Raw genomic sequence first — 55,497 nt, 5'->3', positions numbered from 1 at the left:
CTAATAATTTTACTAATGGTATTAGTTGGCGGAGCGCAACTGGCCGTTCACCACACGTACCGCGTCACCCGAGCCCCATGCCGGTTGGGCCGACTGGTTGAAGGTACGGGTGGTGCCGTTGTCCATGCGCACCACGATACGCCACGTGCGCGTGGTCTTCATATGGGTCTCGACCTGGTTGCCGGCCACCGCGCCGCCCACCGCGCCCGCTACCGTCGCCAGCTGACGGCCGTGACCGCCGCCGACCTGGTTGCCCAGCAGGCCGCCGAGAATGGCGCCGCCGGCCGCGCCGACGCCGCTACCCTGCGGGCGGTTCTCGATCGCGCGCACCGATTCGATCACGCCGCAGCTCTTGCAGACCGCCGCCTGCTTGACTTCCGGTTCCGGCGCGCGGTCCTGGTTTTGGCTCTGCGAATTATTGGCGTTGTTATTGGCCGCGAGATTGTTGCCGTTATTGTGGGCGGGCTGCTGCTCGGCCGCTGGCACCGACGACAACTGGCCCGGCATAGGCGTCGCGCCGGGCACGCTGCCGTTGGCGTTGGAGGTCGGTAGCCAGCCCATGATGGCGGCGGTGCCGACGCCGCAGAACAGCACCACCGCGACGGCGGCGATGATCATCAGCGGGTGCAAAGTCTGTTTGGTTGGGGTGTTTTGGGTAGTCATGTTGATGTCCTTTTTGGTGTTTGTATGCACGAGCTTGTGCTGATGTTTGTGCTCGTATTTATGCTCTACTATTACGCGCAGAATTTTCCTATAGGACATGTTTAGGTTCCGTGCGTCAGCGTACATACATGCCAAATGATTACCCCTACTCTGGATTCATGCATACCCATCTCTCACACCTATCCGAAGAAGACAGGAGCCAGCCACGACCGGCGGTCAATCGCTTACTGTCCAGCTTGCCAGAGGAAGAACAAAGCCAGCTCGCCAAGCTTAGCGAACCTGTCAGAGTCGAAGTCGGCGACGTGTTGTACGAGCCCGGCCAGGCGATCCGTTATATTTATTTTCCCATCGACAGTTTGATCTCGCTGCTTGCGGTGGCCGAAGGCCGCATGACGCTTGAGGTTGGCGCCGTCGGCCGCGAGGGCATGATCGGCGCCTCCGTCGTGCTGGGCCACGAAATGGCGCAAGTGCGCGCGGTGGTGCAGCGCGCTGGCCGCGCCACGCGCATCGACGCCACCGAGTTCGCCGCCGAGTTCACGCGCATGGAGGCGCTGCAGCGCCTGCTGTACCGCTATACCGACACCTTGCTGGCGCAAGCGATCCAGATCGCTGTCTGCAGCCGCTTCCATGTGCTGGAGGCGCGCCTGGCGCGTTCGCTGCTGATCACGCGCGATCGCTTGCAGTCGGAAAAATTCCACCTCACGCACGAGTTCCTGGCCCATGCGCTGGGCGTGCGGCGGGTCGGCGTGACCAAAGCCGCCAGCGCGCTGCAAAATCAAAAACTGATTTCCTACAGCCGGGGCAATATCGAGATCCTCGATTCGACCGGGCTGGAAGCGGTCTCGTGCCGCTGCTACGAGCTGGTCAAGGACGACGGCGCCATCGGCATGGGCAACGTGTTCTTGTAGAAACCGGCGAGGGCGTTGCGCTAAGCGCACAACCAATCATTTGCTTGATTTTATAGGCAACTGTATCTGTTTCGCAATGTTTTAGGAAGACCCTTACAGCTAGCATCGGCTTGCAGTACCCGGTCTTTTGAAAACATTGCGAGGAGATGGATACATCAAAAAACTATAACTATTTGGGGTTGGTATCGTTTTTACGACCTGAACGCCGATACCGGCTTCTTCAGCGGCCGCTTGCCGACCGATAACCCGCCTGGCACCGGCAAGCAGTACGACATCATGAATGTCGAGGCCGAGCGTCGTTACGGTGACGAGTGGGGCGGTAGCTACGAGACCACGCTGTTCGCCTACACCAGCAGCGTCGGATACTCATCGGGCGTGGATGCAAAACCGCCCCCGTCAAGCCGGGCTTCGGCTTGACGGGGGCGGTTCGAATGCCGCGAGCGACTACAATTAACGCGGTGGTTTGTTGACCTGGTTACCGATCACGCCGCCGACAGCGGCGCCGCCGACCGTGCCGACCGCGCTGCCGCCGGTCAGTACCGAGCCGGCAACCGCGCCGACGCCGGCGCCCACTGCCGTACTTTTATCCTGCGAGGACATGCCGGCGCATGCGCTCAGGCCCAGGGTGGCGGCCAGAATTGCCGCGGTCGATGCGATACGTTTGATGTTCATAATCTTCTCCTTACGCTGTTAAGGCGCGGCGTCTGGCCCGCACCAATGACTACAGAGTACGTCTGGGCGACAGTAATTTCCGTACGACAGCGCACATTGAAACACCTTGTTACCCTTTAGGCTGGGGCTTGATGTTTTGGGCGTTCTTGCCCGGCTTCTCGCGCAGGGTTTGTCCCGGCGGCGGCGCCACGGGCTTGCCGCCGCCTTGCGCCAGCAAGGTTTCGCAGCCAGTGGTTTCGCCGGGGCCGGCGTTGATCAGCGGTAGTATCGCGGCGACCGGCGCCACCACGGCCAACGCCAGCGCACCGCCGGCGCGCATCGCCAGCACGCCCTTGTCGATGCTGACGTCCGGGTCCTTGAAGGTGCCGCGCACATAGATCGGCGCCCGCAGCGAAAACACCCGCATGCCTTTGGCGTCCGGCCGCAAGGTCAGGTCCAGTTTCTCGTTCTCCAGGTTGACAGTGCCGGCCACGTCGATCTTGGCGTCCGACGTGTCGACCACAAACAGGCGCGACCGCATCAAGCCGTTGGTGACGCTGAAGTCGGTCACCATGCAGTTGAGCTTGACCTGCTTGTCGCCGATCAGTTTGGTCAGCACGACGTTGCCCAGGTTCAGGCCCATTTCCTCCAGCAGCAGCTTGCTGACGCTGCCTTCGTTGATGACGCCTTTGAGTTCGCCGTTCGACGAGCCCAGCAGGCCGGCAACCGAGTTGCCGGTGGCCGACAGCGAGATGTCCGCGTTGACCTGGCCGACCGTGGCCTGCATGCCGTCTATGGTGGGGAACAGCTGCTTGAGCTGCAGCTTGCGGGCGCCCGCCTTGAGCTCGGCGCGGATGGCGTTCGGATTGGTCTTGCCGCTGCCGTCGAGCATGATGTTGGACGTGAAGCGGCCGCCGGCGATGTCGAAGTTCATCGGCGTCAGCGACAGCACGCCGTCCTTCATGTGGATCAGGGTGTCGAGGTTATTGATCGGCAGGCCGCCGTCGCGCGTGATGCGCTGGGCCTTGAAGCTGACGTCGGCGTCGAGCGCGGTCCAGCGTTCGGTCTTGAAGGTTTCGACCGGCAGCACCCGGTTGCCCGGCTGGACGGCTTCGACGCCGCGCGCCTGCTTGCTGGCATTCGAGTCGGCGCCCACCAGCGGCCCAAGGTCGGAGAACTGCAACAGCTTCGATTCGACGGCCCCCGTCAGCACCGGACGCGGCTGGCCCGAACGGTAGTCCAGCTTGCCGTGGATGTCGCTGTTGCCGACGCGGCCGGTGAATTTGTCGTAGATCCAGTGGCTGGCGTTGGCGCCGATGTTGCCCGTCAAGTGGCCTTCGGTGGTGAAGGCGGGGGTTTCCGGCAGCAGCACGCCGGTGATGCCGTACAGGCGCGCCATGCTCGGGCCGGAGATTTTCAGGCGCATGTCGAGCGCGGTCAGCGCGGTCGGCTTGGTCAGCGTGCCTTCGACGGCAATGCTGGTGCCGCCGACGTTCAGGCTGGCCGCAAGCGAGAAGGGCACGGTTTGCTGTTGCAACGACAGCACCGCGCCGGACTTGCCGCTGCCGGTGATGGTTTGATTGTTCCACTTGCCTTGTAGCTTCCAGGACACGCCGTAGGTCGGATCGGCGTTGATCGTATCGACGGCGGCGGTGGCGTCCACATGCGACACGGCGTCGATATAATGCACCGAACCCTTGGCCAAGACCACGCGCTGCAGGTCGAGCTTCCACGGAGACGGCTTGTCGGCCTGCTTGAAGGTCCAGTTGTTCTTGCCATTGGCATCGCGCTGCAGCAGCACGGTTGGATTGTCGAAGCGCAGCACCGGGATCGAGATCTGGTGTTGCAGCAGCGGCAGCAGCTCGACGCCGAAAGCGAACTGGCCGACGCTGGCCATTTCCGCCGGCGCCCGCATGCCGGCGGGGTTGCCGACATGGACGTCCTTGGCAATCAGATGCGGCAGCGGCAGGTAATCCCGCCAGGTGCGGTCCGCCCCCGACAAGCCCTGCTGCTGCCACGTCAGCGACAGGTCGCCGCGTATCTCGAACGGACGGTCGATCGCTTCGCTGATTTTGTCGTTGAGCCACGGACGCGCCTTGTTCCAGTCATACGTCGCTAGCACGATGGCCGCGATCACGGGAACGGCGACCACCACGCCGGCGACGGCGAGGGCGGCCTTGGTGCCGGTGCGGGTGCGGCGGGAAGCGGAGCGTGCGCCGGAGGAAGCGGGCGGGGTAGGGGTCTGGTCCTGCGGGGTCATCGGTTGGCCTTTCTTATTAGTAACGGCATTCTACACATCTACGCGCCGCAGGCGGGCGCGGTTGTGCGCTGGCGCACCCTCTGGAGCGGGCTAGACAGCTCCCCGTGTTCAATGTGCGCCAGCGTACTGAAGGGCTGCAGCCAACAGCCTATAACGTTACCTGTCCACACAAACATTCAAGGAGAACAATAATGACGACGACCTTACACCAGCGCCTTACCCTGATCTGCGGCGCCGCCGTACTGCTGGGCCTGACCGCTTGCGCTAGCAACAAAACCCCTGCCACCGCCGATGTCGCCGTATCGCGCGCCGCCGTGGCCAACGCCACCTCCGCCGGCGCCGCCGAGCTGGCCCCGGCCGAGATGCAGTCGGCCCGCGAAAAAATGGCGCGCGCCAACCAGGCGCTGGCCAACAAGGATTACAAAGCCGCCCAGGATCTGGCAGCCCAGGCCCAGGCCGATGCCCAACTGGCGCAGAGCAAAGCTAATTCGACCAAGGCCACCGCCGCCGCCGACGAACTGCAACAGAGCATCCGCGTGCTGCGCGAAGAGCTGAACCGCAATAGCACCACCACCCAATAATAGAGACGAGGGAATCATCATGAAACAACTGAACCTGAAAAAACTGAGCGTCATGCCAACCGTGTTGGCGATGTCGATCATGCTGGCCGCGTGCAGCAGCGCGCCGACCACCACCAGCCTGCTCGACCAGACCCGTGGCGATTTCTCGGCCGCGCAAAGCAATCCATCGGTCGCGACCAACGCGCCGGTCGAGTTCAAGGCCGCTGCCGACGCGCTGGACCGTGCCAACGCCGCCGCCGACAAGAAAGAAAGCGTGGAAGCGATCGACAAGCTGGCGTATCTGGCCAAACAGAAGATCGCCGTGGCCCAGGAAGTGGCCAAGAGTAAGCAAGCCGAGTCGGATGTCGCCAACGCCGGCCGCCAGCGCGACGAGATCCGTCTGCAGCAGCGCACCCAGGAAGCCGACAAGGCCAAGATGAGCGCCGAGCAAGCCAAGGCGAGCGCCGAGCAAGCCAAGGCCGATGCCGACGCCGCCCGCCGCCAGGCCGATGCCGCCACCGCCAGCGCCCGCGACGAGCAGGCCAAGGCCGCCGCGCTGCAACAGCAACTGACCGACCTGCAAGCCAAACAAACCGACCGCGGCCTGGTCATCACGCTGAACGACGTGCTGTTCAATACCGACAAGGCCGAGCTCAGCGCCGAAGGCATGCGCACCGCGCAAAAGATGGCCGACGTGCTGTTGCAGGAACCACAGAGCGCCGTTTTGATCGAAGGGTTTACCGACTCCACCGGCACCTCGGCGCACAACCTGCAGTTGTCGCAGCGCCGCGCCGAATCGGTGCGTAACGCACTGATCGGTCTGGGCGTGAAGGCCGACAAGGTCTCCACCCGTGGCTACGGCGAAGCGTTCCCGGTCGCCAGCAACACCGATGCCGGCAGCCGCCAGCTGAACCGCCGCGTGGAAATCGTGCTGTCGCAAAACGGCGCGCCAATTGCCAACCGTCGTTAATTTTCGGTAATCGCCAGCTGTCGAGGCCGCCCCTGGCGGTCCCGACGCTGCTAGCAGACTTTCTGTAATTTTTTAAGGAAATATCATGGCTGAATCCAACCCCACCCAACCGGCAGGCATCGATAGAGACGCCATCCGCGCCGCCGCCCGCAATCTGGAAGACGGCCCGGTAACCGCCGGCTACAAGGGTGACCGCACCGCTGTCATCAAGATGCTCAACGAAGCGCTCGCGACCGAGCTGGTGTGCGTGCTGCGTTACAAGCGTCACTACTATACGGTCAGCGGTTTGCAGAACGGTCCGATCAAGGCCGAATTCCTCGAGCATGCCACCGAAGAGCAAGAGCACGCCGACTGGCTGGCCGAAAGGATCGTTCAACTGAACGGCACCCCTGATTTCAATCCTGCAACATTGCTCGAACGCAGCCACGCCGAGTATGATGGCTCCGAAGAAGTTCAATCAATGATACGGGCCAACCTGATCGCCGAGCGCGTCGCGATCGAATCGTACCGCCAGATGATCGAACAGATCGGCGACACCGATCCGACCACGCGTCATCTGTTGATCAAGATCATGGCCGTGGAAGAAGAACACGCGGATGACATGCGGGACCTGCTTGAATAACGAAATATGTTAAATTGATGTACAGTTTTCACTTCTTACAACCATAACAGGAGCTCCATCATGCTGGAACAAAACATCTCTACCGTAAATAACGACGTGAAAACTCTGGTCAAGGATGCGCAAGCATTGTTCACCGCCGCCACCGCCCTGACCGGTGAAAAAGCGGAAGAACTGCGCGGCCGTGGCATGCGCGCGCTCGACACCGCGCTGGCCAAAGCGCACGACGCGCAGATCAGCGCCCTTGCCGCCAGCAAGGAAGCGGTCAAGCACGCCGACGTCTACGTCAAGGAAAACCCATGGCGCGCCATCGCTGGCGCCGCAGCCGTGGGCCTGCTGATCGGTGTCATCATCGGCCGCAAGTAATCCATGGCGCAAGCTGATGAGTTGACTCGTCCGCCAGGCCTGATCGCTTCGCTGGGCAATATTGCCCGCAACAGCATCGGCCTGTTGCTGACGCGGCTGGAGCTGGCCGCGCTGGAATTGTCTCAGGTGCGCAATCACCTGATGCATCTGGTGCTGGCGTTCGCGCTGGCGGTGGTGGCGGGCTGTTTCGCGCTCGCCTATGCCACCGTCACGATTGCTTATCTGGCGTGGGATGCGCTGGGCTGGACTATTTTGCCCATTATGACCGGCGTTTTCCTGCTGCTCGCGATTGGCCTGATGGTGTATGCGCGCGGTTTGATCCGCAGCGGCAAGCTGGGTATGCCGGCGACCATGGCCGAATTGAAATCCGACCGCGACATGCTGTTGTAAGAGGAGCGCATATGACGAAAGACGCGGAAACCGTGGCATTCGACGCTGACAAACAGCGATTGATCCGCGAAGGCGAGTTGTATCGCATCAAGGTTGTGCACTCGAAGGCCCTCGTGGCCAACGCGCTGCATCCGGATGCGTTGTTTCATGGCGCGGTCGATCACGCCGTCGGACTGGCGCAAGCCCGTCTGGGCGGCCTGCTGCAGCCGGGCGGCCTGAGCGGCTTTAACTACCGGGCGCTGATGCCGTACGCGCTGACGGTCGGTTCGTTCATCGCCCGTAAAAAGCTGATCAAGCCGGCGCTTGGCGTGGCCACGGTGCTGGGGCTGGGCGCTGCCTGGCTGATGCGCCGACAGCGCGCCCTGGACTAGTGTTTTGAGTTCGTCGTCCGATAAACTGAACCCTGCAGGCATGCGCATCGTGCTGGTCCTGCAAGGGGGCGGGGCGTTGGGCGCGTACCAAGCCGGTGTGTTTCAGGCCTTGCATGAGCATGGCCTGGCGCCCGACTGGATCGTTGGCACGTCGATCGGCGCGATCAACGCCGCCATTTTGGCCGGCAATCCCCACGAGACCCGGCTGGCGCGGTTGCGCGAGTTCTGGGAGCGCATCTCGCACCCCGATCCCTTCGATATGCGGCAACTGCCCGATGCGCAGCGCCGCTCCAATATTTTGCTGCAAAGCTGGGATACCCTGCTGCGTGGCGTGCCCGGCTTTTTCAAACCGCGCCTGTTCAGTCCCTTTGCCGCCGGCATGGCCGTCGCGCCCGAGGCGGCCAGCTTCTACGATACGGCGGAGCTGGGCGAGACGCTCAATTCCCTGGTCGACTTCGATTACCTCAACGCGCCCGATGGCATGCGCCTGACCGTCAACGCCCTCAAGGTGACGTGCGGCACGCTGCGCAGCTTCGACAATCGCGACCTCGACATCAACGTCAGCCATATACTCGCCAGCGGCGCCTTGCCGCCCGGCTTTCCGGCAGTGCGCATCGACGGTGACCTGTACTGGGATGGCGGCCTGTATTCCAACACGCCGCTCGAGACCGTGCTGGACGACGCCAAGCCGGTCGATACTTTGTGCTTCATGGTCGACCTGTGGAGCGCCGACGGCGCCGAACCGACCACGCTGGACGAAGTGCAGACGCGGCAAAAGGATGTCACCTTCGCCTCGCGCTCCAAGCGCCACCTCGACGATTATGTCGCCCGCCACAAGCTGCAGCAAAAGCTGCGTGGCCTGTACGCCGCGTTGCCGGAGCACGCGCAGACGGAGCAGGGCGAGCAGGATCTGGCCGAGCTGGGCTGTGGCACGACCTTGCACGTGGTGCGCCTCGAATACGCCGGACGCGACTGGAATATGGCGGCCAAGGACATTAATTTTTCCAAGGGCTCGACCGAGTGGCGCTGGGACCAGGGCTACCAGGACGGCATGCGTGCCGTCGCGGCGGCCGGCTGGCTGGCCTTTGTGTCCGAAGATACGCCGCTGGTGGTGCACGAGGTGCCGCCGCTGCCGGCCGCGATGCCGGACGGCCAAAGTGGAAAAGCCGCCTGATCGCTCAGGCGGCTCCCTATCTCGTTTCAAACACTATTGCTTTTTGTTCGCGGCGAGAACCTGCGGAATCTTGTCCATGTCGCGCTTGTAGGTCTCGCGCGCCTCACGGATGCAGGCGTCGCGCTCGCTGGCCGGCCCCTTCTTGCACGCGTTGGTCGATTCCGCCAGCGCGGCGCCGATTTCCTTGCGCAAGGTGCGCGTCTGCTCGGCGCTGGTGACGTCTTCCTTGTGCCATCGCGGCGGATCGCCCTTGGCGATTTCCTGCTGCTGCAGCTGGACGTTTTGCGGCGGCGTATTGTCCTGCGCCTGCGCCAGTAGGGCGGTGCAGGCCATCGCGAGGCCGCAGGCCATATGATGGAATCGGTTCATGATGGCCTCCTTGCTTACAGTCGGCCCGTCAGCAGCATGATCAGCAGGATCAAGACGATCAGGCCGGTGATGCCGCTTGGTGCGTAGCCCCAGTTGCGGCTGTGCGGCCAGGTAGGCAGTGCGCCGACCAGTAACAAGACCAGAATAATCAGAATGATGGTGCCCATGGTGTTCCCCTTGATTTGTAGTTGTGGTTACGGTTAATCGTTGCGTTGTGGCGGAAGCGGATTAGTAGCGATACAGGCGGCCGTCGACCAGGCGCACGCGGTTGCCCACGCGCAGGTCATAGACGCTGTCCTGGTTCACCATGCGATAGTCGCCGTTGTCCATGCGCACACTGATCTGATATTCCTCTTTCGCCTCGTTGCGGTTGCCCTCGACGGTGTTGCCGACCACGGCGCCGCCGACGGCGCCGGCCACGGTGGCGGCGGCGCGGCCGCTGCCGGAGCCGACCTGGTTACCCAGCAGCGCGCCGACCAGCCCGCCCGCAACGGCGCCTGCGCCGCTGGTGCCGGCCTTGGCCTGTTTGATCTGGATCGATTCGATCGTGCCGTAGCTGGCCGATTCGTTTTGATTCTGGTACGACACCTGTTGCGGCGCGTTGTTGGTGCTGGCGCAACCGCTTAATACTGCGGTGCCGGCGATCATCAGTGCTGCCAGGGTTTTTGTGTGGTTCATGTTGTTCTCCTGAAAATGTGGTTCCAGAATAGGCAGGGGGCAGGCGCGGGTCTGTGCGCTTTCGCACGAAGGTTGCCAAGTGGAGAGGAACGTCGAATGTGGCCGCTTCGACCCAAAATAATATCTGTGTACGGTACCGTACAGATGTCTGTTTGGAAACCACGTAAAACGTCTACATCGGTAGCCGGGATGTGCAAATGTTCCGCTCGCTGACAAACTCATTTAGTTAATAACTCCAAGGAGAACCGCCATGAAAATCGCACATAAAATCGCCACCGCCCTGTTCACCGTATCCCTGCTGGCCACCGCTGGCTGCGCATCGACGTCCACCAAAGAAGGCACCGGCGAATTTGTTGACGATTCGGTCATCACCACCAAAGTGAAAGCCAGCATCTTTAACGAGCCTACCCTGAAGTCGACCGAAATCAACGTCGAAACCTTCAAAGGCACCGTCCAACTGAGCGGCTTTGTTGCCCAGCCAGCTGACATCGCTAAAGCCGGCGAAGTCGCCCGTGGCGTTAAAGGCGTGACCTCGGTCAAGAACGACATCCGCGTCAAGTAAGCTTTATTTAAGCTATATTTGCCGGCGCGCCGTGCTCGTTCGAGCATGCCGCGCCGGGATTTTTTGTGAGTCATCATGAGCCAGCCGCCTGTAGAGATTTCCCTTCCTCCTATTCCGGCCAGCACTGTGGCCACCGCTCCGGCCCCCGGCGCCGAAGCTGATTTAAGTCATCCCCCCCGCATTCCCCTACACGTCAACGCCCGCGGACTCGCGCTCGGCGTCATCGCCACGGTCGCCTTTATCTATGCGCTGCAATGGTCGCGCGGCTTCCTGGTCCCCCTCCTGCTCGGCATTCTGATCAGTTACATGCTCAGTCCCTTGATGGGCTGGCTGGAGCGCCGCCACGTTCCGCGCGTCTTGGGCGCCACCTTGATTACGCTTGCCCTGGTTGGCGGTTCGGCGATGGTGGTCGACAAACTGCATGGCGAATTCGAATCGATAGTCGAGGAGCTGCCCAGCGCCGGCCACAAATTGTCGCGCCTGCTGTCGGAGCGCTTGCACGGCGGCTCCAGCGCGCTGCAACGCATACAGGCGGTCGCCACCGAATTGCAGCAGGCCACCGCCGGCGCCCAGGAGCGACGCGCCTCGCGCCGCGCCACGCCGGCACCGGCTTCCGATTTTCCGTTGATGGACTGGGTCTGGGCGGGCTCGATGGGCCTGGTAGGTTTCCTGAGCCAGGCCACGATGGTGATCTTCCTGGTGTTTTTCCTGCTGTTGTCGGGCGACACCTTCAAGCGCAAGCTGGTCAAGCTGACCGGGCCGTCGCTATCGAAGAAAAAGATTACCGTACATATTCTCGAGGACATCAATACCTCGATCCAAAAATACATGTTGATGCTGCTGGTCACCAACGGCATGCTGGCGCTGCTGATGTGGGTGGCGTTGCGCTGGATCGGCCTGGAGAACGCCGGCGCCTGGGCCATCGTGGCCGGCCTGCTGCATCTGATGCCTTATTTCGGCCCGCTATTGATCATGCTGGCCACGGGCATCGTCGCCTTCCTGCAATTCGAGTCGCTGCAGATGAGTTTGTTGGTGATGGGCACCTCGCTGGCCATCGCCACGCTGGTCGGGACCGTGATCACCACCTGGATGACGGGCCGTTTCGCGCGCATGAACGCCGCTGCCGTGTTTGTCAGCCTGCTGTTCTGGGGTTGGTTGTGGGGCGTCTGGGGCTTGCTGCTGGGCGTGCCCGTGATCGTGATCGTCAAGGTCGTCGCCGAGCGGGTCGAGGGCATGGAAGTGGTGGCGGAGTTGCTGGGCGAATAGCCGGGCAAGCCACAATAGGAAAGGCCGGCGGGTAGCCGGCCTTTTTTTTTCGCCAGGGGAGCGACGAGGATGCCTTACGGGTTTTCCGTGGTGACGGTGGTGGTTTGGGCTGGCGGCCGGTGCCGCAAGCTGCCGAGCTGCAAAGCATACTGCCGCGCGAACTCGGCGCCCAGGAAGAAGATCTGCGCCGAGTAATACACCCACAGCAGCAGCGCGATCACCGAGCCGGCCGCGCCATAGCTGCTGGCCACGCCGCTGTTGCCGATGTAGGCGCCGATGGCGTACTTGCCGAGTGAGAACAGCGCAGCCGTGCCGAGCGCGCCGATGGTGACGTCGTGCCACGACAGCGTTACCCTCGGCAGCATCTTGAAGATGACGCCGAACAACGCGGCAATCACGGTGAAGCTGATCGCGTAGTTGATCCCGGTGAGCAGGTCGCCGGCATTGACCCAGATGCTATGCCAGTATTTTTCCAGCACCGTCAGGATTGCGCTGACCACCAGCGAGACCATCAGCAGAAACGCCAGCACCAGCACCATGCCGAACGACAGCAGCCGGGTGCGGATGACGTCCCACACCGTGCCGGTTTTCAGCGGCGGCACTTGCCAGACCGCGTCCAGGCTCGCCTTGAGCTCGGCGAACACGGTGGTGGCGCCGAACAGCAGCAGGGCGCCGGCGATCATGGTCGCCAATCGTCCTTCCTCCTTGCTGCGGGCGCCCGCCAGCACCAGCTGGATCGCTTCGGCGCCCTGGTTGCCGACCAGGCCGCGCAGCTGCGCGAACAGCTCGCCCTGCGCGGCCTGCGGGCCGTAGAACCAGCCGGCGATGGCCAGCACCAGCACCAGGATCGGCGCCAGCGAAAACAGCGTGTAGAAGGCCAATGCCGCGCCCATGCTGCCGCCGCGGTGGTCAAGCCATTGATAGACGGTGCATTTCAGCACCGAGATTATATTTTTGTTCATATAAAAAAAAAGCCCCGCGACGTGTCGCGGGGCTCCTCAATTAATTAATTAATTGACGCGGCGTTCGATCGTGATCTGTTCGACTTCGACGCGACGGTTAGGTTCCAGGCACTTGATCAGGTCAGCGCGTTTCTTGTTGTCGCAGGTGACAACAGGATTCGACTCGCCCTTGCCTTCGGCGACCAGGCGGTTGGCGGCGACGCCTTTACCGACCAGGTAGTCCTTGACCGAGTTGGCACGCTTTTCCGACAGCTTCTGGTTGTACTTGTCGCTGCCCAGACGGTCGGCGTAGCCCGAGATGACGACATTGTCGACGGTCGGGTTGGCGTTCAGCACGGCGGCGATCTCGTCCAGCTTAGGCTGGTTCGGGTTCAGCTTGGCGCTGTCGAACGTGAACAGTTCGGTCGACGACATGGTCACTTTTTCAAAGCGCGCTGGCGGTGGTGGCGGTGGGGCGACCGGTGCTGGCGGCGGTGGCGGCTGCACGGCTTCGGGCGCAGGCGGCGGTGCTGGTGGAGCAGGGCGCGGTGGCGCGGCAAACGCGAAGTTCAGGCCGACGGTCACGTAGACGTTGTCAGCTTTGCTAGGCGGGAAGGCATCGCCGCGCAGGAAGCCGTGCTGGTTGCGAATGTCGGCCTGGAAGCTGGTGCGCTCGTTCAGGTCGGCCTGGAAACCCAGGCCGGCGCTGACGTACGGCGAGTTCTTGGCGATTTCGCCGAAGGTGTTCAGGTTCGCCTTGTCGCGCTCGACGCCGGCGCCGACCAGGATGAATGGACGGAACGATTTACGGGAGAACATATAGAGGGCGTCCGCGCCCAGGCTCTGCTGCTGGTAGCGCTCGCCATTTTCCTTCGAGCGGGCATAGGTGCCGCCCAGCTGCACATCCCATTGCTGGTTCAGGGCTTTACCGAACTTCAGGCCGCCGCCGTAACCCTTCTTGTCAAGGCCGAATGCGTCGTTGTCAGGCTTGAAGCCGTTGACGCTCGGCTGGACGTACCACGATGGGTTGATGACCGCGTCTTGAGCGACAGCGGAGAACGACGCGCAGAGTGCTGCGACGGCGAGGACGATTTTCTTAGTTTTATTCACAAGTATGCTCCCGATTAATAAATATGGCGTTTGTTGTTTCTTTTGTTGCTTCATCAGCAGCAGTGCATTGATTACCGCTGTTGGACCGAAGATTAAGTAACTTTCATGATGTGGTCGGTTCGCTACCGCACAAAAGCTTGTGCTGTATCAAATCGTACACAAAAGTTGAAACTTTCGCTTGATTCCCCCGGTCCGACTACTAAAGGACTCAAGTTTGGGGCGAAAAACACGCCGCAATCGGGGTCACCGTTCATTCACACTTTTATAAATGTGAAGTTCTGTCACTAATGTTCGTTGCCGCACAGACTGGTGCGCCACGAAAAGGCATTCTTGAGTCAGATGCAGAGACTGTGGCGTTTCAACCGTAGGCCACCCCTCTCGCTGCCACTAATCTCGGCAAATTGTTATAAGGAGTGTTCAAATGCATGCAGTTAGACAACCTCAACATCTGGTTCAGAACGAGATGAAAGCTTCGCCGGAAATGCAGGCGACCACCAAGCTGATGCTCGTGGAACGTCCGGCCCCGGCGCCTCTCGACCGTAAACCGGCGCTGTCGATGGCGTCGATCGAGCGTGTGCGTTCGACCTCTGCGACCCTGCGTCGTATCGAAAACATGCAAAAACTGATCGGCGAGCTGTCCATGCACGAGATGCTGGCCGACGAAATCGCCTGGTTCCTCAAATTTTCGCCGTCCGGCGCCCGCAAATACATCCGCGACCTGCGCGAAGCCGGCGTCATTGAGCTGGCCCGCTATGTCGAAGGCACCGCCACCTATCTGGGCAAGGCCGTCTACCAGCTGACTCCCGACCCGGAGCGCGTCGCCGCATTCCTGGCCGCGATCGTCCAGCCGAAGCGCGAAGGCGCGCCACCACGCAAGGAACGTCCCGGCATCCGTGAGCAGGCCATGGCCGGCAGCGGCCGTCATTTCCACATCCTGGCTGACGACACCCACTACGCGATCCGCGTCAACCGTGGCCCGGTCATGCGCGATCCGCTGGTTGCCGCGCTGTTCGGCTCGGCGCCTTCCGAGCAAAAAGCGGCCGACTAAGTCGCCGGCCGCGCCGACGCCGGCGCGCACCCGTATCATCTACAGCCGGCATGCCCGGCTGTTTGCATATTGAAAAGCAGACAAGTCGCCCCATGTAGCCAGCACTGGATAGACAACACGGACGCGGCACATGGAAGCTTTGATCTGGATCGGCCTGACGGCGCTGGCGATAGCGCTGCCTTTTTATGTGCCCCGCTGGCGCCTGCAACGGGTGCTGGCCAGGCCGTTGCCGGCCGAGGCCCAAGCCGTTTTATACCGCAACATCCCCGTCTACCGCCGCATGAGCCCCGAGTTGCAGCAGCAGCTGCAGCGGCTGGTTGTGCAATTTTTACATCAAAAAAAGTTCATCGGTTGCGAAGGCGTCGAGGTGACCGACGAGATGGCGGTCATCATCGCCGGCCAGGCCTGCCTGCTGCTGCTCAACCGTCCAAGCAAGGTTTATCCGGCGCTGCATTCCATCCTCGTGTATCCGAGCGAGTTCGTCGCGCGCCGGTCCGAGGTCGGCCCGGGGGGCGTGGTCACGCCCGGCCACCAGAGCATGCTGGGCGAATCGTGGGACGACGGCCGCGTGGTGCTGTCGTGGGACGATGTGCGGCGCGGCACGGACGACTGGACCGACGGCCACAACGTCGTGCTGCACGAGTTCGCGCACCAGCTCGACAGCGAGTCGGGCCGCGCCAATGGCGCGCCTTATCTGGGCAGCCGGGAAAGCTACAACGAATGGGCCGAGGTCCTGTCGCGCAACTTCCAGCATCTGCGCCACAGCGCGATGTATCGTCAGCACAGCGTGATGGACCATTACGGCGCCACCAATCCGGCCGAATTCTTTGCCGTGGCCACCGAAACCTTCTTCGAGAAGCCTTACCAGATGGCGGAACACCACGGCGAGCTGTTTGCCGAGTTCCTCAAATATTACCGGGTCGATCCGCGCGAGTGGTTGCCGCCGCCGGAACCACCCGCGCCGCCGGCCGATCCTGCATACGGCTGGGCGCCGAACTGGTCGCACTGACCCGTCGCAAATTTCCCGCCGGGCTCACTGTTGGGGCATAATTGCCCATGCGCGACGCCAGTGAGGCTATCACCATGCAATTTGACGAGTTCGAATTATTTTCCTCCGACGCCAGCGCGCCGCCTGCCGGCCCGGCAGCGGTAGCCGCCGAGGCGACCTCGCCGATGGTGCGGCTGCAGTACCTGGTCGACAACACCCCTGCCATCATCTATTGCACCGTGCCCAGCGGTGACTTCAAGATGACCTTTGTCAGCAACAACGCCTTCAACCTGCTGGGCTACCGTCCCGAGCAGATGGTGCAGCATGGCGGCCACGGCGGCGCCGAGCGCCGGATCGCGGAACTGGCCGGGCGCGACATTAATTGCCACCTTCAAATCGGACAGGCCCGCCGCATGCCACGCGTGCAGGTCGCGGCAAGCGCGCGCGAGCACCCATTCGTCGATGGCGCCGGCCAGGCCGGCGGCGTCGGCCAGCGCCAGGAAGTCTCGCGCGGCCAGCATGCCATGTTCCGGATGGCGCCAGCGCACCAGCGCCTCCAGGCTGGCGACCGTGCCGGTTTGCAGATCGACCAGCGGCTGGTACAGCAACACCAGCTGGTCCGACGCCAGCGCCTGCCGCAGGCCCGCGCCCAGATCACCATAATCGCCGGCCGGCGGCGACGCCAGCATCGGCGCGCGCGTGGCGCTGGCGGCGTCGTCGGCGATGGTGGCCGGCGCAAAAAAGGACCGCGGTATGGGGCGGTGATCATCGGCGTTCCTATTGAAATGCAAGCTGTTTGCTGCAAAAAACTCGGCCGTTCTGCGATTGATTATACGGCGAAGCCTGCTTGAGTTGTCATTCGGTATGAACCTGTTGTTGGCATCGGACGCCGACGCGCAGCGCGCGCGCAAACAAGCGCCCACAGTGCGTAAGCGCACGGAAACGCGGGCATTGCGGGTGCATATTGCGCTGATCGGGCCTTCGGCCGAAACCAGGGAGAAAAGCATGAGCAATATTATTGCGGGGCATTTCCAGTTACAGGATGAAATCGCCGATGCGCGCATCGCCTTGCTGCGCGCGGGCTTCGCGGCCGAACGCATCAGCGCGTTCTATGTCAATCCACAAGGGCAGCACGATATGTATGAGCTCGGCGGTGACCACGACAAGTCGCCCGGCGCCAAGGAAACCGACGACGGCGTGGTCCAGGGCGGCGCCACCGGCGCGGTGGCGGGCGCCGTGGCGGGCTCCGCGGCGATTCCGGTGGCCGGCCCGTTGGGACCGGTGGTCGGCGCGCTGGTCGGCGCCCACGTCGGTTCGTTGTTCAGCTTTTCCAAGTTGAAGGACGCGGGCGAAGCGGAGGAGGGCAGTTCGGAGAACATGAGCGCGCCGCGCAAGTCGGGCATGATGATCGCGGTCGAGGTGGTCGACAGCGGGCAGGAACAGCAGGCGCTCGACGTGCTGCGCGGCCTGGGTGCCAAGGATGTCGAGCGGGCCGAGGGCAGCATCAGCGGCGGCGACTGGCGCGACTTCAATCCGAACTCGCGGCCCGTGCCGGCGTAATTGCGTCGCGACATGTAGGTCGGATTAGCGTAGCGTAATCCGACAAGCGCGGCCGACGGCTCATGGCGGATACGCTTTACGGCTAATCCGCCCATGACTCCGCTGCCAAACCGATGACCGGCGGACGTCAGCGCCGCCGTTGTTCCGTGCGCGTCTGGCATCCAATGCACAGGCGCGCTTCCGGTCGCGCGTCGAGCCGCGAAAAGCCGATTTCCTCCCCGCAGTTTTCGCACAGTCCGTAGCTCTGGTCGTCGAACTTGGTCAGCGCGCGCCTGACCATGGACAACTGCTTGCCGGTGTGGGCTGCCGTCTCGTGGACCAGGGCGTTGAGCGTGCGCTGGCTGGCGTTGTCGGCGGGCGAGGCTTCGGCCTCGTGCGGCATCGGCAGGCGCAGGTCGGTGTCGCGGTCGAGATCGCCGGCGAGTTGGCTCAGCAGCGCATTGCGGGCGCGCTCCAGCCGCGCCCGCAAGGTCTGCCATTGATGTTCGTCCAGTCCGTTCATCCGCGCGCTCCTTACATCGTTGGACCGGTGAAGGCGCGGTTTGTTCGGCGCACTCGTCAGCGCCGGCAGGTGGCGGCGCGGGCCGCGTCAGCCGGGCGCGTCCATCGCTTCTAGATGATGCTTGATGGCCTCGAACGGTTTGGACATGTCGCCCGGTTTGCCGCTGGCGATGGCGGCCGCCAGCGTCAGCAGTTCGCCGGTCAGCTGGATCAAATCCTTGGTGTGCGCGATCTTGCGGATTTTTTCCTGCGCGCGGGCGGTCACGTCCAGCAATTGCTTCTGGGCGCCGCCCAGTCCGCTCGCGGCCAGCACCGCCGCCTCCAGGTACAGGCTGTTGGCGTGCTGGCGCAGAGCCACCTCGTTTTCGAACAATGCCTGCGCGACCGTCTGCGCCACGGCCGGCGGCTTCTGGCGGAGGTCGCGCATCAGGCGGGTGTGCAGCGCGTCGGCGCTGGCGGACAGGCTGTCGGCCAGCGCTTCGATGTCCAGTTGGATGGGATTGGTAGTCATCGCGGCTCCTGTGTGGGCTTAGTTGGACGGGATCTGGTCGAGCAGCGCGCGGTGGCTCTGTTCGATCGCCGCCAGGTTTTTCTGCGCCAGGGTCTGGCGCTGGCCGATCAGGCGGTACTCGGCTTGTTTGCTCTGCTGCTGGCTTTTGGCCAGCGCCGTCAGCAGGCGGTCGCGGGTCGGGTCGAGGAAGGGAATCTCCGACTCCAGCATGCCGATGACGATGCGCTCCTCGTTTTCGCTGGACTTGTCGTACAGCCGCAGCAGCGTGGTCATAGCGTCGAGCAATTCGCGCACCGGTTCGGCGGCGTCGCGCATGACCTGGTTGACGGCGCGTTCCTGCGCCGGCGCCGTGATGGCGCGCGCGAGCAGGCGCGTCAGGTTGGCGAAAGCGTTCACGTGGCGCTCCTCGATGCCGGAGTCGGGCCAGGCCTTGATGCCGCCGCTGATGGTCTTGATCTGGTCGCGCAGCTCGAACTGCTCGTCGCCGGCCAGCACGCCGAGCGTTTGCATATAAGCCTGCACGCCGTATTGCAGCTTGACGAAGTCGTCGCACGCCTGCCGGCGCCTGGCGTCGAGCTCGGCCTCGCGGGCGTCGGCGGCGGCCGTCAGGAAGGGCTGCTCGCGCTGGTAGGTAGTCCGGTAGCGCTCGGTCAATTCATGATAGGCGTTGAGTTTGGGCGCCTGGGCGGCAAAGGCGCGCACTTCGGCCATGCGCGGCGTGCTGCTGGCGCAACCGCCAAGCAGGGCCAGCAATCCGAGTAACAGGAAAAGACGCGGCAGTTTCATGAGTGCTCCTCTAGGGTTGGGACTATTGTTACGCTCGGTTCATACGACTGCTTTGCGAATGCACAGATCACCGCGTCAGCCTGGCACGCCAGTCCAGGCCGGCGATGGTGTCGCCGGCGGGAACGTATTCGCAGCCCAGCCAGCCCTTGTAGCCGAGCTGGTCGATCAGGGCGAACAGGTGGCGGTAGTTGATCTCGCCGGTGCCCGGCTCGTGGCGGCCGGGGGTGTCGGCGACCTGCATGTGTTTGATCATCGGCAGGTGGGCGCGGATGGTATTGCTCAGTTCGCCCTCCATGCGTTGCATGTGATAGATGTCGTACTGCAGGAACAGGTTGGCGCGGCCGGCCTCGGCGATGATGTCGAGCGCCTGCGCGCTGCGGTTGAGGAAATAGCCGGGCATGTCGAAATGATTGATCGGCTCGATCAGCAGGTCGATGCCGTGCGGCAGGGCCAGATCGGCGGCGTGGCGCAGGTTGTCGATATAGGTCGCGCGCGCGACCTCGGGCGCCAGGCCGGCCGGCACCTTGCCGGCCATGCAATGCAGCTGGGTCACGCCCAGCGCCAGCGCATAGTCCAGCGCCGGCCGCACGCTTGCGCGAAATTCATCGGCACGCAGCGGATCGCAGGCCATGCCGCGGTCGCCGGCATCCCAGTCGCCGCAGGGCAGGTTGAACAGCACCAGCTGCAATTGATGGCGGCGCAAGCGCTCGGCGATCTGCTCGGCCCCATACGCGTAAGGAAACAGAAATTCGACGCCGTCGAAGCCGGCCTCGCGCGCCAGCGCAAAGCGGTCGAGGAAGGGCACGTCGGTAAAAAGCATCGACAGGTTGGCGGCGAAGCGGGGCATGACGTTCCGATAATCGTTAGCAATCCGATATCGTAAACCATATTTGCCCGACAAGACAAAAAAGCTTTTTAACCCCCGGGGTCAAGTCTGTCATTCGGACAAATGTCCGAATGACAGACTTGACCCCGAAAAAAAAGCCGCTCAACTTGCGCTGAACGGCATTGCATCAGGACGAGGTCGGCTTATCGGCCGCGACCGCCCGAGCGGTGCTGGGCCGCCGAACGCGGGGCGCTGGTGCCCGTGCGCGGACCGCCGCCGTTGCCGCCGGCGGGTGCGCCGGGTGCGCGTGGCTTGTTGCCGCCACCGCCACCGCCGCCGGTCTTGGCGCCGCCGCCGCCACCGCCCGACTTGGCACGGCCTTGGCCGCCACCGCCGCCGCTACGGCCGCCGCCGCCCGGACGATGGCCGGCGCTGCGCAGTTGCACAGGTTGCGCGCGCGCGTTCAGGTCCGGCTCGAAGCCCGGGATCACTTCGCGCGGCAGGGTTTGCTTGATGAGCTTTTCGATGTCCTTCAACATGTCGTGCTCGTCCACGCAGACCAGCGAGACCGCTTCGCCGGTGGCGCCGGCGCGGCCGGTGCGGCCGATGCGGTGCACATAGTCTTCGGGAATGTTCGGCAGGTCGTAGTTGACCACGTGCGGCAGCTGGTCGATGTCGATGCCGCGCGCGGCGATGTCGGTGGCCACCAGCACTTGCAGCTTGTTGTCCTTGAACTCGGACAACGCCTTGGTGCGCGCCGACTGGCTCTTGTTGCCGTGGATCGCCATCGCGCCAATGCCGTCCGCGCCCAGCTGTTCGACCAGCTTGTTGGCGCCGTGCTTGGTGCGGGTAAACACCAGCACTTGCGACCAGTCGTTCGACTTGATCAGGTGCGCCAGCATCGGGTGCTTCTTGTCGCGGTCGACCGGGTGGATCTTTTGCGCGATCACTTCCACGGTCGAGTTGCGGCGCGCCACTTCGATGGTGGCAGGCTTGTTCAGCAGGCCGTCGGCCAGCGCCTTGATCTCGTCCGAGAAGGTGGCCGAGAACAGCAGGTTCTGGCGCTTGGCCGGCAACGCGGCCAGCACTTTCTTGATGTCGCGGATGAAGCCCATGTCGAGCATGCGGTCGGCTTCGTCCAGGATCAGGATCTCAACCTGCGACAGGTTGACGGTGCGCTGTTCCATGTGGTCGAGCAGACGGCCCGGCGTGGCGACCAGGATGTCGACGCCGTGCTTGAGCTGCTTGATCTGCGGGTTGATGCCGACGCCGCCGAAGATCACGGTGGAGTTCAGCTTGGTGTACTTGCCGTAGATGCGCACGCTTTCCTCGACCTGGGCCGCCAGTTCGCGGGTCGGGGTCAGGATCAGTGCGCGGATCGGACGCTGGCTGGTGTTGCTGGTCTGCGCCGCGCCGCTGGCGTCGGTCGACAGGCGTTGCAGCAGCGGCAGCGTGAAACCGGCGGTCTTGCCGGTGCCGGTTTGCGCGCCCGCCAGCAAATCGCCGCCGTTCAGGACTGCCGGGATCGCCTGCAGTTGGATCGGGGTCGGCGTGGTGTAACCGGTTTCGGTGACAGCACGGACAATAGCGTCGGACAAACCGAGGGAGGAAAATGACATGGTAACTTTATATGAAGATCGGCCTGTCGCCGCGGAGGGCGCCAGTCGCAGGCAATCGGATTTTTGGATTGCGGCGCAAAGGACTGGTCAGATGCCGCAGCTATCAGTATAACAGCTATGCGCGCTTGATGTTTCAATCGAGAAATGAAAAAGGGAGCGCGCGCTCCCTTTTTTTGTAACAGAATGTCTTTCACGCCCCGATGTGGGGCCATGCACGACCGCCGATCAGGCGTAAGGCGTCAGCAAGCCGACCATCTGGCCGAAGATTTTCGGGCTGGCGGCGATGATGTCGCCCTTGTACAGGTAGTCCGACTCGCCGTTGAACTCGCCGACGATGCCGCCCGACTCGGTCACCATCAGCGAACCGGCGGCGATGTCCCAAGGCTTCAGGCCCTTCTCGTAGAAGCCGTCGAGGCGGCCGGCGGCCACATAGGCCAGGTCCAGCGCGGCGCTGCCCGGACGGCGCACGCCGTGCGAGCGCTCGGCCATGATGCCGTACATCTTCAGGTATTCGTCGAGCGCCTTGGCATTGCCGGCCTGGTAGCCGGTCGACAGCAGCGCGTTGGCGATGCGGTCGAGCTTGGTCACGCGGATGCGCTTGTCGTTCAGGTAGGCGCCGGCGCCCTTGGTGGCGGTAAACAGGTCGTTGCGCACCGGGTCGTAGATCACGCCCTGGGTGATCACGCCGCGCTGCGACAGCGCGATCGAGATGCAGTACTGCGGGAAGCCGTGCATGAAGTTGGTGGTGCCATCGAGCGGGTCGATGATCCACGTGTATTCAGTCTCGTCGTTGGCGTTCTTGGAAGGACCCGATTCCTCGGCCAGGAAGGCGTGGTCGGGATAGGCTTTGGACAGCACCTCGATGATCGCTTGTTCGGCGGCCTGGTCGACGTCGGTGACGAAGTCCTTGTGGTTTTTCTCGGTCACGATGACGCGGTCGAGGTCGAACGAGGCGCGGTTGATGACGGCGGCGGCGCGGCGGGCGGCTTTGATCGCCGTGTTGAGCATTGGGTGCATGGTAGCTTTTCCGTTAAAAGAACGCTAACGCCCACCGGCGGACAGGGCCGCGGCGGCGCGCTAGAGGACAAGAGTGAATTAAAGAGCGGAGCGGCGCCGACAGGGTAAAATCCGGGTTTGCGGGCTGGCTGTTGGCCTGGCCGCAAGGTTGAAGTTTTTGTATCGATACCGCGCAATAGCGCTATTTTAAATGAACCTGCCCGAAACCAACACGAATCTTTTTACCCGCCTGCGATTTATTCTGGTCGAGACCAGCCGGGCCGGCAATATCGGGGCGGTCGCGCGGGCCATGAAAACCATGGGCTACAGCGACCTGGTGCTGGTCACGCCCCGGTTCGACAACGCCGTCCAGGACTCGGAGGCGGTCGCCTTCGCCAGCGGCGCGCAGGACATCCTGGACGGCGCGCGGGTGGTCGGCAGCATGGCCGAGGCGCTTGACGGCATCAACTTCGCCGCCGCCGTGTCGGCGCGGCTGCGCGAATTCTCGCCGCCGGTGCTGACGCCGCGCCAGTTGGCGACGCAGCTGGTGGCCCAACCCGCGCTGCACGCGGCGCTGATTTTTGGTAACGAGCGCTTCGGCCTGCCGAACGAGCTGGTCGAACAATGCAACGTGCTGATCAACATCCCGGCCAATCCGGAATACTCGTCATTGAACCTGTCGCAGGCGGCGCAGGTGCTGGCCTACGAATGCCGCATGGCGGTGCTCGACGGCGCCGGCGTCACCCACACGCCGCGCCAGCCGGCCGGCGACCGGAGTGCGCCCGGCGAGGTCGGCGAGGTCGGTTTCCATGGCGAGGCCGCCAGCCTGGCGCAGATCGAGGGCATGTACCAGCATCTGGAGCAGGGCCTGGTGAACATCGGATTTCTCGACGCCGACAATCCGCGCAAACTGATGCCAAGGCTCAAGCGTCTGTTCTCGCGCGCGCAGCTGGAGACGGAAGAAGTCAACATCTTGCGCGGCATCGCCCGGCGCATGAGCGCACGTCCCCCAACCAAGGAGTAATAGTGGGTTATCGAGAGTGACGAGGAGTGATAGCAGGCGTTGAAAACGTCGCCACGAACCCGGGTTTTACCGTGTATATTCCTGCTGCCAACCTACAATGCTGGCATCTAGGCAACACTCTCAAACCCATCAGGAGCAGGCATGCGTTCAACCTTAGCACTCGGCGTCAGCATCGCGCTGGCGACGATCTTCCCTTCCACGCCGGCCTGGGCCAATACCCATGCCGGTAGCGATACCGGCACCGCGCAGACCTTCTCGTTTGCCGCCGCGCCGGGCCGGCTGCCCAAGAACGTGGTGCCGCTCGAATACACGATCTCGCTCACGCCCAACCTCGACAAGCGCACCGTCGCCGGCACCGAAAGCATCGTGCTCGACTTCCGCGAGGCCAGCGCCACCATCCAGTTCAATTCGCTGAACCAGAAACTGAGCAAGGTGCTGTTGGACGGCAAGCCGGTCAAGACCGTGGTGTCCGACGACAAGGCGCAACTGACCACCATCACGTTGAACAAGCCGGCGGCCGCCGGCAAGCACACCTTGAGCTTTGCCTACCAGGGTCGGATCGAAACCAACGCGGTCGGCTTGTTCCTGCAGGAGTACACGGCGCCGGGCGGCGCCAAGGACAGGATGCTCAGCACGCAGTTCGAGGCCACCGACGCGCGCCGCATGTTCCCTTGCTGGGACGAGCCGGCCTTCCGCGCCGTGTTCCAGCTGAACGTGACGGTGCCGGCCAAGTGGGCCGCGTATTCGAACATGCCGATCGCCAAACGCAGCGTGAAGGGCGCGCTGGCCACCACCAGCTTCCAGCCGTCGCCGAAGATGGCGTCGTACCTGGTCGAATTCTCGGCCGGCAATTTGGCGCAGATCAGCGGCGAGAGCGACGGCACCAAACTCGGCGTGGTGGCCGTCAAAGGCCAGGAGCAGGGCGGCAAGCAGGCGCTGGCGAACGCGGCGCAGATCCTGGCCGACTACAACGATTACTTCGGTGTCCGCTTCCCGCTGCCAAAACTCGATTCGATCGCGGTGCCGGGCGGCTTTGGCGGCGCCATGGAGAACTGGGGCGCGATCACCTACAACGACCAGGCGCTACTGATCACGCCGTCGAGTACGATGGGCAACCGCCAGGACGTCTACAGCATCCAGGCCCACGAGATGGCGCACCAGTGGTTCGGCGACCTGGTCACGATGGGCTGGTGGGACGAGCTGTGGCTGAACGAAAGCTTCGCGTCGTGGATGGCGGCCAAGCAGACCGACCTGCGCAATCCCGGCTGGCTGTGGTGGGAGCGCGAGGATGCCACCAAGGAGGACGCCATGAACGCCGACGCGCTGGCCGGTTCGCACGCGATCCGCCAGCACGTCGTCAACGAGCTCGACGCGACCAACGCCTTCGATCCGGCCATCACCTACAACAAGGGCCAGGCCGTGCTGCGCATGATGGAAACGTATATGGGCGCCGACGCCTTCCGCGCCGGCATCCGCAAGTACATGCAAACCCACGCCTACGGCAACACCTTCAGCGGCGACCTGTGGCAGGCGCTCGACGGCGCCGGCGGCGGCAAGATCAGCCACATCGCCGCCTCCTGGACCGCCCAGCCCGGCTTCCCGCTGGTGTCGGTGCAAGCCAGTTGCGACGCCGCCGGCAACCGCACGCTGGCGCTGACGCAGCAACGCTTCCTGCGCCAGGGCATCGGCAAGGACGCGGCCGCCGCCAAGGCCAGCTGGTCGATCCCGCTGCAGGTGCGCAGCGGCGCCGGCGCGCCGCGCCCGCTGCTGCTCGACGGCAGCGCCAGCGGCGTGGCCGCCGGTCGCTGCGACGAGACGCTGAGCGTCAACGCCGGCGTGGTCGGCTATTACCGCAGCACCTACGATGACGCCACCTTCGCGCTCAACGCGCGCGGTTTCGGCGCCATGGCCGACGGCGACCGCATCGCGCTGCTTGACGACCAGTGGGCGCTGGTGGGCGCCGGCGCGCAGCCGCTGGCCAACTATCTGGCGCTGGCCTCGGCCATGGGCACGTCGCAAAACCAGCGCTCGTGGGATCAGATCACCGAGGCGCTGGCCGTCATCGAAAGCGCCGAGCGCGGCACCGCCGGCCATACGGCCTTTGCCGCCTACGCGCGCTCGCTGCTCAAGCCGCTGTCGCTGACCTTGGGCTGGGACCCGAAGGCCGACGAGTCGCCGGGCGCGCGCAAGCTGCGCCGCGCCTTGCTGACCGACCTGGGCAGCTGGGGCGACCAGGAAGTTCTGGCCGAGGCGCGCAAACGCTTTGCCGCCTTTGTCGGCGACCGCAAGACCATCGAGGCCGACGAGCAATCGATGGTGCTGGCGATCGTCGCCCACAACGCCAGCGCGGCCGATTTCGACCAACTGCACGCGATCGCCAAGGGCGCCGCCAACGAGACCGAACTGCGCCGCTACTACCATGCGCTGACGCAGGTGACCGATCCGGCGCTGGCCGCGCGCGCGGCGGACATCGCGCTGTCGGACGAAATACCGAAGCAAGCCGACGGTGTGCGCTTCGGACTGGTCGCGGCGTTGGCCGACCAGCATCCGGCCTTGGCATGGAGCACCTTCCGCGCGCACAGCGAGCGCCTGTTGGCGCCGCAGCAGCCGTTCGGCCCGATGATCCTGGCGCAGTACAGCCCGGAGATCTTCTGGCAGGCGGCGCCGCTCGACGAGATCGAGGCGTGGCTGAAGGCGCAGGTGCCGGCCGACATGGCGTCCAACCTGGCGCGCGGCATGGAATCGGCGCGCATTCAGCTGGCGCATAAGGCCACGCTGGCGCAGGCGGCCGACGCCTTCCTGGCCGCCAAACCGGCTGGCGCCCTCGCGGACGCCAAAGCGGCCGGCGCGCACTAGGCGTTTTCCTCTAGTTTTACCGCCGCCGCGCCGCTGCGGCGGGTCGAAAACTCTGTACACTTTGCCGTAAATAACAGCAAATGGACGGAGACCATGACCCGCCGCAGATCTTTTCTGAAGATCGGCGCCGCCAGCGCGATTGCCCTCGCGTTCGGCGGCGCCGTCTACCGCCAGCGCAACCCGCCGTCTCCGGCCCGGCCGTTCATGCTCGACGGCGCCGCCCACGGCGTGTTGGCGGCCGTGGTTCCGGCCATGCTGGCGTCCGCGCTGCCGGACGATCCGGCCGCCCGCGCCGACGCCGTGACGGCCGCCACGGCGCGCGTGCGCGACGCCATCCTGGCGCTGCCGCTGGCCACCCAAAAAGAAATCCAGGATTTGTTCGGCCTGCTCTCGCTGGGCCCGGCGCGGCGCTGGCTGGCCGGCCTCTCCAGCGATTGGGACGGCGCCACGCCGCAGCAGGTCCATGACTTTCTGCAAAGCTGGCGCACGCACCGCCTCGCCACGCTGCAAATCGCCTATCTGGCGCTGCACGATCTGATACTCGGCGCCTGGTACGCCGATCCATCGACCTGGGTGGCGATCGGCTATCCCGGTCCGCTCAAGGAGCTGCTGGCATGAGCGTCATCGCCGATCCGATCCGCGCCGGCCTGGCCGCCGGCTGGCGCGTGACCGACTGCGCCCGCCTGACCGACGACCTGGTGCTGGAGGCGGACGTTGTCATCGTCGGCAGCGGCGCCGGCGGCGGCGTCACGGCCGAGATCCTGGCGCGCGCCGGCTTGCGCGTGCTGATCGTCGAGGAGGGCGCGCTGAAGTCGTCGAGCGACTTCAAGATGCGCGAGGCCGAGGCCTATCCCGCGCTGTACCAGGAGTCGGCCGCGCGCAAGACCCGCGACAAGGGCATCAACATCCTGCAGGGGCGCACCGTTGGCGGCAGCACCACGGTCAACTGGACCAGCAGCTTCCGCACACCGCCCGGCACGCTTGCATACTGGAACCGGCACTACGGCCTGACCGAGTACACGCCCGAGTCGATGGCACCGTGGTTCGCGATGATGGAGCAACGTCTCAACATCGCCGAATGGGCGCCGCCGCCAAACGAGAACAACGATGTGCTGCGGCGCGGCGCGGGCAAGCTGGGCATCGCGACCGGCATCATCCATCGCAACGTCAACGGTTGCTGGAACCTCGGTTATTGCGGCATGGGGTGTCCGACCAACGCCAAGCAGTCGATGCTGGTCACCACAATCCCGGCGGCGCTGGCGCTGGGCGCGACCTTGCTGACACGCGCCCGCGCCGAACGGCTGGTGATCGAACACGACAAGGTGGCGCAGCTCGATTGCGTCGCGCTCGACGCGGCCGGGCTGGCGCCGACGGGGCGCCGCATCAGCTTGCGCGCCAGGCATTTTGTGCTGTCCGGAGGCGCCATCAACACGCCGGCGCTGCTGCTGCGTTCCAGCGCGCCCGATCCGCACGGCCTGCTGGGCAAACGCACCTTTCTGCATCCGACGCTGGTGTCGGCGGCCGTCTTCGCGCAGCGCGTGGACGCCTACGCCGGCGCCCCGCAGTCGGTGTACTCGGACCACTTCCTGCACACCGGCGCGATCGACGGCGCCATCGGCTACAAGCTGGAGGCGCCGCCGCTGCATCCGGTGTTGATGTCGACCACGATGGCCGGCTTCGGCCGGCAGCACGCGCGCATGATGGCGCAGTTCCCGCACGCGCAGGCGCTGTTGGCGCTGCTGCGCGACGGCTTCCACGCGGAGGCGCCGGGCGGTAGCGTGGCGCTGGCCGGCGACGGCGCGGCGGTGCTCGATTATCCGATCGGCGACTACCTGTGGGACGGCGCGCGGCGCGCCATGCTGACGATGGCCGAAATCCAGTTCGCGGCCGGCGCCAAAACGGTGATGCCGGTGCACGAGGCCGCCGGCGAGTACACCAGCTGGCAGCAAGCCAGGTCCGCGATCGAGGACCTGCCTTTCAAGTTGCTGGCCACGCGTGTGGTGTCGGCGCATGTGATGGGCGGCTGCGCCATGGTGGCCGACGAGCGGCTGGGCGTGACCGATGCCGACGGCCGCTATCGCGGCCTGCGCAACGTCTCGGTGCACGACGGCTCGCTGTTCCCGACGTCGATCGGCGCCAATCCGCAGCTGTCGGTGTATGGCGTGGTGGCGCGACTGGCCACCGCGCTGGCATCGGCCATGACGCGCTAGCCGCCGCTGGTTGCAGTTGTTGCGCCGACGGGTTTTACATCTCGTTCAGTTCGCTTTAGCCTCTACCTGCGTTTGTGTCACGGGAGTATGATGAGACCATGATCAAACGTTTCCTTGTCGTTCTATTAGCGGTCCAGATCGGCGCGATGCTGGCGCTGTCGTTGTGGCTTTATCGATGGTGGCAGCCGGCGTGGCGCGAGGCGGTGGGCACGCCGGTCGCGGCGCTCGTTTGCCTGAGCGTCGCGGCCGCCGTCGTGCTGCTGGTGCGCCTGCTCATCAATGTCAACAACTTTCGCCTGAGCCGGCGCGCCGGCGGCGCCACGCCGGACGGCCACGCACTCAATCCCCTCACCGCGATCCGGCTGGTCGCGCATGAATTTTTGTCATCGATGTTGACATCGTCCTACTACATGCTGCGGCCGGTGGGCCTGCGCCTGCACCGGCAGGCGCGCGGCCTGCCGGTGCTGCTGATCCACGGTTACGCCTGCAACAGCGGCTACTGGCTTCCGATGAGCAAGCTGCTGACGCAAGCGCACATCAGCCATTACGGTATCGACCTGGAGCCGCCCGGCGCGTCGATCGACGACTTCGTGCCGCAGGTGCACGCGGCCGTCGAGCGCTTGTGCGCCGAGACTGGCAGCAAGCAAGTGATCGTGCTGGCGCACAGCATGGGCGGGCTGGTGGCGCGGGCGTACTTGCGCCGCCACGGCCACGTCCATATCGCCCGCGTGATCACGCTCGGCACGCCGCACCACGGCACCACGCTGGCCGGCTTCGGTCCTGGAAGTAACGCGTTGCAGATGCGGCGCGACAGCGCCTGGTTGGCCGCCCTGGCCGCCACTGAGGCGGATTTGCAACGCAAATTATTTTCATCGATTTATTCGGTGCACGACAACATCGTCGCGCCACAGCATTCCAGCGATTTGCCCGGGGCGCGCAACCTGGTGTTTGGTGCAATTGGCCATGTTGCGCTGGGCCGGCACCCGGAAATCATGCGTTGCGCTTTGTCGGAAATCAAAACCGCAACACCTGTGTGATTTTGTGTGAATTTTTGCGTGATTTGTTGCTGTAAGGTTACTCGTATGAAGTACAGTAAACAGGTAGAACGATGGCGATAGACTTTGGCACCCTTATCCTCGACCAGACGCCCGACGCGGTGATCATCACGCGGCCCGATGGCGAAGTGATGTACTGGACCAACGGCGCGCGGATGGTGTTCGGCTACAGCAGCGACGAGGCGATCGGCCGCAAGCTGGCCGAGCTCATCGAGGTGCCCGGGCTGGACGACGGCGGCGCGCTGCTGCGCCAGACGCTCGAGGCCGGCGCCGCCAGCTACGAGTCGGTGCGCCGCGCCAGGGACGGCACGCTGGTGTACATCGACAGCACCAGCAAGCTGCTGCGCGATGCCGGCGGCGCGCCGGAATATATTTTGTGGAGCAAGAAGGACGTCACGGAGCTGAAGGTGTTGCGCGACGCCAAGCTGGTCGAGGCGCGCTTCCATGGCATCCTGGACCTGATGCCGGACGCGATCATCGTCGCCAACGCCAGCGGCCGCATCGTGCTGGCGACGCGCCAGGCCGAGACGCTGTTCGGCTACGGTCACGGCGCGCTGCGCGGCGTGGTGCTCGAGACGCTGATGCCGGCGCGGTTCCGCCATCTGCACACGGCCCACCGCCACGATTACGGCGCCGGCCCGGCGCTGCGGCTGATGGGCAGCGGGCGCGATTTGTACGGCTTGCGCAGCGACGGCGTCGAGTTCCCGGTCGAGATCAGCCTGAGCCCGATCGAGACGGAGGAGGGCACCTTGATCATGAGCGCGATCCGCGATGTCGACGAGCGCAAGCGGATCGAGCTGGCGCTGCAGGAAAAGAATGTCGAACTTGCAAAAGCGGTGGCGGCCAAGGACCGCTTCCTCGGCGGCATGTCGCATGAGCTGCGGACGCCGTTGAACGCGATTATCGGGTTTACAGGTACTATGTTGATGAAATTGCCTGGGCCCATTAATTCCGAACAGACCAAGCAATTGCGCATGGTGCAAAGCAGTGCGCGCCACTTGCTGTCGCTGATCAACGACCTGCTCGATTTGACCCGGATCGAGTCGGGCAAGGTGGAACTGGAGCTGGTGTCGACGCCGTGCCGGCCGGTGATCGACGAGGTGCTGGCGCTGCTGCAGACGCAGGCGCGCAACAAGGGCCTGGCGCTGGCGCTGGTGGATTCCGAACAGGAAGTGACGGTCAAGGCCGACCGCCGCGCCCTGCAGCAGATTTTGGTGAACCTGGTCGACAACGCCATCAAGTTCACCGACAGCGGCACCGTGCTGGTGCGGCTGGCGCGCATGGAGGGGACGGAGGTGGACGGACGCAAGCGCGCCGCCATCAGTATCAGCGATAGCGATGGCGGTGCCGACGCCGGTCAGGGCGGGCGGCACCAGGCGCTATCGCAGTTGCAAGCCAGTTCGATGCACCAGTTCGAGGGAACGGGACTGGGGCTGCATTTGAGCCAGAAGTTGGCGACCCTGCTACACGGGGAAATTTTGTTTGACAGCGAGTATGGCGTCGGCAGTATTTTTACACTGACGCTGCCGCTGGAGTCATGACAAGGGGAGTCACAGGTGTCGGCACGTATATTGATAATTGAAGACAACGCCACCAACATGGAGTTGATGGTCTACCTGCTGCGCGCGTTCGGCTACACGCCGCTGTCGGCGGTCGATGGCGAGGCGGGCGTGGCGGCGGCGTTGCGCGAGCTGCCGGACCTGATCATCTGCGACGTCCACCTGCCCAAGCTCGACGGCTACGGCGTGGTGGCCGCGCTCAAGGGCGACGAGACGGTGCGCCACATTCCGACGTTGGCCGTGACGGCGCTGGCGATGGTCGGCGACCGCGAGAAGCTGCTCGAGGCCGGCTTTGACGGCTACATCGGCAAGCCGATCGAACCGGATACCTTCGTGGCGCAAATCGAGTCTTTTTTGGACGGGGAGATGTCGACCCCGCCTAAAAACGACATCGCCACGATTTTGATCGTGGACGACCATGTGCTCAACCGCGAGTTCCTGATGACCTTGCTCGGCTACGGCGGCCACCGGCTGCTGGAGGCTTCGAACGGCGCCGAGGGCCTCAAAATGGTGCTGGCCGAGCGGCCCGACCTGGTCATCTCCGACATCCTGATGCCGAACATGGACGGCTACGAGTTCGTCACCCGTATGCACGGCAATCCGGAGACGGCCGACGTGCCGGTGATCTTCTACACCGCCACCTACCGCGAGCGCGAGGCGATGGCCGTGGCGCAGTCGTGCGGCGTGCGCTGGGTGCTGCCCAAGCCGTCCGATCCGGACGTGATCCTGCGCACCGTGCACGAGGCGCTGGGGCTGGCCGCGGTCGGCGACGACGGCGACGCGGACCTGCCGGTGTTCGCACCGGAACCGCCGCCCGAGGGGCGCTTCCACAACATCGACGACAAGATGGCCGAGTATCTGGGCGAGCTGGAGTCGAGCAGCCAGCTCATCACGCAGTTCGCCAACGGCACCAACGAGGCGTCCGGCGGCACGCCCGAGCACCTGTCGCTGATGACGCAGCGGCTCTCGAGCTCGCTGTCGAGCCTGCAGGCAGTGAGCCTGCGCCTGACCGCGCTGATCGAACTGGGCATCGAGCTGGGCACCGAGCGCGATCCGCGCGCGCTCGTCGAGATCGGCTGCCGCGTGGCGCAAAACATTTGCGTGTCCAAGTATGCCTGCATCGGCGTGCTCGACAGCGGCGCGACCGAGCTCAGTTACTACGCCAGCTGCGGCGCCGGCGTGCCGATCCGCCAGATCGCGCAGTCGCCGCGCGCCGGCGTGCTGCGCGGCCTGCTCGACCAGCGCCTGCCGTGCCGCATCAACGACCTCGACGGCGACCCGGCCAACATCGGCCTGCCGGCCGGCCATCCGCCGGTGCACTCGTTCCTGGGCGTGCCGATCGCCTCGCGCGAGCGCACCCACGGCTGGCTGTACCTGGTCGACAAGCTGGGCGCCGACGGCTTCTCCGAGGTCGACGAGCGCGTCGCCGCCACGGTGGCCGCGCAAATTTCGGTGGCCTACGAAAACCTGCTGCTGTACGACGAGATCAAGCGCCACCATGCGCAGCTGACCCTGGACATGAACGCCCGCATCCGCCTCGACGAGGACCTGCGGCGCTTCCGCCTGGCGATGGACGCCACCGCCGACGCCATCTTCCTGGTCGACCGCGCCGGCATGTGCTTTGTCGACGTCAACGCCACCGCGTGCCGCATGCTGGGCTACGAGCGCGAGGAATTCCTCAAGATCGGTCCCGGCGTGGCCGCCGACGGCGATCTGCACAAGCTCGAGGAACTGTACGAAAAACTGCTGTCGGGCGACCAGAGCGGCGCCATGACCGAACTGCTGCTGCAATGCCGCGACGGCAAGCCGCTGGCGGTCGAGGTGCAGCGCCGCACGTTGCGCTCCGGTCCGAGCTGGATCCTGGTGGCGGTGGCGCGCGACATCACCGAGCGCAAGGAGGCCGAGCAGCGCCTGTTGAAACTGGCGCACTTCGACACCCTGACCGGCCTGCCCAACCGCAGCCAGTTCTACGATTCGCTGACCCATTCGCTGCGCCAGGCGGCCGAGCACAAATGGTCGCTGGCGGTGCTGTTCCTCGACGTCGACCGCTTCAAAAACGTCAACGATACCCTGGGCCACACCATCGGCGACGAGCTGCTGCGCCAGTTCTCCAGCCGGCTGGTCGACTGCCTGCGCGTGCGCGACACCATCGGCCGCTTCGGCGGCGACGAGTTCGCCGCGATCCTGATGCTGCCCGAAGGCGCGCAAAACGCCATCGCCGTGGTCGACAAGATCCGCGAGTCGATGCGCCGGCCGTTCGACCTCAAGGGCCACGAGGTCACCGTCACGGCCAGCATCGGCATCGCCGTGTTCCCCGACGACGGCGCCGATCCGGACGTGCTGATCCAGTACGCCGACACCGCCATGTACCGCGCCAAGGAAGCCGGGCGCGACGCCTTCCGCTTCTTCACCGCCGAGATGAACGCGCAATCCTTGGCGCGCCTGGACCTGGAGAACGCGCTGCGGCGCGCCATCGACAACGAGGAGTTCGTGCTGCACTTCCAGCCCAAGGTCCATATCGGCAACGGCCGCATCAGCGGCGCCGAGGTGCTGATCCGCTGGAAGCGGCCCGGCCACGGCATGGTGTCGCCGGCGCTGTTCATCCCGATCCTCGAAGAGACCGGCCTGATCGTGCGGGTCGGCTCGTGGGTGATCCACGAGGCCTGCCGCAAGATCGCCGAATGGCGCCGCACCCACGGCTGGGCCGTGCATCTGTCGGTGAACGTATCCGGCATCCAGTTCTTTGTCGGCGGGCTCGAGGAGGAGGTGCTCAAGGCCATCAAGGAACACGACATCGCGCCCGAGCTGCTGGAGCTGGAACTGACCGAAAGCTCGCTGATGTCGAACGCCGAGGAGACCATCAGCGTGCTGCAGAACCTCAAGGCGCTCGGCATCCAGATCTCGATCGACGACTTCGGCACCGGCTACTCGTCGCTGGCCTATCTCAAGCGCTTCCCGATCGACAAGCTCAAGATCGACATCGCCTTCGTGCGCGAGGTCACCAGCAACCCGGACGACGCCGCCATCGTGCTGGCCATCATCAACATGGCGCACAGCCTCAAGCTCGAGGTTATCGCCGAGGGCGTGGAAAAGGACGCGCAGCTGTCCTACCTGCGCCGGCACGGCTGCGACGAGATGCAGGGCTATTTCTTCAGCCGTCCGCTGCCCGAGGCGGATTTCGAGGCGATGATGCGCGAAGGGCGCCAGCTGCAGGCGCCGGTCGACGAGACGGTGCTCGACCAGCAAACCCTGCTCATCGTCGACGACGACGCCTTCATGCTCGACGTGCTGACCGATTTCCTGTCGCAGGACGGCTACCGCATCCTGACCGCGCAGACGGCGGCCGAGGGCTTCGACATCCTGGCCAAGCACCGGGTGCAGGTGATCCTGTGCGACCAGTGCATGCCGTTGATGAGCGGCACCGAGTTCATGGAGCGGGTCAAGAACCTGTGCCCGGACACCTTCCGCATCATGCTGTCGGCCTACGCCGACCTGACGCCGATCATGGCCGCCATCAACCACGGCGCCATCGACCGCTTCTACACCAAGCCGTGGAAGGGCGCGGTCCTGCGCGAGAACATCCGCGAAGGCTTCCGCCTGCACGCCCGCGCGCACGGCCCGCAGCGCATCGCCGACGCGGTCAAGGCCTGAGGTTGCGAATGTGTGCGGCCGCCGCCGGCGTCCCTAGCGTGCGCCGGGCCGGCGTCGTGGCGCTGCTGATGTGTTCGCTGCTGCACTGTGGTGCGGCGCTGGCGCAGCCGCCCCAGCCGCCCGCGCTCAAAATCTACGGCATGGAAAACAAGCCCACCAGTTTCACGCACGACGGCCGCCCCGACGGCCTGGCGGTCGAGCTGGTGGAGCGCATTCAGCAAAGGCTGGGGCGTCCGGAGCGGGTGCAGATCATTCCGTGGGCGCGCGCCAATGCGCTGGCCAAGGCCGAGCCCAACGTCGTGCTGGCGGCGGTGGTGCGCACCCCCGAGCTCGAAGCCATACTGCATTTCGTCGGGCCGGTATTTACCACGCGCATCTCGGCCTACGTCGTCAAGGGGCGGCTAGACGAACTGCGGCGCCAGGACCCGGGCCTGCGCAAGCTCCGCGCCGGCGCCCAGCGCAGCACCGTGTTCGCCAGCCTGCCGCGCCGCATGGGCTATAACGTCACCGACGAGGTCGGCACGGCGGAAACCGCCGCCAAAATGCTGATGAGCCGGCGCTTCGACCTGTGGTTCGTGGCCGAGGAGCTGATGCCGGCATCGATGGCGCTGGCCGGCTACCGGCCGGAAGCGGTCGAGCTGGCGTTCAACCTCGGCGCCGACGGCGTGTATTTCGCCTTTTCCAAAGGCACGCCGGCCGCCACCATCATCGCCTGGGCCGACGCCTTGCGCGATATGAAGCGCGACGGCACTTTCCTCAAGGTTCATCAGAAGTGGCTGCCGGCGTCCCAGTTGCCTGCCGACCTGCCCGCTGCGCACCACGCGCCCGCGCGCTGACGCCGCAGTGCGGCGTTGTTGAGAATTGCGCCCGGCAACCGATTCTGCCACAATGTCAAATTACTAATCTTTGTTCCTGGAAAACTGTGCGTATCGTTCCTGTCATGGCGCTTGCTGTCTCCTGCTTCTGTGGCGCCGTGTCGCAGGCCTCGCCGCTGACGATCGAGCAGGCGGTGGAGCCGACCGGTACGCTGGCCGTCAGCCTGTCTCCCGACGGCAAACATCTCGCCAGCATCATTTATAACGGTACCAACCACGGCCTGCTGTTGCACGACACCGCCGACATGTCGAGCCAGCTGTTGTCGTTCGGGAAGCGGGTGCAAGAGGGATTGTGGAGCTTCCACAAATCCCCGCGCGACGTCACCTGGGTGGGCAACGATTTGCTGGCGGTGGATTACGGCATCGAAGCGGAAACCATCAACCTGCAAGGCAAAAAGGTCGCGGAACTGGGACAGTCGGTGATCGGGCCGGCCGATGGCGCAAACCCGGCGTCGACCAAATTGCTGGTGTACACGGACGCCGAGGATGGCGACATGGCGCTGGTCGACGGGCGCAACGGCGACAGCAGGAAGTTCAAGTACCCGAAAGGCAAGCTGATACAAGCGGCGTTCGACCGCAAGGGCGAGCTGCGTGCGGTGACGGTGGTCAATTCGGAATTCTGGCGCGATGCCTCGACGGTGACGAATTGGTACAAATCTTCGGCCGGGGCGGCATGGCAAAAGCTGGCCGACTTCAAGGTCACCGACGAGTATTGGCTGCCTGTCTATGTGCCGGATGAACCGGACACCATCGTGGTATCGAGCCGTCTGGGCCGCGATACCTACGCCCTGTTCAATTTCGACACCGCGCGGCTGGTCATCGGCGACATGCTGGCCGGCCATCCGACCCAGGATATCCTGTCGGTCGGCGGCATCGATCAGGGCGCGTTCGACCGGGTCACCACACGCGGTATGCGGCCGCAGGACATCTGGTTCGATCCCGTATGGAGCGGCGTGCAGCGCGCAGTCGATGTCGCCTTGCCGAACCGGGGCAACCGCCTTAGCGGCGATCCCAAGGGAAAGGTGCTGGTCTCTTCCTCCAGCGATCAGGATCCCGGCAGCTGGTATCTGCTCGACATGCAAACCAAGGCGCTGCGGCTGATCGCACGCAGGCAGCCGGCCACGGCCGATGCCGATCTGCGGCCCATGGAAATCATCAGTTACGCGGCCGACGACGGCACCAAAGTGCCGGCTTTCCTGACGCGTCCGGCAGCCAACGCCACTGCGGCCGCCGGGCCGGGGGCGCTGGTGGTCCTGATACACGGCGGTCCCACCGCGCGCGACTATTGGGGCTGGAACGCCGAGGTGCAATTGCTGGCCGCGCGCGGTTACACCGTGTTCCAGCCACAGTTTCGCGGATCGAGCGGCTTCGGACGGCGCTTCGAGCAGGCCGGGTTCGGGCAGTGGGGCCTGGCGATGCAGGACGATATCACCGCTGGCGTGCGCCACCTGGTCGATCAGAAGATTGCCGATCCCAAACGCATCTGCATCGTCGGCGCCAGCTATGGCGGCTATGCGGCCTTGTGGGGCCTGGTGAAAACGCCTGAGTTGTATCGATGCGGGGTCAGCTTCGCCGGTGTCTCCGATATCGAGTTCATGTTCAACGACAGCTCCGACCGGGTGGGCAACAAGGTCACGCGGCAGCACATGCTGGCCCGCATCGGCGACGTCAAGACGAGCAAGGAGCGGTTCGACCAGGTCTCGCCGTTGAAGCACGCCGGCCGCATCGCTGCGCCGGTGCTGCTGATGCATGGCGAGGACGACGAGCGGGTGCCGATTGCGCACAGCAAGAAGATGCGCAAGGCGCTGGAGCTGAACGGCAAAAAGGTCGAGTGGCTGGCCTTTGAAGAGGAGGGACACGGTCTGCATTTCACCCACAACGAGACGGCGTACTACGAAAAGCTGCTGGCCTTCCTCGATCGATACATCGGAACGCCGGCGGCGCCAGGGCCGTAGCGGGCATGGCGGCCGGTTTTCAGCGAAGATCGGCCTATCTTGCACCAATCGCCCGTCATTGACGCTGAAAAGCGCGGCAGTGTTCTCACTTGGGGTGCAGAGGTGTTATGCTTGCACGAGAATAAACAGAGATCCTCGTTATGCAACAAAAAGCACCCCGCCGCACCCGTGAACGCATACTGGAACTGTCCTTGCGCTTGTTTAACGAGTTCGGCGAACCCAACATCACCACCACGGTGATCGCCGAGGAGATGAATATCTCTCCCGGGAACCTGTATTACCACTTCCGTAACAAGGACGACATCGTCAACTCGATCTTCGTCCAGTTCGAGGCCGAGATCGAACGCATCCTCACCGTGCCCAACGGCCGCCGCTCGAATATCGACGATGTCTGGATGTACCTGCACCTGATGTTCGAGCTGATCTGGCGCTACCGCTTCTTCTACCGCGACCTCAACGATTTGCTGTCGCGCAACCGCAAGCTGGAGCTGCATTTCAAGCAGATCCTGGCGCACAAGATCAAGGTCGCCAAGCAGCTGTGCGAAGATCTGCGCAGCGAAAAATCGCTGGAGGCGTCCGACGCCGCCATCGACGCCATGGCCACCAACATGGTGGTGGTGGCGACCTACTGGCTGTCGTACGAATACGTGCGCAACCCGCGCAAATACAGCGAGCAGCAATCGATGGCCGACGCGCTGGCGCGCGGCTGTTATCAGGTGCTGTCGCAGATCGGGCCGTATCTGCGTAATGAGACCAGTTTGCTGTTCCAGAAACTGTCCGAAGAATACCTGAAGAAGCTCAAGTGAGCCGACGGAGACATCATGGCCTGGACCCCTTTCCCTTATCCCGATCCCGCTTACCGCTACACGCCCGAGAGCCTGAAGGCGGCGTGGCCGGCGCTCCATAGCGGCGACCTGGAGCCGTTCCCGGCCAATCCGGCGTTGCTGCAGGCGTGGATCGCTTTCCATGCCGGCGAGTTCGAGCGCGCCGCGCGGCTGGGCCTGGACGTTGGCGTGAACGGCTACTCGGTGGCGCACAAGGCGATCTGCATCTACGCGCAGTACCTGGAAACCAGCGTCAAGAAGCGCATCGCCACGTTCGAGTGCGTGGCCGAGCGCTGCGAGCGCCAGCAGCGCGAACAGCCCGCCAACCCGGCCGGCTATTACTGGCATGCCTACGCGCTCGGTTATTACGCCGAGGGCACCTCGGTGGTCAAGGCGCTGGCGCAGGGGCTCGGGCCGCGCGTGCGCGCCAGCCTCGAAAAAACCATCCAGCTCGCGCCGGCGCGGGCCGACGCGCATGTCGGCCTGGGCGTGTACCACACCGAGATCGTCGACAAGGTCGGCGCCATGATCGGTGGGCTGACCTACGGCGTCAAGAAGGAGGAGGGCTACCGCCACTTCGAGGCGGCGCTGCGGCTCGATCCCGATTCGGCGATCGCGCGCATCCAGTACGGCCACGCGCTGGCCATGCTCGACGGCAAAAAGAAAATGGCCGACGCCACGGCCCTGCTGGAACAGGCCGCGCGCCTGGCGCCGCGCGACGCGATGGAGCGGCTCGATGTCGAGGCCGCACGACAGGAACTCATGGAGGAAAAGCAGCAGTGACCAAGACTATTTGTGTGTATTGCGGCGCCAACGCTGGCGTCAGCCCCGTCTATGCCGACGCGGCGCGCGCGCTGGGCCGGGCGCTGGTGGATCAAAACCTGGCGCTGGTGTATGGCGGCGGCAATGTCGGCTTGATGGGCATCATCGCCGACGAGGTGCTGCTGGCCGGCGGCGAGGTCACCGGCGTGATTCCCACCGCGCTGGTCGAACGCGAAGTCGGCCACGCCGGCCTGACGCGCCAGTTCATCGTCAAGGACATGCACGAGCGCAAGGCGATGATGGCCAGCCTGTCGGACGGCTTCATCGCCATGCCGGGCGGCATGGGCACCTTGGAGGAACTGTTCGAGATGCTGACCTGGTCGCAGCTGGGTATCCACGCCAAGCCGATCGGACTGCTCAATGTCGATGGTTTCTACGACGGCTTGATCGACTTCATCGCCCACGCCAGGGAGCAGGGTTTCATCCGCCCGCAGCATGCGGCGCTGATGATGTCCGCCACCGATCCGCAGGCGCTGTTGACGTTGCTCAAGGCCTAGGCCCCGGCCTGCCTGCATGGTCGCCGCGCGCCACATCTTGATCCTTGCCGCCGGCAGCGCCGGCGACGTCTATCCCTTCATTGTCATCGGCCAGGCCCTGCTGCGGCGTGGCTACGATGTCACCTTGGTCGCCTCCGACAACTTCAAGGAACGCGTCGAGCGCGCCGGCATGGCCTTCGCCTCCGGCCTCAGCCAGGCCGAGCTCGACGAACTGGTGTTCGACCCCGACCTGTGGCATCCGCAGAAAGGGCTGTTCACGATCTGGAAGTACATGTCCCGGCATTTCGCGCCGTCGTATGCGCGGCAGCTGGCGCTGGTCGAACAGCTGCCGACGCTGATCGTGGCCAGCACCTTGGCGATGACGGGCCGGATTCTGCAGGAGACGCGCGGCGTGCCGCTGGCCACCGTGCACCTGGCGCCGTCGTGCTTCTTTTCCGCTTATGACCCCGCCGCGCGCGCCGGGCTGGAGTGGCTGGCGCGCATGCCGCCGTGGCTTGTGCGCACAGTGCTTGGCCTGATCGAACGGCTGGTCATCGATCCCGCCGTGCGTCCGGAAATCAACCGTTTGCGCGCCTCGCTCGGGCTGGCGCCGGTGCGGCGCGTGATGAGCCACTGGCTGCATTCGCCGCAGCGGGTCATTTGCGCTTTTCCCGACTGGTTCGCCGCGCCGCAGCCCGACTGGCCGCCGAACACCGTGTGCACCGGCTTCCCGCGCATGCCGGCGGCGCCGGACGAGTCGCTCGACGCGGACCTGCGACGCTTTCTCGATGCGGGAACCGCACCGATTGCCGTCACGCCCGGCTCGGCGATGGCGCACGGCCGCGCCTTCATCGACAGCGCGATCGCCGCGGCCGCGGCCTTGCAACAGCGCGTGGTGGTGATCACGCCGTTCCGCGACCAGTTGCCGGCGGTATTGCCGCCGTTTGTACACTACGTGCCGTACGTGCCGTTCGACGCGCTGGCGCCGCGCGTGGCGGTGTTCGTCCATCACGGCGGCATCGGCACCAGCGCCACGGTAATGGCGGCGGGCAGGCCGCAACTGGTGGTGCCGTTCTCTTATGACCAGCCCGACAACGGCATGCGGCTGGCGCGCCTGGGCGTGGGCGCGGTGGTCAAGCCGGATGCGCCGCTCTACGCCTGGACCGCCGCGCTGTCCGGCTTGCTGAACCGGCCGGAGGTGGCGAGCGCCTGCGCGGCGCTGGCTGCCAAGCTGGCGGCCGAACGCGCGCCGGCCGAGCAGATCGCCGATCTGATCGCGGCGTTGGCGGAAGAAGGTTCGCGCAATCAGACATCAACTTAAAAACATCAGGGAGATACAGTGACGAATCGACTGGGCAAAGTACTGATCGCCATCATCCTCGCGGGCTGCGCCTGCATGGCCGCAACCGCAACCGCCGCCGATGCGGCGCCGGCAGCCGCCGCGCGCGCCGTCGATGGCCGCGAACGCATCAACATCGACAAGGATTGGCGCTTCGCCCACGGCCACCCATACGATGCGCAGAAGGATTTCCGGCACGGGCTGCGTCCCTTTTTCTTCGCCAAGGCCGGCTACGGCGACGGCCCGGCCGCCGTCGATTTCAGCGACGCCGCCTGGCGCAAGCTGGACCTGCCGCACGACTGGGCGGTCGAGTTGCCGTTCGATGCGCGCGCCAACACCAATCACGGCTCGCTGGCCATCGGCCGCAATTTTCCTGAAAATAGCGTCGGCTGGTATCGCAAGGTGATCCATATCCCGGCCAGCGACAAGGGCCGCCGCATCTCGCTGGAGTTCGACGGCGTCTACCGCAACAGCACGGTCTGGGTGAACGGCCACTACATCGGCACCGAGCCCAGCGGCTACTCGGGCTTCCGCTACGACATCACCGATTATCTGAACGTCGGCGGCGACAACGTCATCGCGGTGCGCGCCGACGCCACCGTCGAGGAGGGCTGGTTTTACGAGGGCGCCGGCATCTATCGCCACGTCTGGCTGACCAAGACCGATCCGCTGCACGTGGCGCAGTGGGGCACCTTTGTCAAAACCACAGTCGAGGGCGCACGCGCGCGCATCGACGTCGATGTCACCGTGGTCAACGACGGCCAGGACGCCCGGTCGTTCGCGCTGCGCCAGCAGGTGTATTCGCCCGATGGCAAGCTGGTGGCGCAGGCCGAGCAGGCCGGCCGCAATGTGCGCGCGGTGCGTGATGGCGAGTTCAGCGCGGCGCTGACGGTGCCGCGTCCGCGCCTGTGGTCGATCGAGGAGCCGAACCTGTACACGCTGAAAACCACGCTGCTGCAAGGCGGGCGGGTGGTCGACAGTTACGACACGCGCTTCGGCATCCGCACCGTGGTGTTCGATCCGAACAAGGGCTTTTCGCTGAACGGCAAGCCGCTCAAGCTGCAGGGCACCAACAACCACCAGGACCACGCCGGCGTTGGCGTGGCGCTGCCGGACGGCCTGCAGACCTGGCGCCTCAAGCAGCTCAAGTCGTTTGGCGTGAACACTTATCGGGCCTCGCACCATCCACCGACGCCGGAACTGCTGGACGAGGCGGACCGGCTGGGCATGCTCGTCATCGACGAGCACCGCATGATGGGCACGACGCCCGAGGTGCGTGGACAGCTCGATCGCATGATACGGCGCGACCGCAATCATCCGAGCGTCGTCATCTGGTCGGTGGGCAACGAGGAATGGGCGTTGGAGTGGAAAGACCCGGGCGCCCATCTGGCGCGCGAGATGGACCTGCACGTCAAGCGCATGGATCCCACCCGGCGCACCATGGTCGCTACCAGCGGATCGGGCAAGGGCGTGTCGCTGGAGGCGGATGTGATCGGCTTCAACTACGGCGCCCAGCACGACGTCGACCGCTTCCACCGCGATCATCCGGCCAAGCCGGCGCTGATGTCGGAGGAAGGCTCGACCCTCACCACGCGCGGCGTCTACTTCGACGAGCCGGCGCGCTCCCATCTGAACGCCTACGACCGCCAGGGCCGGCCGGGCAGCAGCCTGAGCATCGAAGAAGGCTGGCGCCGCGTGCAGGAACGCGACTGGATGAGCGGCATGGTGGTCTGGACCGGCTTCGATTACCGGGGCGAGACCACGCCGTTCGGCTGGCCGGCCGTCGCCTCGCAGTTCGGCATGCTCGACACCACCGGCGTGTTGAAGGACACGGCCTACTATCTGAAGTCGGTGTGGACGCGCGAACCGATGGTGCACATCCTGCCGCACTGGAACTGGGCGGGCAGGGAAGGGCAGCCGATCAAGGTGCACGTGTACAGCAACGGCGACGCCGTCGAGCTGTTCCAGGATGGCCGGTCGCTGGGCCGCAAGACGATGGTCAAGGACAGCAAGCTGGAGTGGACGGTGCCTTACCAGCCCGGCAAGCTGACGGCGACCGCCTACCGTGGCGGCCGGCCGGTCGCCACGTCCGAGGTGGCGACCACCGGCGCCGGCGCCGGCGTCACGCTGAGCGCCGACAAGAGCGTCCTCGAGCCCGACGGCACCGATGTCGCCGTGGTGTGGGTGAACGTGACCGACGCCGCCGGCAAGATCGTGCCGACCTCCGGCGACTTGATCGGGTTCGAAACGTCGGGCCCGATTCGCATCATCGGTGTCGGCAACGGCGATCCGGGTTCGCACGAGCCGGACCGTCCCGCCGACCGCCATACCTTTGTGCCGCTCGCGGCGTGGCGCACGCTTGCCGTCGATAACGCCGATCATCCGTCGGTGCGCACGGCGACGGTTGATACCGCGACGTGGCGCGACCCGGCCGCATGGTTGCCGCCGGAGGCGCAGCCGCCGGCGACGCGCTATCTGGTGCTGCGCGGCGAATTTCCCCGGCCGGCCATGGCGCCGGACGGCCGCGCCGCCTTGTTCATCGACCGGCTCGACGCCGGACAGACGGTATATGTGAATGGCCGCGTGGTCGAAGCGAAGCCGGTCGACGGAGGCCTGATGATCGCGCTCGACGGAGCACAGCTCACCGATAAGAACAGCCTGGCGTATGTCGTGCCGACGGCGAAAGATGGCGTGCAGGGGCTGTTCGACCGCTCCGTGGGCACCAGCAAATGGGGCGTGCTGCGCGTGACCGCACCGGCGGCGCCGTGGCAGCGGCGCGTGTTCAACGGCTGGGCACAGGTGATCGTGCAATCGACCGGGCAGGCGGGCGAGGCCAGCTTGACGGCGAAGTCGCCCGGCCTGGCGCCGGCGACGGTCCGGTTCCAGCGACCATAAAAACTTAGTTATTGATTAATAGTTGCACTTTCTATAAAATCGCCGGCTGACTTTTGAATCAAGGACGGCGTCGATGCGCTTGGGATTTCTTTTGATGGCACTCGCTTGCGGCGCAAGCCAGGCGGCCGAGCCGGCATGGCAGCCGTTCCACTGGGCCATCGGCAGCTTTAACGAGGGTCCGCCTGAGCGTCTGGCACTGCTATTGCCGGTGACCGTCGATGGTGTCGCCTGTATCGTGCAGCTCGATACTGGCGCCAACGGCGAATGGAACTGGAAGCGCGGCGGCGCGCTGGCGGGCACCGAGCGGGCGCATGTCCAACTGTCGGGATTGCAACGCTGGATACCGGTCAGCGCCGCCAGCCTGGCACAGCTCAATGAACCCGATTGCGGCGGCCGTCCGATCGCCATCGTCGGCAACGCACTGTTTGAGAACGGCACGCTGACCCTGGACCTCGGGCGGTCGCGCTACGCCTACGCTCCCCAGGCATTGTTGGCCGGTGTGCGCGAGGCGCAACCGCTGCTATATCTGAGCTGGGCTCAGGGCGGCGGTCATATCGTTGTGGAAGTGCGGCGTCCCGGCGCTGGCGTCGGCTACGCCATGCTTGACACGGGCGCCTCGCGCTTTGGACTGGTGGCGACCAACGCCGACGAATGGCGAGCGCTGGCGGCCGGGGCGGCGCAGCCGACATCGACCGATCCAGGCACGATCAGTTTTAACGGACCCAAGGGCGAGGCGGTCACCTGCGCCGATGTGTTGCTCAAGGATGGGCTGGAAGTGGCGGGCAAGGCGCTGTCAGGCGTGCGCGCTTCCTACTGCGCGGGGCACAGCTTCGTTGCGCCGCTGCGTCTGATGGGTACGCTGGGCATGGCGCCGCTGGGCGACCGGATCGTTGTGCTCGATTACCTGTCGCGGCGCTGGACGCTGAGCGACTAGCCGCCGATGCGTCGGCGCCGGATTAAGTCCACAGCCGGCCGGCGCCGGTATCGAGATGGGTCAGGTACAGGCGCAGATCGAACTCGTACTGGTGATAGTTCGGCTCCATGTACGTGCACAGCTTGTAGAACGCCTTGTCGTGCTGCTTTTCCTTCACGTGCGCCAGTTCATGCACGGCGATCATGCGCAGGAACTCCAGCGGCACTTCCTTGAACATGGTGGCGACGCGGATCTCGTGCTTGGCCTTGAGCTTGCCGCCCTGGACCCGCGAAATCGACGTGTGCAAGCCCAGCGCATGATTGATCACATGGATCTTGCTGTCGTATTCGACCTTGTTGATCGGCTCGGCGTTGCGCAAATGTTCATCTTTCAGCTCCTGCACGTAGTTGTACAGCGCCTTGTCGGTGCGCAGTTCGTGCGGTTTCTTGTAGCGCTTGAGCAGCACCTCGCCTAGCTGGTTTTTGGCCAGCAATTGGGTCACTTGCTGCTGCGTTTGCTCGGAATAGGCGCTGAGGAACTTCAGGGAGGACATGGCTTGACGGCTGAAAAGATTCGAGGCGTGAATGTACCACAACCATGACAAAGGGCCGTGCGTCGAGTACGATGGCGCAAACTTCCCAGCGCCCATACATGCTCGACATCCTCGCCATCACCAGTCCGATCTACATTATTGTGTTGGCGGGCTACCTCGCCACCCGCTTCGGCGTGTTCGAACGGGCCGACATGCGCGTGTTCGGCAAGTTCGTGCTCAATTTCGCGCTGCCGGCGCTGATCTTCAACGCGCTGGCGACGCGCCATATCCGCGAGGTGCTGCACCCGGCGTATCTGCTGGCCTATCTGGGCGGCTCGTTGCTGATCATGTCCACCGCCTACGTGGCGGGCCGGCGCCTGGGCGGCTTGAACCGTATGCGCAGCACTTTCCTGGCGATGGGCGTGTCGTGCTCCAACAGCAGTTTCATGGGTTTTCCTATCCTGTTGCTGATGGTCGCGCCGGTGGCCGGCGTGGCGCTGGCGTTGAACGTGATGGTGGAGAACCTGGTGATGTTGCCGCTGTTGCTGGCGATGGCGGAAAGCGCCCGGGGCGCGGGCGGGTCGTGGCGGCAGGTGGTGGCGCAATCGGTAAAGCGCCTGGCGCGCAATCCGCTGGTGTTGTCGGTGACGGCCGGTCTGGTGATCAGCCTGGCGGAATTTCCGCTGCCGCAGCCGCTGCTGCGCAGTGTGACGTTGTTCTCGCAGGCCAGTGGCGGCGTGTCGCTGTTCGCCATTGGCGGCACCCTGGTGGGACTGCCGTTGACCGCCGGCTGGCAGCGCGTGCTGCCCGTCGTGGTGGGTAAGCTGGTCGGCCATCCATTGGCGGTGTTGGCGATTGTCGCGCTGCTGCCGCTGCTGGGCATCGCGCCGATGGATCCGTCGCTGCGGGCGGCGGCGCTGCTGATGGCGGCGATGCCGATGTTGAGCATCTACCCGATTCTGGCGCAGGCGTACGGCGAGGCCGACCGCAGCGCGACCACGCTGTTGATTTGCATGGTCGCCTCGTTCTTTACGTTGAGCGCCTGGATGTGGTTGGTGCGCTGAGCACACCAACCAGCCGGGCCTGGCGCGACGGGTCTATTTCTTCTCTAGCCTGGCGCGCACTTTGGCGACATCCTTTTCCGACACCGCAGCTGCCGTGTTGCCCCAGCCCTGACGCAGGAAGGTGGCCAGCGTGGCCGCCTCGCTATCGCTCAGGCGCTTGCCAAAGCCCGGCATCACCAGCACCGACGGCGCCTTGTCGGTCGACGGCGTACGCGCGCCTTCCAGCATCACATGCAACAAAGCGGTCGGATTGTCGGCGTTGATGACGGTGGCGCCATCGAGCTCCGGGAACACCCGCGTCGCACCCTTGCCGGTGACGAAGTGACAGGCCGAGCAATTATCCAGATACAAGCGCTCGCCCAGGGTCAGGTTGACGGCAGCCGACAATTTCTTGACGGTGGCGTCGCGTCCCTGCGGCTTGACGGCGGCGTCGGGCGCCGGTCCCGGCGGCAGCGCCTTCAGATACGCGGCGATGTCGTTGAGGTCGGCCACGGTCATCTGCGAGGTGCTGTGCTGGACCACGGAGGTCATCTCGCCGGCCACCGCCGAATTCTTGTTGCGTCCGGTTTGCAGGTAATCGACGATGGCGGCCTGGTCCCAGCGCGGCAGCGCGCGCAGCGACGGCACCGGCCAGCCATTGAGCTCGCCGCCGGCAAGGAATTTGGCCTCGCCGCTGTTGCTGGCCCTTTCGTTGATGGCGAAGCCGCGCGGCGTGTGGCAGCTGCTGCAGTGTCCCAGTCCTTCGACCAGGTAGGCGCCGTTGCGCACTTGCGCGCTCCAGCCCGGCTGCGCCTTGAACGGCTTGCCGTCTGCGAAGAAGTAATTCCAGAACACCATACCCCAGCGCTGGTTGAACGGGAAGCCCATCGTCGATTGCGGCGGCGCGTAGGCGGACGCTTTCACGCCGCCCTGGAAGTAGGCGTACAAAGCCTTGATGTCCTGGTCGCTGACCTTGGCGTAACTGGTGTATGGCATGGCCGGATACAGATGCGTGCCGTCGGCGCGCACGCCCTTGCGCACGGCGTCGGCGAACTGCTGTTCGGTGTAGCTGCCGATGCCGTGTTCCTTGTCCGGCGTGATGTTGGTCGAGTAGATGATGCCGTGGCCGCTGTCGATCGGCAGGCCGCCGGCGAAGGCGGGCTTGCCCGGCGCGCTGTGGCAGGCGATGCAGTCGCCGACTTTCGCCAGGTAGGCGCCGCGTTGGGCCAGCGTCTGGCCGGGCGGTGCGGACACTGCCGGCGCTGTGGTGGCGGCGGCCGAGGCCATGCCAGCGGCGCCGGCGCCAATCGCGGCGGCGCTCAGGAGGTAGGTAAGGTTTTTCATCGCTGCACCAACGGGCCAGGGTTTTTCAGGTACTGCTGTTTAATCGCTTCGGCCGCGAACAAGGTGATGGCGCCGATCAGCGCGGTCGGATTGGCCTGGAAGTTCTGCGGGAACGCGTTGCCGCCCGGGACGAAGACGTTGTGCACGTCCCACGACTGCGTATAGCGGTTGAGCGCCGAATCGCGCGGCGAGGTGCCCATGATGGCGCCGCCGACGTTGTGCGTGGAGACGTACTTGGTGATGTCCCAGTGCGAATCGAGGCCGAGGAAGTTTTCCGACATGGCGTCCGGCTTGAGTTCCTTGGCGATGTCGAGCACGATGCCGCGCAGGTGGCGTTGCAGCTTGAGCTCGTTCTGGCGCCAGTCGAACGTCATGCGCAGCAGCGGCTGTCCCCACGGGTCCTTGTAGTTCGGGTCGAGGTCCAGATAGTGGCCGCGATAGGACATGCAGCTGGTCGAGATGCTGACCTTCATCGAGCGTCCGTACCAGTCGACCATGCCGTCCTTCCAGCCCTTGCCCCAGGCTGGGGTGCCGGGCGGCAGCGCGGTGCCGATCGGCGCGCCGCTCGCCTGCGAGCTGTGGATCTTGGCGCCGCCGATGAAGCCCAGGCCGGGTCCGTCGAAGTTGCCCGGCGAGATGTCGTTGAACATCTCACCGGTGGCGCCGGCGGTGGCGAACGGGTTGAAGTGCTTGTCCTTGAAGAACAGGGTGGCGTCGCCGTTGCTGAGGAAGGCGTAGTTGCGGCCGATGACGCCGCGCTCGGTGACCGGGTCGTACGGCTCGCCGATCCCGGACAACAGCATCAGGCGCACGTTGGCGAACTGGAAGCTGCTGAGGATGACGATCTTGGCCGGCTGGAACACTTCGCGCTGCTGCTCGTCGATATAGGTCACGCCCTTGGCGGTTTTCTTGTCGTCGTGCAGGTCGACGCGGATGACGTTGGCGCCGGTCTTGTAATCGAAGTTGGGCATGCGCTTGACCACGTCGAGGATGGTGGTCTGCGGCGACGCCTTGGAGTAATTCAGGCACGGGTACTTGCTGCAGAAGCCGCAGTAGTTGCACGGCGCCAGCTGGGCGCCGTACGGGTTGGTCCACGCCTGCGTGACGTTGGCCGACGGGTTCGGAAACGGATGGTAGCCCATCTTCTTGACGGTATCGGCGAACAGCGAGCTGTTGAGCGTGTCGTGCAGCGCCGGCAGCGGATAGGGGTTCGAGCGCTTGCCTTCGAACGGATCGCCGCCGGGCTGGATTTGCCCGTTCAGGTTGCCGGTGGTGCCGGACAGGCCGCAAATCTTGTCGAACTTGTCCATGTGCGGCTCAATCTCTTCCCACGTGAACGGGAAGTCCTTGATGCGCATGTCCGGATCGAGAATGCCGCGCTTGTAGGCCTGGTCGGCATAGGTCTTGAGCTTGATGTCGGTTTCGGTCGGGCGGATCAGCACGCCGGTCCAGTGCAGGCCGGAGCCGCCGACGCCGTTGCCGGGCACGAAGGCGCCCCACTTGCGCGTCGGCAGGGCCGTTTCGCCGGTGTTGTAGCGCACGGTCAGGGCGGCCTCGCGCGGCGTGACGAAGACCTTGTTGCGGATCGCGTAAGCGTACTGGTCGGCCGGTTTCGGGTAGGCGAAGTCTTCCGGCGGGCGGTCCGGTCCGCGCTCGAGCGCGCGCACCTTCAAGCCGGCGTTGGCCAGCTCGATGGACATGATGGAGCCGGCCCAGCCGAGGCCGACGATGACGACGTCGACTTCGTCGTTGGTAATGTTAGGCATAAGTTATTTGCAGAAGAGGGGAGGAGGGCATGCTTACGCGCGCTTGCCGCTCAGGCTCACCGGCCCCAGCGGATATTTGACGTCGTGCACATCGACCCATTCGGTGTAGGCGGCGCGCGCGCCGGGGAAGCCGATGGCGACCCAGGCCTTCATGTCCTTGTTGCCGCCGTACATGGGGTCGGCCAGGTAGCCGTTCTTGGTGTCGTCGAGCATCTGGCCGAAAAATTGCGAGGCTTTCAGCGACGGTTCGCCCAGGTCTGCAAAAACGATGGTGTTCTTTTGCAAACCGGTGAGCACGGCGTCGCGCTCGGCGGGCGCCAGTTGCTCGAACGGCTTGCGGTGCGTTTGCTGGCTGTATTGCTGGGCAAGCTTGATGCCGAGGCGATACATCTGCTGCGGCGTGTGGTTGTGCTGGAAGCCCAAGGTGGCGGCGGCGTCCTCCTTGTGCGGGCCGTCCATGTAGACTTCGCCGCCGATGCCGGCCTGCAGCTGCTGGTCGATGAAAACCGGCACGTTGGTCTCCAGCGCGCCCGGACCCTTGCCCTCGGCGGGGATCAGGCGGTCGCAGGCGGCCATGATGAAGCGCCATTCGTCGGCGCTGAAGAACACCGGCTGGTAGTGCTGCAGTTCGACGCCTTCCAGCCCGGCGGCACGGGCGCGGTAGGCGGGCATGGAAACGAGCGGAACAGCGGCGGCGGTGGCCATGAGCAGCGTCCGGCGTGAGAGATTAATTTTTGGCATGATTGGCTATCGAAAGATGGCTGAGGTTGCTATACGGTCGCAATTTACTACATTTATGAATATTACACAACGGAAATTTAGACCAGTAGACGGGGCCCGGTAAATGATTTAGGGAAATGTGCGCTGTTCTCCCTATCACAGCCGTTACGCTACGCAACAATTCGTTTGCGCAAGGGAGTCTGCTTTGGATATTCGTCAACTGGGCATGCCGATTGCCGGTGTTGGTCCTGAAAACTGGCTTGTCGCGGCCATCGCCTGCGTGGTCACCTTCGCCGCCATCCATGGCGCGCTGATGCTGCTGCGCCGCCGCTTGGCCCGGCTGGTCGACTCGGGCCGGGCCGAAAAGCCGGCCGCCGAACTGCTCGGCGCCACCTTGGCGCGCACCAGCAATTTGGCCGTCCTGCTGATTTCGGTGCTGGTGGGCCTGTCGTTGCTGGACTTGCCGCCGCCGTGGCACCAGCGCGTGCAAATCTTCTGGTTCATCGTGCTTGGCCTGCAGGTGACGCTGTACATCGACCGCGCCGTCAGCATCGGCACGCGGCGCTACTTCCGCCAGCATTCGGCCGACGAGTCGGCGCCCGACACGGTGGCCAATACGCTGATCGGCTGGGCCGTCAAGACGGTGCTGTGGGCGATCTTCGCGCTGGCCGTGCTGTCCAACCTGGGCATTAACATCACCACCTTCGTCGCCAGCTTGGGCATTGGCGGTATCGCCGTGGCGCTGGCCGCGCAGAACATCCTCGGCGACCTGTTCGCCTCGCTGGCGATCGCTATCGACAAGCCGTTCGAGGTGGGCGACGCCATCGCCGTGGCCGGCGTGTCCGGCTCGGTCGAGCATGTGGGGCTGAAGACCACACGCATCCGCGCCGACAGCGGCGAGCAGATCGTCATCTCCAACGCCGACCTGCTCAAGAACGTTGTGCGCAACTACAAGCGCATGTCGACCCGCCGCGTGCAGCTGTCGTTCCGCATCAACCCGGCCACGCCGGCGGCGCTGGCCGCCGTCATTCCGGCCGCCATCCGCCAGATCGTCGAGGCGCAGGACGAGGTGCGCTTCGACCGCGTCCATCTGAAGGGGGTGAGTCCGGAGGCGATCGAGTTCGAGCTGGTGTTCTTCATGCTGACGTCCGCCTATGGCACCTTCATGGACACGCAGCAGGCGGTGCTGCTGGCGGTGATGGAGAAGTTCGACCAGTTGAGCGTGGACACCGGCACGCCGGCGCACCATGTGATGATCGAGCACCAGCCGCGCGCCGTGGACGACGCGCCGCCGCGCAACGAGCTGGCCGAGTTCAACGGGCGTACGCACGGCAGCCGCTAGTCGGTGACGAAGAGTTCGCGGAACGCGCCACCGCTGAAGTAAATGACCTCGCAACTGGCCTCGCCGAAGCACAGGCTGATCGCCTCGTTGTCGAGTTTTACTGGGGTGCAGGGACCACCGTTGTGGCAGACCGGTGTGTAGCTGCCGGGCTTGACCAGCGACAGGCGCGGCGCATTGGGTCCGGTATCGATGAAGGTCTTGACGACCTTGCCGGGTTGGCCGCTGCCAGCTTCCGGGAAGACCAGCACGCCATATTGCTCGCCACGGCCTTTTTTGCCGTAGTGCGTGAGCATGGCGAGATCGCGCTTGCCTTCCTGCCGGAAGCTACCCAGCACAGGCAGCGACGTCGCCTGTTCATTGGCCGCGCGCGCAGCAACCGCCTCGGTGGTGGCGTTCGTGCCAGCGTCGGCAAGGGCCGCCACGGCCAGCAGGCATGCCAACAATGCGCGCGATAGCCAGCGTGTGGCGGCACGGCCGCGCAACGGTTGAGACATAGCTACTTCCTCCAGAGGTTATTGCTTTTAACGCAAGCTAGAGACCATGGTAGGTTTTTTTGCTACCGATGCCAATATAGAAATCATTACGATCCGGTAATGATCGTGCGACATCGGCTAAAAAAGTTTCCTGAAGCTGCTGATGCCGGCATCGTTATATAATCGTGTATATTGCGGTGGCTGAACTTAACGAAAAGGATATCTATGCGGGCTTTGAACATGATCATGGCGGCGATGCTAATGACGGCCTTCGCGACGGCTTCGGCCACCGACATCACGGTCTCGGCCGCCGCCAGCCTGACCAACGCCTTCAAGGAAGTCGGCGCCGCCTATGAGAAGGACAACGCCGGCGACAAGGTGCACTTTAACTTTGCCGCTTCCGATCCCCTGGTCCAGCAGATCAGCAAGGGCGCTCCCGTCGACGTGTTCGCCTCGGCCGACCAGGAAGCGATGGACAAGGCCGAGTCGCTGAAGCTGCTGGCGTCCGGTACCCGCCGCAATTTCGTCACCAACAGTCTGGTGCTGATCGCGCCGGCCAACAGCAAGCTGGCGCTCAAAGGCATCGCCGACTTGCAGCAGGCCGCCGTCACCCGCGTGACAATGGGCAATCCCGCCAGCGTGCCGGTCGGGCGCTACGCCAGGCAGGCATTGGAGCAGGCCAGGCTGTGGCCGGCGGTCGAGCCCAAGGCCATCTTCGGCACTTCGGTGCGTCAAAGCCTCGATTACGTGGCCCGTGGAGAAGTCGATGCCGGCTTCGTCTACGCGACCGACGCCATCGTCCAGAAAGACAAGGTGCGCGTGATCGCCAGCGTGCCGACGGCCACCCCGGTCAGCTATCCGATCGCCGTGATCGCCGCCGCGCCGCAGCCGGCCGCCGCACGCAAGTTCGCCGATTATGTGCTGAGCCCGGCGGCGCAGGCGATCCTGGCCCGCCACGGCTTCGGCCGGCCATAGCATCGGAGCCCCGTTGGACAGTTTTCTTGCAGAACCGGCGTGGGTCGCGCTGCGCCTGTCGCTGAAGGTGGCGTTGTGGGCCACGCTGATCGACCTGGTGCTGGGCGTCGCGCTGGGTTATCTGTTGGCGCGCAAGCGCTTCCCCGGGCGCGAGCTGCTCGACGCGTTGCTGACCTTGCCGATGGTGATGCCACCGACGGTGCTGGGTTACTACTTGCTTGTGGTGATAGGACGTGAAGGCGTGCTGGGATCATGGTTGCAGAACACTTTCGGCATCAACCTCATTTTCACCTGGCAGGCGGCGGTGATCGCGGCGGCGGTGGTGGCGTTTCCACTGGTGCTGAAGGGCGCGCGTGCGGCTTTCGAAGCGGTGGACGGCCAGCTTGAGCAGGCCGCGCAGGTGCTGGGCATCGCGCCGTTCGGCGTGTTTTTGCGCGTGACCTTGCCGCTGGCGTGGCGCGGCGTGCTCGGCGGCACGCTGCTGGCGTTCGCGCGTTCGATGGGCGAGTTCGGCGCGACCTTGATGGTCGCCGGCAGCATTCCCGGCAAGACGCAGACCTTGTCGATCGCCGTCTACGAGGCCGTCCAGGCGGGGCAGGACGACAGCGCGAATTTATTGGTCATCATCACGTCGGTGGTGTGCGTCACGGTGCTGATCGCCGCCAATAAACTGACGCCGAATCGCAATATCCGGGGCTGACCATGCAAATCAACGTCGACATCGTCAAAACCCTGCGTTCCGGCCCGCGCAGCTTCGAGTTAAATGCCCGCTTTGAATCGGCCAGCCAGCGTGTGGTGATCTACGGCCCGTCCGGCGCCGGCAAAAGCCAGTTGCTCAAAGCATTGGCCGGCCTGGTGACGCCTGATCGCGGCCATATCGCCTTGGCCGGGCGCTGCTTGTTCGACAGCGACAATGGCATCGATCTGGCACCGCAGCGGCGCCAGGTGGCCTATCTGTTCCAGGATTACGCGTTGTTCCCGCACCTGAATGTGCGTCAGAATATCGGCTTCGGGTTGCAGCGCGGCTGGCGCAATCCTTTGTCGCGTGTCGATGGCGAGACCATTCGCCATTGGCTGCGGGCATTTGAACTGGAGCATGTCGCGCATCAGTTCCCGCACGAATTGTCCGGCGGACAGCGCCAGCGCGTGGCGTTGGCGCGCGCGCTGGCGCCGCAGCCGACCGCGCTGTTGCTCGATGAACCGTTCGCGGCGCTCGATCCCGGTCTGCGCGGGCGCATGCGCGCCGAACTCGATGCGTTGCAGCGCAAGCTGGCGATACCGATGATTTTGATCACCCACGATCCCGAGGACGCCACCGCTTTCGGCGACCACGTGCTGCGCATGGAGCAGGGGCGCATTGTCGACGCGGAGCAACAGCTATGAAGCCGGCCATGGGACTGCAAGGCAACGTCTGGATGACCATCGACGGCAAGAAGCTGGGCGGGCACGAGCGCGTGGCGTTGCTGGCCGCGATCGCCTCGACCGGTTCGATCACCAGCGCGGCCAAGGCTGTGGGCATGAGTTACAAGGGCGCGTGGGACGCGATCGAGGCGATGAACAACCTGGCCGGCGAACCGTTGCTCGAGCGCGTAGCCGGCGGCAAGGGCGGCGGTGGCACGCGTTTGACCGCGCGCGGCGCGCAACTGGTGGAGAATTTCCGCAAGATCGACGAGGAGCATCGCAAGTTCGTCGCCCATCTGAGCGGCCAGTCGCATGCACTGGCCGACGATTTCCTGCTGATACAAAGGATGAAGATGAAAACCAGCGCGCGTAACCAGTTCAGCGGCAAGGTGGTCGATGTGAAGGCGGGCGCGGTCAACGACGAGATCACGCTGGAGATCGTCGGCGGCCAGCATATCGTCGCCACCATCACGCGCGACAGCAGCGACAGCTTGGGGCTGGCCATCGGCGTTGAAGCGTTTGCGTTGATCAAGGCGTCGTCGGTGATCGTGGTGACGCAGATGGGAGCGGCGCGTTTGTCGGCGCGCAACCAGTTGGCCGGCAAGGTCACGCGGTTGCAGGCCGGCGCCGTGAATACGGAGGTGAGCATCGCCTTGCGCGGCGGCGGTGTCATTGCCGCCATCGTCACCCGCGAAGGCGGCGAAGCGCTGGCGTTGCAAGTCGGCGGCGAGGCGACTGCTGTCTTCAAGGCATC

The 55,497-nt window shown here is 64.6% G+C and carries 54 protein-coding genes and 2 pseudogenes (1 of these 56 cut by a window edge); 36 read left to right on the top strand and 20 right to left on the bottom strand.

Features of this window, described 5'->3' with window-relative positions; genetic code table 11:
* Positions 1-21: 21 nt before the first annotated feature.
* Positions 22-663 carry a glycine zipper 2TM domain-containing protein gene (locus ACZ0BA_RS13865; RefSeq protein ID WP_463451837.1) on the bottom strand — a complete coding sequence of 214 codons (642 nt, stop codon included), beginning with the start codon at positions 661-663 and terminating at the stop codon, positions 22-24.
* 158 nt (positions 664-821) lie between these two features.
* On the opposite strand from ACZ0BA_RS13865, the gene ACZ0BA_RS13860 reads away from it, so the two are divergent.
* Positions 822-1,571 carry a Crp/Fnr family transcriptional regulator gene (locus ACZ0BA_RS13860; RefSeq protein ID WP_463451836.1) on the top strand — a complete coding sequence of 250 codons (750 nt, stop codon included), beginning with the start codon at positions 822-824 and terminating at the stop codon, positions 1,569-1,571.
* 60 nt (positions 1,572-1,631) lie between these two features.
* Entirely contained in the window at positions 1,632-1,988 is a 357-nt protein-coding gene (locus tag ACZ0BA_RS13855; RefSeq protein WP_463454753.1) for a pectate lyase, read from the top strand.
* A 33-nt stretch (positions 1,989-2,021) separates the two neighbouring features.
* Here ACZ0BA_RS13855 and ACZ0BA_RS13850 read toward each other — a convergent pair whose 3' ends face one another.
* The gene (locus tag ACZ0BA_RS13850) at positions 2,022-2,243 is read right to left on the bottom strand and encodes a glycine zipper 2TM domain-containing protein (RefSeq protein ID WP_090320315.1); all 222 of its coding nucleotides are present in this window, start codon (positions 2,241-2,243) and stop codon (positions 2,022-2,024) included.
* 109 nt (positions 2,244-2,352) lie between these two features.
* Positions 2,353-4,482: an AsmA family protein gene (locus ACZ0BA_RS13845; RefSeq protein WP_463451835.1), complete on the bottom strand. Its 2,130-nt coding sequence runs from the start codon at positions 4,480-4,482 to the stop codon at positions 2,353-2,355.
* 191 nt (positions 4,483-4,673) lie between these two features.
* Here ACZ0BA_RS13845 and ACZ0BA_RS13840 point away from each other — a divergent pair, with 191 nt between their 5' ends.
* The 7 genes from ACZ0BA_RS13840 (at position 4,674) to ACZ0BA_RS13810 (ending at position 8,932) form a co-directional block, all read left to right on the top strand.
* On the top strand, positions 4,674-5,063 hold the full coding sequence (locus ACZ0BA_RS13840; protein WP_463451834.1) for a DUF4398 domain-containing protein: 390 nt from the start codon (positions 4,674-4,676) through the stop codon (positions 5,061-5,063).
* A gap of 19 nt (positions 5,064-5,082) precedes the next feature.
* Positions 5,083-6,012, top strand: a complete 930-nt coding sequence (locus ACZ0BA_RS13835) for an OmpA family protein (protein ID WP_463451833.1) — start codon at positions 5,083-5,085, stop codon at positions 6,010-6,012.
* An 85-nt stretch (positions 6,013-6,097) separates the two neighbouring features.
* The gene (locus ACZ0BA_RS13830) at positions 6,098-6,634 is read left to right on the top strand and encodes a ferritin-like domain-containing protein (protein ID WP_463451832.1); all 537 of its coding nucleotides are present in this window, start codon (positions 6,098-6,100) and stop codon (positions 6,632-6,634) included.
* A 60-nt stretch (positions 6,635-6,694) separates the two neighbouring features.
* Positions 6,695-6,997 (top strand): ElaB/YgaM/YqjD family protein, encoded by a 303-nt coding sequence (locus ACZ0BA_RS13825; protein WP_463451831.1) that lies wholly within the window; start codon positions 6,695-6,697, stop codon positions 6,995-6,997.
* Between the two features lie 3 nt (positions 6,998-7,000).
* Positions 7,001-7,387: a phage holin family protein gene (locus tag ACZ0BA_RS13820; RefSeq protein ID WP_463451830.1), complete on the top strand. Its 387-nt coding sequence runs from the start codon at positions 7,001-7,003 to the stop codon at positions 7,385-7,387.
* Between the two features lie 11 nt (positions 7,388-7,398).
* Positions 7,399-7,758: a hypothetical protein gene (locus tag ACZ0BA_RS13815; protein WP_463451829.1), complete on the top strand. Its 360-nt coding sequence runs from the start codon at positions 7,399-7,401 to the stop codon at positions 7,756-7,758.
* Positions 7,759-7,798: 40 nt separating this feature from the next.
* Positions 7,799-8,932, top strand: a complete 1,134-nt coding sequence (locus tag ACZ0BA_RS13810; RefSeq protein WP_463454752.1) for a patatin-like phospholipase family protein — start codon at positions 7,799-7,801, stop codon at positions 8,930-8,932.
* 33 nt (positions 8,933-8,965) lie between these two features.
* Here the strand turns inward: ACZ0BA_RS13810 and ACZ0BA_RS13805 are convergent, their stop codons facing one another.
* The 3 genes from ACZ0BA_RS13805 to ACZ0BA_RS13795 form a co-directional block, all read right to left on the bottom strand.
* Positions 8,966-9,301, bottom strand: coding sequence for a hypothetical protein (locus tag ACZ0BA_RS13805; RefSeq protein ID WP_463451828.1), 336 nt, complete (start codon positions 9,299-9,301; stop codon positions 8,966-8,968).
* Positions 9,302-9,315: 14 nt separating this feature from the next.
* Entirely contained in the window at positions 9,316-9,468 is a 153-nt protein-coding gene (locus ACZ0BA_RS13800) for a DUF3309 family protein (protein WP_463451827.1), read from the bottom strand.
* Positions 9,469-9,529: 61 nt separating this feature from the next.
* Positions 9,530-9,979, bottom strand: coding sequence for an outer membrane lipoprotein (locus ACZ0BA_RS13795; RefSeq protein ID WP_363507876.1), 450 nt, complete (start codon positions 9,977-9,979; stop codon positions 9,530-9,532).
* Between the two features lie 250 nt (positions 9,980-10,229).
* On the opposite strand from ACZ0BA_RS13795, the gene ACZ0BA_RS13790 reads away from it, so the two are divergent.
* Positions 10,230-10,541, top strand: coding sequence for a BON domain-containing protein (locus ACZ0BA_RS13790; protein WP_090320349.1), 312 nt, complete (start codon positions 10,230-10,232; stop codon positions 10,539-10,541).
* Between the two features lie 75 nt (positions 10,542-10,616).
* A complete protein-coding gene (locus tag ACZ0BA_RS13785; RefSeq protein WP_463451826.1) occupies positions 10,617-11,807 on the top strand; it encodes an AI-2E family transporter in 1,191 nt (396 codons plus the stop codon).
* Between the two features lie 74 nt (positions 11,808-11,881).
* Here the strand turns inward: ACZ0BA_RS13785 and ACZ0BA_RS13780 are convergent, their stop codons facing one another.
* Positions 11,882-12,769, bottom strand: a complete 888-nt coding sequence (locus ACZ0BA_RS13780; RefSeq protein WP_463451825.1) for a YihY/virulence factor BrkB family protein — start codon at positions 12,767-12,769, stop codon at positions 11,882-11,884.
* 48 nt (positions 12,770-12,817) lie between these two features.
* A complete protein-coding gene (locus ACZ0BA_RS13775) occupies positions 12,818-13,858 on the bottom strand; it encodes an OmpA family protein (RefSeq protein WP_463451824.1) in 1,041 nt (346 codons plus the stop codon).
* Positions 13,859-14,321: 463 nt separating this feature from the next.
* On the opposite strand from ACZ0BA_RS13775, the gene ACZ0BA_RS13770 reads away from it, so the two are divergent.
* The 3 genes and pseudogenes from ACZ0BA_RS13770 to ACZ0BA_RS13760 all read left to right on the top strand — a co-directional run.
* Positions 14,322-14,906, top strand: coding sequence for a winged helix-turn-helix domain-containing protein (locus tag ACZ0BA_RS13770; protein ID WP_315218941.1), 585 nt, complete (start codon positions 14,322-14,324; stop codon positions 14,904-14,906).
* Between the two features lie 130 nt (positions 14,907-15,036).
* On the top strand, positions 15,037-15,915 hold the full coding sequence (locus ACZ0BA_RS13765) for a M90 family metallopeptidase (RefSeq protein ID WP_463451823.1): 879 nt from the start codon (positions 15,037-15,039) through the stop codon (positions 15,913-15,915).
* 74 nt (positions 15,916-15,989) lie between these two features.
* A pseudogene (locus tag ACZ0BA_RS13760) lies at positions 15,990-16,214 on the top strand (PAS domain-containing protein); the annotation flags it as partial.
* A 60-nt stretch (positions 16,215-16,274) separates the two neighbouring features.
* On the opposite strand, the pseudogene ACZ0BA_RS13755 reads toward ACZ0BA_RS13760, so the two are convergent.
* Positions 16,275-16,583: pseudogene (locus tag ACZ0BA_RS13755) on the bottom strand (EAL domain-containing protein); the annotation flags it as partial.
* Positions 16,584-16,899: 316 nt separating this feature from the next.
* On the opposite strand from ACZ0BA_RS13755, the gene ACZ0BA_RS13750 reads away from it, so the two are divergent.
* Positions 16,900-17,454: a hypothetical protein gene (locus tag ACZ0BA_RS13750; protein WP_463454855.1), complete on the top strand. Its 555-nt coding sequence runs from the start codon at positions 16,900-16,902 to the stop codon at positions 17,452-17,454.
* Positions 17,455-17,581: 127 nt separating this feature from the next.
* Here ACZ0BA_RS13750 and ACZ0BA_RS13745 read toward each other — a convergent pair whose 3' ends face one another.
* The 6 genes from ACZ0BA_RS13745 to ACZ0BA_RS13720 form a co-directional block, all read right to left on the bottom strand.
* Positions 17,582-17,956, bottom strand: coding sequence for a TraR/DksA family transcriptional regulator (locus ACZ0BA_RS13745; RefSeq protein ID WP_463451822.1), 375 nt, complete (start codon positions 17,954-17,956; stop codon positions 17,582-17,584).
* A gap of 87 nt (positions 17,957-18,043) precedes the next feature.
* Positions 18,044-18,466, bottom strand: a complete 423-nt coding sequence (locus tag ACZ0BA_RS13740) for a hypothetical protein (RefSeq protein ID WP_463451821.1) — start codon at positions 18,464-18,466, stop codon at positions 18,044-18,046.
* An 18-nt stretch (positions 18,467-18,484) separates the two neighbouring features.
* Positions 18,485-19,252 carry a hypothetical protein gene (locus tag ACZ0BA_RS13735; RefSeq protein ID WP_463451820.1) on the bottom strand — a complete coding sequence of 256 codons (768 nt, stop codon included), beginning with the start codon at positions 19,250-19,252 and terminating at the stop codon, positions 18,485-18,487.
* 67 nt (positions 19,253-19,319) lie between these two features.
* A complete protein-coding gene (gene otnI / locus ACZ0BA_RS13730) occupies positions 19,320-20,099 on the bottom strand; it encodes a 2-oxo-tetronate isomerase (protein ID WP_463451819.1) in 780 nt (259 codons plus the stop codon).
* Between the two features lie 182 nt (positions 20,100-20,281).
* Positions 20,282-21,697: a DEAD/DEAH box helicase gene (locus ACZ0BA_RS13725; protein ID WP_463451818.1), complete on the bottom strand. Its 1,416-nt coding sequence runs from the start codon at positions 21,695-21,697 to the stop codon at positions 20,282-20,284.
* Between the two features lie 225 nt (positions 21,698-21,922).
* Complete coding sequence (locus ACZ0BA_RS13720; RefSeq protein WP_463454751.1) at positions 21,923-22,705, bottom strand: inositol monophosphatase family protein; 783 nt, start codon at positions 22,703-22,705, stop codon at positions 21,923-21,925.
* 199 nt (positions 22,706-22,904) lie between these two features.
* Between ACZ0BA_RS13720 and ACZ0BA_RS13715 the strand changes: the two genes are divergently transcribed.
* The 15 genes from ACZ0BA_RS13715 to ACZ0BA_RS13645 all read left to right on the top strand — a co-directional run bounded on the left by ACZ0BA_RS13715 (position 22,905) and on the right by ACZ0BA_RS13645 (position 45,168).
* Complete coding sequence (locus tag ACZ0BA_RS13715) at positions 22,905-23,717, top strand: RNA methyltransferase (protein ID WP_463451817.1); 813 nt, start codon at positions 22,905-22,907, stop codon at positions 23,715-23,717.
* Between the two features lie 141 nt (positions 23,718-23,858).
* Complete coding sequence (locus tag ACZ0BA_RS13710; RefSeq protein WP_463451816.1) at positions 23,859-26,573, top strand: M1 family metallopeptidase; 2,715 nt, start codon at positions 23,859-23,861, stop codon at positions 26,571-26,573.
* A gap of 93 nt (positions 26,574-26,666) precedes the next feature.
* A complete protein-coding gene (locus tag ACZ0BA_RS13705) occupies positions 26,667-27,191 on the top strand; it encodes a hypothetical protein (RefSeq protein WP_463451815.1) in 525 nt (174 codons plus the stop codon).
* Positions 27,188-28,783 carry a GMC family oxidoreductase N-terminal domain-containing protein gene (locus ACZ0BA_RS13700; protein WP_463451814.1) on the top strand — a complete coding sequence of 532 codons (1,596 nt, stop codon included), beginning with the start codon at positions 27,188-27,190 and terminating at the stop codon, positions 28,781-28,783. Before ACZ0BA_RS13705 ends, ACZ0BA_RS13700 begins: the two co-directional genes overlap by 4 nt.
* Before the next feature lie 98 nt (positions 28,784-28,881).
* Positions 28,882-29,820, top strand: coding sequence for a lipase family alpha/beta hydrolase (locus ACZ0BA_RS13695; RefSeq protein WP_463451813.1), 939 nt, complete (start codon positions 28,882-28,884; stop codon positions 29,818-29,820).
* A gap of 71 nt (positions 29,821-29,891) precedes the next feature.
* Entirely contained in the window at positions 29,892-31,379 is a 1,488-nt protein-coding gene (locus ACZ0BA_RS13690; protein ID WP_463451812.1) for a PAS domain-containing sensor histidine kinase, read from the top strand.
* A gap of 15 nt (positions 31,380-31,394) precedes the next feature.
* A complete protein-coding gene (locus tag ACZ0BA_RS13685; RefSeq protein ID WP_463451811.1) occupies positions 31,395-35,048 on the top strand; it encodes an EAL domain-containing protein in 3,654 nt (1,217 codons plus the stop codon).
* Positions 35,049-35,056: 8 nt separating this feature from the next.
* Entirely contained in the window at positions 35,057-35,884 is an 828-nt protein-coding gene (locus ACZ0BA_RS13680; RefSeq protein ID WP_463451810.1) for a substrate-binding periplasmic protein, read from the top strand.
* An 86-nt stretch (positions 35,885-35,970) separates the two neighbouring features.
* Positions 35,971-37,878, top strand: a complete 1,908-nt coding sequence (locus ACZ0BA_RS13675; RefSeq protein WP_463451809.1) for an alpha/beta hydrolase family protein — start codon at positions 35,971-35,973, stop codon at positions 37,876-37,878.
* 140 nt (positions 37,879-38,018) lie between these two features.
* Entirely contained in the window at positions 38,019-38,684 is a 666-nt protein-coding gene (locus ACZ0BA_RS13670; protein ID WP_090320420.1) for a TetR/AcrR family transcriptional regulator, read from the top strand.
* A 15-nt stretch (positions 38,685-38,699) separates the two neighbouring features.
* Positions 38,700-39,485 (top strand): hypothetical protein, encoded by a 786-nt coding sequence (locus ACZ0BA_RS13665; protein WP_463451808.1) that lies wholly within the window; start codon positions 38,700-38,702, stop codon positions 39,483-39,485.
* A complete protein-coding gene (locus ACZ0BA_RS13660; protein WP_463451807.1) occupies positions 39,482-40,021 on the top strand; it encodes an LOG family protein in 540 nt (179 codons plus the stop codon). Before ACZ0BA_RS13665 ends, ACZ0BA_RS13660 begins: the two co-directional genes overlap by 4 nt.
* 16 nt (positions 40,022-40,037) lie before the next feature.
* Positions 40,038-41,321 carry a glycosyltransferase gene (locus ACZ0BA_RS13655; protein ID WP_463451806.1) on the top strand — a complete coding sequence of 428 codons (1,284 nt, stop codon included), beginning with the start codon at positions 40,038-40,040 and terminating at the stop codon, positions 41,319-41,321.
* Positions 41,322-41,339: 18 nt separating this feature from the next.
* Positions 41,340-44,234 carry a beta-galactosidase GalA gene (galA, locus tag ACZ0BA_RS13650; protein WP_463451805.1) on the top strand — a complete coding sequence of 965 codons (2,895 nt, stop codon included), beginning with the start codon at positions 41,340-41,342 and terminating at the stop codon, positions 44,232-44,234.
* Between the two features lie 94 nt (positions 44,235-44,328).
* A complete protein-coding gene (locus tag ACZ0BA_RS13645; protein WP_463451804.1) occupies positions 44,329-45,168 on the top strand; it encodes a hypothetical protein in 840 nt (279 codons plus the stop codon).
* A 22-nt stretch (positions 45,169-45,190) separates the two neighbouring features.
* Here ACZ0BA_RS13645 and ACZ0BA_RS13640 read toward each other — a convergent pair whose 3' ends face one another.
* Positions 45,191-45,700: a YgjP-like metallopeptidase domain-containing protein gene (locus tag ACZ0BA_RS13640; RefSeq protein WP_463451803.1), complete on the bottom strand. Its 510-nt coding sequence runs from the start codon at positions 45,698-45,700 to the stop codon at positions 45,191-45,193.
* A gap of 71 nt (positions 45,701-45,771) precedes the next feature.
* Between ACZ0BA_RS13640 and ACZ0BA_RS13635 the strand changes: the two genes are divergently transcribed.
* Positions 45,772-46,743, top strand: a complete 972-nt coding sequence (locus ACZ0BA_RS13635; RefSeq protein WP_463451802.1) for an AEC family transporter — start codon at positions 45,772-45,774, stop codon at positions 46,741-46,743.
* 33 nt (positions 46,744-46,776) lie between these two features.
* Here ACZ0BA_RS13635 and ACZ0BA_RS13630 read toward each other — a convergent pair whose 3' ends face one another.
* Genes ACZ0BA_RS13630 through ACZ0BA_RS13620 form a run of 3 tightly spaced genes read right to left on the bottom strand, consistent with a single transcriptional unit; the run spans position 46,777 to position 50,573 of the window.
* Positions 46,777-48,066: a c-type cytochrome gene (locus ACZ0BA_RS13630; protein WP_463451801.1), complete on the bottom strand. Its 1,290-nt coding sequence runs from the start codon at positions 48,064-48,066 to the stop codon at positions 46,777-46,779.
* Positions 48,063-49,832 (bottom strand): GMC family oxidoreductase, encoded by a 1,770-nt coding sequence (locus ACZ0BA_RS13625; protein WP_463451800.1) that lies wholly within the window; start codon positions 49,830-49,832, stop codon positions 48,063-48,065. The genes ACZ0BA_RS13630 and ACZ0BA_RS13625 overlap by 4 nt, the downstream gene beginning before the upstream one ends.
* A gap of 33 nt (positions 49,833-49,865) precedes the next feature.
* Positions 49,866-50,573: a gluconate 2-dehydrogenase subunit 3 family protein gene (locus ACZ0BA_RS13620; RefSeq protein WP_463451799.1), complete on the bottom strand. Its 708-nt coding sequence runs from the start codon at positions 50,571-50,573 to the stop codon at positions 49,866-49,868.
* 184 nt (positions 50,574-50,757) lie between these two features.
* Here ACZ0BA_RS13620 and ACZ0BA_RS13615 point away from each other — a divergent pair, with 184 nt between their 5' ends.
* Positions 50,758-51,894, top strand: coding sequence for a mechanosensitive ion channel family protein (locus tag ACZ0BA_RS13615; protein ID WP_463451798.1), 1,137 nt, complete (start codon positions 50,758-50,760; stop codon positions 51,892-51,894).
* Here ACZ0BA_RS13615 and ACZ0BA_RS13610 read toward each other — a convergent pair.
* Positions 51,891-52,388, bottom strand: a complete 498-nt coding sequence (locus ACZ0BA_RS13610) for a hypothetical protein (RefSeq protein ID WP_463451797.1) — start codon at positions 52,386-52,388, stop codon at positions 51,891-51,893. The genes ACZ0BA_RS13615 and ACZ0BA_RS13610 overlap by 4 nt on opposite strands.
* 204 nt (positions 52,389-52,592) lie before the next feature.
* Here ACZ0BA_RS13610 and modA point away from each other — a divergent pair, with 204 nt between their 5' ends.
* The 4 genes in view from modA to ACZ0BA_RS13590 are tightly spaced (at most 13 nt apart) and all read left to right on the top strand, a layout consistent with a single transcriptional unit that may run on beyond the window.
* Complete coding sequence (modA, locus tag ACZ0BA_RS13605; protein WP_463451796.1) at positions 52,593-53,342, top strand: molybdate ABC transporter substrate-binding protein; 750 nt, start codon at positions 52,593-52,595, stop codon at positions 53,340-53,342.
* 13 nt (positions 53,343-53,355) lie between these two features.
* A complete protein-coding gene (gene modB, locus ACZ0BA_RS13600; RefSeq protein ID WP_463451795.1) occupies positions 53,356-54,042 on the top strand; it encodes a molybdate ABC transporter permease subunit in 687 nt (228 codons plus the stop codon).
* A 2-nt stretch (positions 54,043-54,044) separates the two neighbouring features.
* Entirely contained in the window at positions 54,045-54,725 is a 681-nt protein-coding gene (locus ACZ0BA_RS13595) for an ABC transporter ATP-binding protein (protein WP_463451794.1), read from the top strand.
* A protein-coding gene (locus ACZ0BA_RS13590; protein ID WP_463451793.1) for a TOBE domain-containing protein crosses the window boundary here: on the top strand, positions 54,722-55,497 show its 5' portion. It continues 28 nt past the right edge of the window; 776 of the gene's 804 nt are visible here — the first part of the coding sequence; the start codon lies at positions 54,722-54,724; the stop codon falls past the right edge of the window. The genes ACZ0BA_RS13595 and ACZ0BA_RS13590 overlap by 4 nt, the downstream gene beginning before the upstream one ends.

The organism is Duganella sp. AC917 (assembly GCF_979258245.1).
This window is presented reverse-complemented; position numbering and strand designations above follow the sequence as displayed.

What these genes read in the sequence shown, in the direction of transcription:
- ACZ0BA_RS13865 (WP_463451837.1), bottom strand. Translation starts at nt 663, where the DNA reads ATGACTACCCAAAACACCCCAACCAAACAGACTTTGCACCCGCTGATG.
- ACZ0BA_RS13860 (WP_463451836.1), top strand. Translation starts at nt 822, where the DNA reads ATGCATACCCATCTCTCACACCTATCCGAAGAAGACAGGAGCCAGCCA.
- ACZ0BA_RS13850 (WP_090320315.1), bottom strand. Translation starts at nt 2,243, where the DNA reads ATGAACATCAAACGTATCGCATCGACCGCGGCAATTCTGGCCGCCACC.
- ACZ0BA_RS13845 (WP_463451835.1), bottom strand. Translation starts at nt 4,482, where the DNA reads ATGACCCCGCAGGACCAGACCCCTACCCCGCCCGCTTCCTCCGGCGCA.
- ACZ0BA_RS13840 (WP_463451834.1), top strand. Translation starts at nt 4,674, where the DNA reads ATGACGACGACCTTACACCAGCGCCTTACCCTGATCTGCGGCGCCGCC.
- ACZ0BA_RS13835 (WP_463451833.1), top strand. Translation starts at nt 5,083, where the DNA reads ATGAAACAACTGAACCTGAAAAAACTGAGCGTCATGCCAACCGTGTTG.
- ACZ0BA_RS13830 (WP_463451832.1), top strand. Translation starts at nt 6,098, where the DNA reads ATGGCTGAATCCAACCCCACCCAACCGGCAGGCATCGATAGAGACGCC.
- ACZ0BA_RS13825 (WP_463451831.1), top strand. Translation starts at nt 6,695, where the DNA reads ATGCTGGAACAAAACATCTCTACCGTAAATAACGACGTGAAAACTCTG.
- ACZ0BA_RS13820 (WP_463451830.1), top strand. Translation starts at nt 7,001, where the DNA reads ATGGCGCAAGCTGATGAGTTGACTCGTCCGCCAGGCCTGATCGCTTCG.
- ACZ0BA_RS13815 (WP_463451829.1), top strand. Translation starts at nt 7,399, where the DNA reads ATGACGAAAGACGCGGAAACCGTGGCATTCGACGCTGACAAACAGCGA.
- ACZ0BA_RS13810 (WP_463454752.1), top strand. Translation starts at nt 7,799, where the DNA reads ATGCGCATCGTGCTGGTCCTGCAAGGGGGCGGGGCGTTGGGCGCGTAC.
- ACZ0BA_RS13805 (WP_463451828.1), bottom strand. Translation starts at nt 9,301, where the DNA reads ATGAACCGATTCCATCATATGGCCTGCGGCCTCGCGATGGCCTGCACC.
- ACZ0BA_RS13800 (WP_463451827.1), bottom strand. Translation starts at nt 9,468, where the DNA reads ATGGGCACCATCATTCTGATTATTCTGGTCTTGTTACTGGTCGGCGCA.
- ACZ0BA_RS13795 (WP_363507876.1), bottom strand. Translation starts at nt 9,979, where the DNA reads ATGAACCACACAAAAACCCTGGCAGCACTGATGATCGCCGGCACCGCA.
- ACZ0BA_RS13790 (WP_090320349.1), top strand. Translation starts at nt 10,230, where the DNA reads ATGAAAATCGCACATAAAATCGCCACCGCCCTGTTCACCGTATCCCTG.
- ACZ0BA_RS13785 (WP_463451826.1), top strand. Translation starts at nt 10,617, where the DNA reads ATGAGCCAGCCGCCTGTAGAGATTTCCCTTCCTCCTATTCCGGCCAGC.
- ACZ0BA_RS13780 (WP_463451825.1), bottom strand. Translation starts at nt 12,769, where the DNA reads ATGAACAAAAATATAATCTCGGTGCTGAAATGCACCGTCTATCAATGG.
- ACZ0BA_RS13770 (WP_315218941.1), top strand. Translation starts at nt 14,322, where the DNA reads ATGAAAGCTTCGCCGGAAATGCAGGCGACCACCAAGCTGATGCTCGTG.
- ACZ0BA_RS13765 (WP_463451823.1), top strand. Translation starts at nt 15,037, where the DNA reads ATGGAAGCTTTGATCTGGATCGGCCTGACGGCGCTGGCGATAGCGCTG.
- ACZ0BA_RS13750 (WP_463454855.1), top strand. Translation starts at nt 16,900, where the DNA reads ATGAGCAATATTATTGCGGGGCATTTCCAGTTACAGGATGAAATCGCC.
- ACZ0BA_RS13745 (WP_463451822.1), bottom strand. Translation starts at nt 17,956, where the DNA reads ATGAACGGACTGGACGAACATCAATGGCAGACCTTGCGGGCGCGGCTG.
- ACZ0BA_RS13740 (WP_463451821.1), bottom strand. Translation starts at nt 18,466, where the DNA reads ATGACTACCAATCCCATCCAACTGGACATCGAAGCGCTGGCCGACAGC.
- ACZ0BA_RS13735 (WP_463451820.1), bottom strand. Translation starts at nt 19,252, where the DNA reads ATGAAACTGCCGCGTCTTTTCCTGTTACTCGGATTGCTGGCCCTGCTT.
- otnI (WP_463451819.1), bottom strand. Translation starts at nt 20,099, where the DNA reads ATGCCCCGCTTCGCCGCCAACCTGTCGATGCTTTTTACCGACGTGCCC.
- ACZ0BA_RS13725 (WP_463451818.1), bottom strand. Translation starts at nt 21,697, where the DNA reads ATGTCATTTTCCTCCCTCGGTTTGTCCGACGCTATTGTCCGTGCTGTC.
- ACZ0BA_RS13720 (WP_463454751.1), bottom strand. Translation starts at nt 22,705, where the DNA reads ATGCTCAACACGGCGATCAAAGCCGCCCGCCGCGCCGCCGCCGTCATC.
- ACZ0BA_RS13715 (WP_463451817.1), top strand. Translation starts at nt 22,905, where the DNA reads ATGAACCTGCCCGAAACCAACACGAATCTTTTTACCCGCCTGCGATTT.
- ACZ0BA_RS13710 (WP_463451816.1), top strand. Translation starts at nt 23,859, where the DNA reads ATGCGTTCAACCTTAGCACTCGGCGTCAGCATCGCGCTGGCGACGATC.
- ACZ0BA_RS13705 (WP_463451815.1), top strand. Translation starts at nt 26,667, where the DNA reads ATGACCCGCCGCAGATCTTTTCTGAAGATCGGCGCCGCCAGCGCGATT.
- ACZ0BA_RS13700 (WP_463451814.1), top strand. Translation starts at nt 27,188, where the DNA reads ATGAGCGTCATCGCCGATCCGATCCGCGCCGGCCTGGCCGCCGGCTGG.
- ACZ0BA_RS13695 (WP_463451813.1), top strand. Translation starts at nt 28,882, where the DNA reads ATGATCAAACGTTTCCTTGTCGTTCTATTAGCGGTCCAGATCGGCGCG.
- ACZ0BA_RS13690 (WP_463451812.1), top strand. Translation starts at nt 29,892, where the DNA reads ATGGCGATAGACTTTGGCACCCTTATCCTCGACCAGACGCCCGACGCG.
- ACZ0BA_RS13680 (WP_463451810.1), top strand. Translation starts at nt 35,057, where the DNA reads ATGTGTGCGGCCGCCGCCGGCGTCCCTAGCGTGCGCCGGGCCGGCGTC.
- ACZ0BA_RS13670 (WP_090320420.1), top strand. Translation starts at nt 38,019, where the DNA reads ATGCAACAAAAAGCACCCCGCCGCACCCGTGAACGCATACTGGAACTG.
- ACZ0BA_RS13665 (WP_463451808.1), top strand. Translation starts at nt 38,700, where the DNA reads ATGGCCTGGACCCCTTTCCCTTATCCCGATCCCGCTTACCGCTACACG.
- ACZ0BA_RS13655 (WP_463451806.1), top strand. Translation starts at nt 40,038, where the DNA reads ATGGTCGCCGCGCGCCACATCTTGATCCTTGCCGCCGGCAGCGCCGGC.
- ACZ0BA_RS13645 (WP_463451804.1), top strand. Translation starts at nt 44,329, where the DNA reads ATGGCACTCGCTTGCGGCGCAAGCCAGGCGGCCGAGCCGGCATGGCAG.
- ACZ0BA_RS13640 (WP_463451803.1), bottom strand. Translation starts at nt 45,700, where the DNA reads ATGTCCTCCCTGAAGTTCCTCAGCGCCTATTCCGAGCAAACGCAGCAG.
- ACZ0BA_RS13635 (WP_463451802.1), top strand. Translation starts at nt 45,772, where the DNA reads ATGGCGCAAACTTCCCAGCGCCCATACATGCTCGACATCCTCGCCATC.
- ACZ0BA_RS13630 (WP_463451801.1), bottom strand. Translation starts at nt 48,066, where the DNA reads ATGAAAAACCTTACCTACCTCCTGAGCGCCGCCGCGATTGGCGCCGGC.
- ACZ0BA_RS13625 (WP_463451800.1), bottom strand. Translation starts at nt 49,832, where the DNA reads ATGCCTAACATTACCAACGACGAAGTCGACGTCGTCATCGTCGGCCTC.
- ACZ0BA_RS13620 (WP_463451799.1), bottom strand. Translation starts at nt 50,573, where the DNA reads ATGCCAAAAATTAATCTCTCACGCCGGACGCTGCTCATGGCCACCGCC.
- ACZ0BA_RS13610 (WP_463451797.1), bottom strand. Translation starts at nt 52,388, where the DNA reads ATGTCTCAACCGTTGCGCGGCCGTGCCGCCACACGCTGGCTATCGCGC.
- modA (WP_463451796.1), top strand. Translation starts at nt 52,593, where the DNA reads ATGCGGGCTTTGAACATGATCATGGCGGCGATGCTAATGACGGCCTTC.
- ACZ0BA_RS13595 (WP_463451794.1), top strand. Translation starts at nt 54,045, where the DNA reads ATGCAAATCAACGTCGACATCGTCAAAACCCTGCGTTCCGGCCCGCGC.